The sequence below is a fragment of the Stenotrophomonas sp. YJH_SMC_73 genome, from assembly GCF_059370155.1.
Genome location: NZ_JCAFTJ010000003.1, coordinates 57,672 through 112,115, shown reverse-complemented (window position 1 = coordinate 112,115; position 54,444 = coordinate 57,672). Strand labels below are relative to the sequence as shown.

The window sequence follows — 54,444 nt, the reverse complement described above, 5'->3', positions numbered from 1 at the left end:
TGCGATGCTGAAGGCCCGAGCTCCTGGAGCAGCACGATGCAGGCATTGACCTATCACGGCCGCAGGGATGTGCGCGTCGAGACTGTGCCCGACCCGGTACTGGCGGCGGATGACGATCTGATACTGCGGGTGACCGCCACCGCCATCTGCGGTTCAGACCTGCACCTCTACCGCGGCAAGATTCCTGATCTGCACGATGGCGATGTACTGGGCCACGAATTCATGGGCGTGGTGGAAGAGGTCGGCAGCGGCGTGACCCAGGTGAAGCCGGGCGATCGCGTGGTGATTCCCTTCGTGATCGCCTGTGGCGAGTGTTTCCACTGCAGGCTGGCCGAATATGCCGCATGCGAGACCACCAATCCTGGCAAGGGCGCGGCGCTGAACCAGAAAGGGCTGCTGCCTCCAGCTGCTTTGTTCGGATACAGCCATCTGTATGGCGGCGTAGCCGGTGGCCAAGCCGAATTCGTACGCGTGCCGAAGGCCAACGTGGGCCCGTTGCGCATTCCGGAAGGCGTGGCCGATGAGCAGGTGCTGTTCCTGTCTGACATTCTCCCGACCGGCTATCAGGCCGCGCTGAACGCGGGTGTGAAGCCCGGCTCGACGGTGGCCATCTTCGGCGCCGGTCCGGTTGGGCTGATGAGCGCGGCCTGTTGCCGACTGCTGGGAGCAGAGACCATCTTCATGGTCGACCACCTCCGTTACCGCCTGGACTATGCACGCCGTGCTTACGGCGTGACCCCCATCGACTTCAAGGAGATAGAAGACCCGGCCGATTACATCCTTGCCCAGACCAGTGGGCGGGGCGTAGACGCCTGCATCGAGGCCGTAGGCTTCGAGGCCGAGGGCAGTGCGCTGGAGTCAGCGTTGACCGCTGTAAAGCTGGAAGGCAGCAGTGGCGTGGCGATACGGCAATGCATCGCGGCAACGCGCCGTGGCGGCGTGGTCAGCATTCCAGGCGTCTATGCCGGCTTCATCCATGGTTTTCTGCTGGGTGATGCGTTCGACAAAGGTCTGACATTCAAGATGGGCCAGACCCATGTGCAGGGACTGATGCCGGAACTGCTCGACGCAATCATGGAAGGAAAGCTGGATCCGGGTGACATCATCTCGCACCGGATGCGCCTGGCCGACGCTGCGCAGGGCTACGCGATATTCGATGCCAAGGATGACGACTGCCGCAAGATCGTGTTGACACCCTGAGCATGTTGCCATGAGCGCGATTGCCGCCGGTGTCTACGCACTGTGGCTGGCTGCCGGCTGGCTGGACTTCCATTTTCACCGGCGGACCGACCTTCCACACACCTCTGCGATGCGCGAAAGCCTGTTGCATGGGGTGCAGTTGCTGCTGATCGGAAGCGGGGTGCTCGCATGGCTCCTGCTGGAAAACACGCTGTCGCTCGTCACGTTTCTGGCACTTCTGGTCCTCGCGCACGCAATCGCCGGCTACTTCGACACCGTCAGCGCGGACGGCAGACGACGCATCAGCCCGGCAGAGCAGCATGTGCACAGCGTGCTCGATGCCGCGCCGTGGGTCCTGCTGGGCTGGGTGGGCTGGCAGGTCCACCCCCGGTGGTCGCTCGAAGTGAAGCCTGCAGCACCGGGCGTCTGGTGGCTGGTCCTGCTGCCGGCGCTGGGCGTGGTCGTGCTGCCATGGTTGTGGGAGCTGCTGCAGTGCCTGCGCGCACGACGGCAGCGCGGGCAAGCGAGCGCGTGAGGATCATCGCGCAGAGAATTCATGCGCCGGCTACGCCTCCCAGACAGTGATGTGACCGCTTGCCGCCTACGTTCGACATGTCTCTCCATTTCAGGCTCCTTCATGCAGCATGTGACGTCGCCATCCCCGCTGGAGGGCCGCGCTCGCGAGGTAGTGGTCCAGCGGCCCGACCTGCCATTCCCCGGAAGCGGCCGCACGCTGCGGCGGTGGCAGGCGCTGGCGGCATGGGGGGCGGAAGACCTGTGCCTGGCCAAAGTGCTTGAGGCGCACTACGACGCCCAGGCGATCATCGCCGAACTGAACGCGCCCGCCCTGGCTGAAGGCCAGCTACTGGCGGTCTGGGCCGCGGAAGGTCCAGCCAACACACTCCGCTTCGATGCCCACGGCCAGCTCCATGGTGACAAGCCCTGGTGTTCCGGCAGCGCGTGGGTGGATGCGGCATTGGTAACCGTCCGCAACGCGCAGGGCGTGTGGCTGTGCCAGGTCGCGGCGAAACACTGGCGCACGCTTGCAGATGAGCCCTGGCCGGCCGTTGGCATGGCCGGCGTTCCGTCCACCACGGTGCGGTTCGACGGCGCACCAATGGCGCTTCTGGGAACGCGCGATGAGTACCTGCAGCGACCGGGTTTCTGGCACGGCGGTGCGGGCATCGCGGCAGTCTGGTTCGGCGCGGCGGCCGCCTTGGCCGAGCGCATGCGGCCAGCCTGCACCGAGGGAAATCGCGCGCGATTACTGGGTGAAGTGGACCTCGCCTTGGGCCCGGCGGCGGCGCTGCTTCGCGAAGTGGCGGCACGCATCGACGCCGCGCCGGAATCGGCGCACCGCGAAGAGGTCGTGCGCCTGCGCTGCGTGGTCGAGCGCGCGGCGACGCGTGTCCTGGATCTGGCGGGGCGCGCACTGGGCCCGGCGCCGATGTGCCTGGAAGATGCCCACGCCCGTCGCTGCGCGGACCTGACCGTGTTCCTTCGGCAGAACCACGCAGATCGCGATTGGGAATGGCTGGGCGGCCAGCGGGCGAGCCAGGAGGCGACATGGGCGCTGTAGCCAGGACACCCCTGCAGGGGGAAGGAACGCAGGAGCAGGCATGGCTGCGCTGCGATTGGCTGTGGCAGCGGCCGGCAACATCGGCCAATACCCTCTGCGCCGGCCATGATCGCGTCGTGGTGGTCGCACCCCATCCAGACGACGAGATCCTCGGCTGTGGTGGACTGCTCCGTCACGCTGCGGAGCAGGGCATGGAGGTACGCGTCGTCGCCGTGACCGATGGCGAAGCGTGCTATCCGGACGAGCACTGGTGGACGCCAGAACGCCTGCGCTCGGCGCGACGCGCCGAGCTTGCCGCAGCGCTGGGCGAACTCGGTATCCGCCCTGGATCCGCGTTTCATCTCGGCATCGCCGACGGCGCGGTCAGTGCGCACGAACAGGGCCTGGAAGACTGGCTGCAGCAGCACCTCCAGCCGAGCGACCTGGTCCTGGCACCCTGGCGCTTTGATGGGCATCCCGATCATGAAGCCGCAGGGCGTGCTGCCTGCAGGGCGGTGCGGGCAGTGGGCTGCCGACGCCTGGAGTACCCGGTGTGGGGCTGGCACTGGCTTGACCCCGCCTGCGCACATATGGCGTGGGAGGTTCCCAGGCTGATCGACATTTCAGCAGTGGCCGCCGCAAAACGAAACGCCATCGCGCACTTCCGGACCCAGACCGGCGAGGTGCCGGAACTGAACAGCCCGCCGGTGCTGCCCGCACATGTACTGACCCGATTCTTCCGGAACTACGAGGTATTCCTGGCATGAGCGCGCAACCGTACTTCGATGAACTGCATGAGCAGGAGGATCCCTTCGGCTATCGCAGCCGGTGGTATGAAGAACGCAAGCGTGCGCTGCTGCTGGCCAGCCTGAGCCAGCGCCAGTTCACTCGGGGCTGGGAGCTGGGATGCTCCAACGGCGTGCTGACCGAGGCCTTGGCCGCCCGCTGCGAGCGCCTGCTGGCCACCGACATCAGCCCACGCGCAGCGTTCCGGGCCCGCCGCAATCTGGCCCACCTGCCGCATGTGCAGGTCCATTGCGCCAGCCATCCCGAGCAATGGCCGCCGGGCCGCTTCGACCTGATCGTCTGCGGGGAAATGGGCTACTACCTGGGTGCAGCAGCGCTGCACGAGCTGCGCGCCGGCATCGATTCGGCCCTTCGCGACGACGGACTGCTGGTCGCCTGCCATTGGTTGCCTTCGTTCCAGGGGCGCGCAAGTCGCACCGACGTCGTGCATCGGTGCCTTGGCCAAGGCCTGCACGAAGCCTTCCACTATCGTGATGCGGACTTCGTGCTGCAGGGCTGGACGCGCAGCGCACTATCGCTGGCCCGCAACGAGGGCCTGCGATGATCGGCATCCTGGTTCCGGCCCATGACGAGGCAGCCAGCGTGGAGCGCTGCCTGCAATCGATCCGAAGGGCAGCCCTGCATCCCGAGCTGCACGGCGAAGCAGTGCAGGTGGTGGTTGCACTGGACAGCTGCTCGGATGCCACCGCGTCCATCTGCCAGCAGCAGCGGGTCGATACGGTGCGCCTGGAAGCACGCTGCGTCGGCGTTGCCAGGGCAGCGGCCGCCGCTGAGCTGCTCGGACGCGGTGCGAGATGGCTGGCGAGCACCGATGCCGACAGCGAGGTACCTCCCGAATGGCTGGTTGCCCAGCTTGAGGGCCGGTGCGACGCCTTCTGCGGACTGGTGGACATAGCAACCACCTCCAGGACGGAGAAGCGCCTGCGACGCGCGTTCCAGAAACGGCAGCAGTGGGGCGACGATCATGGGCGCATCCACGGTGCCAATTTCGGCGTCTCCGCCCAGGCCTATCTGGCGGCAGGGGGATTTGCTCCCCTGCGCTGTGGAGAGGATGTTGCACTGGTGAGGAGGCTGCAACGCCTCGGCGCTGACGTAAGGTGGGCCGGCGCTCCCATCGTCATGACCAGTGCCCGCCTGGTGGGACGCGCGACCGGAGGGTTCTCGGCCTACCTGGCCGGAATGGAGGGTGCGCGTCCCGCCACGGCGGCAGATCGGCGGATGGCGGTACCTGGAAGCGCCTCGGAAACCACGCTGAATTGGGCATGATGTGATGTTTTCCCGGCTGGCGTTTACGGTTTCGCCACGATGCCCGTCCTAGAGTGAAGCGCTGGAAGAGCAGGAGTGGCACCATGCCGAATCGAGCCATCGCCTACGTCAGCGAGGCCGTCAGTGGATTCTCGCCGGAACGTCTGAAAGCGCTGATGGACGATGCCGCGCGCTTCAATCGGGGCGCAGGGGTGACCGGGGTGCTGCTGTTCGACGGCGAACGCTTCCTGCAGTACATGGAGGGCCCTGCCGATGGACTGGATGTGGCCTTCTCCCGTGTCACCGGCGCCAGCAGTCACATCCACCTGATCGAACTTGCGCGGGGGCGTGTCGGCCAGCGGCGGCTGCCGTTCTGGCCCATGCGTTGCCTGTCCGTCACTGCAGATGAGCTGCGCGAGATCGCCTGTGCCGACTGGACCAGCTTCATCCAGCGGGCAGCGACCGGACAGGCCGATGCCACGGCGATGGACAAGCTGCTGCTGATTGTCGAGCCCTACGCAAAGGCCGCCTGAGCCGGAAACCTGTTACTGCAGTGTGCCGCAGGGGAGAGGATGGAGCGAGGCAGGTTGTGAACCGCCTCATTTGGCTCTACGGCAAGGGCAGCATCATGGAAGGGCAGCACACTTCCTGCGTCAGAAGGAATCAACGTGCCCCTCCGCGCAATCGCTTACGCAAGTGAGGCGATACCGGGGCTTTCCATGGACCCTGTGGACGACCTCGCCAGGGCCGCTGCCCGCTTCAACTTCGAAGCAGGCGTGACGGGTGTGCTTCTTTACGATGGGCACCGCTTCCTCCAGTACATCGAGCGACCGGAAGACAGCATCAACGTGGTGTACAGCCGTATCCGCGGTGCCCGCAGCCATTGCGAACTGCTTGAGCTGGGCCGGGGCAGGGTGTCCGGCCGGTTCTTTCCCTATTGGTCGATGCGGCTGCTCTGGACCGACCCTGCCGACATCCGCAGCGTCGCTCGTGGCAACTGGAGCGGGCTCTCCCGCGGTGGTGCGCTGCGCCAGCTGGGCCAGGTGGTAGCCCCACACCTGGCGTAATCCCGGCGTCTGCCGCTCAATGCGTGGCAGGGGGCGCGCAGGCGTCTCCCACGACCTGCTGGACGGCTTCCTGCAACTGGTCGATGTGGAACGGCTTGGCCACGAAGGTTGCGCGGCGGTGGCGCAGCGGCACCAGCTGGTCATAGACCGCAGAGACGAACAGGTAGGGAATGCCGAGTTCCGCCAGTCGATCGGCCACCGGGAACACCACGCCATCGCGGAGCTCCACATCCAGAACCGCGCCATCGAAACGTTGCGTATCCAGCAGCCCCAGCGCATCGAACACGCTGTAGGCGTGGGTCACCCGGCCGCCGCCGTCTTCCAGCGCCTGTTCCATCAGTGCAGCCAGGTCGAGCTGGTCTTCAACCAGCAGCAGGTTGCACCTGCGCTGGTCCATTTCCGATTGCATGCGCGCATGCCTGTGTTGCCTTGGGAACTGCAGTGTGTGCTGTATTGCATCAACGGCGCGCGTGGGCCGTGTCAGCCCAGCGCGAAGCCGCCCCGCGCAGGTGGTCCATGCCGTAGATGCGGCGTGGAAGGCGGTGCGCCTTTTTTGACGGCGCGTTGGCGGCGGCCATGGATACTGCCGCCGTCCCCCAGCACTGGAGCCATGACCATGCCTCGATCCGCCACCGACCCCACCGCCCCCTGCGCATTGCGCGTGGAGTGCATGTCCCTGGATTGCGGCGGCGCTGCGATCGTCGTGGAGCTGGATCGCACCCCCGAACGGGCATGGATGAAGTCGCTCAAGCGCGCCCTGCAGGAGGATGACGTGCTGGAGGGTGCCCAGGCCAAGTTCGATGGCCGCTTTGTCTACGTCGTGGGCGTGGAAGGTGGCGCGCACCGTGCGCAGCACCGGGTGATCCAGGCGTTGAAGGCGTCCGCAGGCGCGCGCGCACCCGCAGCAAGCCCCCGTCGCGACGCCGGCAGCGCTGTAGTGTCCGGCGCGATGCCCGCCTGACCGTACGGTCGGCGTTGCCAGTCACCCGCGGATGTTATGACCGCATCAGCGCCAGGTGCAGCGCGCACGCCCGTCGGCTCACGCCGGCCGACGAGGCAGTGATTGCTGCCTCGCCACCATGGTCTCCGGAGGCATGTCGCCCCACTACCGGAGACCGTGATGGCAGACCAGAACACCGTCCGCAGCGAGCGCCTGCTGAAATGGCTGCAGGATGCCTACGCCATGGAGCAGGAGGCGGAGACCATGATGAAGGCCATGGCTTCGCGCATCCAGAACTATCCCCATCTTGCCGCACGCATCGGCCAGCACGTGCTGGAGACGCAGCAGCAGGCCGCCTCCCTGCGCGAGTGCATTGAAGCGCTCGGCGGAAGCGTGCCCACCGCCAAGGGGCTGTTCGCGAGCATGACCGCAGCGATCCACGCCGCCGGCAACACCCTGATGGAGGACGAGGTCGTCAAGAGCATCGGCATCTCCTTTGGCTTCGAGAACGCCGAGATCGCCACCTACCGGGCACTGGTGATCGCGGCCGAGCGGGCCGCTGCGCCGGATATCGCGGCCGTGTGCGGCCAGATCCTGCAGGAAGAGATCGCCATGGCGCGCTGGCTGGAAGAGCACCAGGACAGCCTGGTCGGCGCCTTCCTCAACCGTGACGAAACGCCTGGCGCCCAAGCCAAGCGTTGATCCCGATCCCGCCTGCCATACACAGGAGACAGTCCCATGTTCTTCCACCACAGGAAGCTGATGTACACCGTGCGCGTGCGCGAATCCAACCCGCAGCTTGCCAGCCTCATGCTGGAACAGTTTGGCGGCCCCCAAGGCGAACTGGCGGCTGCAATGCGTTACTTCACCCAGGGACTCGGTGAATGCGATCCGGGCCGCAAGGACCTGCTGATGGACATTGCCACCGAAGAGATCAGCCACCTGGAGATCATCGGCACCATCATCGCCATGCTCAACCGCGGCCCGAAGGCCATCCAGTCCGAGGGTCTTGCCGAAGCCGAGGACATGCGCCTGCTGGGCCAGAACAGCACCAGCCATACCGAACAGATCCTGTATGGGGGCGGCCCGGCGCTGGTCAATTCCAGCGGGGTGCCGTGGACGGCGGCCTACGTTGATTCGATCGGGGAGCCCACCGCCGACCTGCGCTCGAACATCGCCGCCGAAGCCCGCGCCAAGCTGGTCTACGAACGACTGATCACGGTGACCGATGATCCAGGCATCAAGGACGCACTGCGCTTCCTGATGACGCGCGAAATCGCCCACCAGAAGTCCTTCGAAAAGGCATTGCACAGCATCCAGCCCAACTTCCCACCGGGCAAGCAGCCGGGTGACCCCGCCTTTACCGACCTGTACATGGACATGTCGCAGGGCGACGGCGCCGATGACCTGCTGGGCAGCTGGAACAGCGGCGAGCTGTGGGAGCGGGTCAGCGACCGCGAGGCCCAGGCCGCTGTGGACGGCGGTGACGGCAGCGCCACGGTGGGCCTGGACCCACGCGAGCAGGCGGCGGTGCAGGCCATGACCCTGCGAACGCTTTCCGATCCCGAAGCACGGCCGACAACCGGTGCCGAACTGGGCGCCGGGCCGGGCGCCGGTGCGCTCGACCTGCCGCCACGGGAGCCTTGACGCGGGACAGGCCGGGGCGGGCCTCCGCCCCACGTTTCGCGTGAAAAAAAGTGGGCGGACACGCTGTCCGCCCACATGGGGTGCAACCGGTCAGTCTCGATCAACGCTGCTGGCCACCGCGGTTGTTGTTGCCACCACGTTCCTGCTGCTGCTGCCGACCGCCCTGGTTGCCACCCTGGTTGCCGCCGCCATGGCTGTTCTGGCCGCCTTCGCGGCCGATGTCGGCCATGTGCTGGCGATCCTGGCTCACCGCTTCGCCGCCCTTGCGACCGGCTTCGCGCGCTTCTTCAGAGCTGAATTCATGGGCGTTGCCCGACTCATGCGCGGCGCGGCCGCCCTTGGCGGCGATCTCCCGCTGCTTGTCTTCGTCCATCGAAGCGAAGCCGCGGTTGCTGCTGCCCTGGTTCTGGTTCTGGTTGGCCATGGAAAGTCTCCTTGGAGTGAGCCGCCCGATTGGCGGCAGCGACCATCTTCCAGATCCGCCGCTAGACGGCGGTGGCACCACCGCCAACGTGATGTCATGCGCAGGCACGCGCTTCCTCATGCATTCTCCACGAAAGCAAATCCATCGGCGGAAGACACGGCATGCCGGTCGTGGTGCTCGAGCCGGGTGTCAACGCAGCGCGGCGTCGGTACGTACAGGTTCAACGCCGCCACCACGCCGGTGTCACCGCGCGTTTGATCCGCACCGCTAAGGTAGAGCCATCTGCAACAACCCGGTGCTGTCATGCCTCTTCGTGCCATTGCATATGTAAGTGAAGCCACCCGAAACCTGACTGCAGAACGGCTGCAGCAGCTTGTCGCGGACGCGATGCTGTTCAACGAGTCGGTTGATGTGACCGGCGTCCTCCTGTTCGACGGCACGCGCTTCCTGCAATACCTCGAAGGCCCGGAGGCCGGCGTCAGTGCGGCGTACACCCGCATCCTGGCGGCCGGCAGCCACAACGGTCTGGTCGAACTCAACCGGGGCAGGGTGGGGCGGCGTCAGTTCCCGCACTGGCGCATGCACAGCGTGCGCGTGGATGAGCTGGCGCTGGGAAAGATCGCGATCTCCGACTGGACCGGCTTCGTGCGCAGCGCCTCCACGCTCGCTCCTGGCACCAGTGCGCTTGATCGACTGCAATCGGTGGCGCAGGCGCCGCCAGGCGCCGGCGATGGCCGGTTGCTGGAGCCGGACGGACCGGTGGCACGATGAGCGCAGCCAACGCCCCGGGCACGCCAGGACAGGTACGCATCGGCTGCGCAGGCTGGTCGCTGTCCCGCGCGGCGCAGGCGGCGTTCGGCGCAGGCGACAGCGTACTGCAGCGCTATGCCACCCGCCTGCCGATGGTCGAGATCAATTCCTCGTTCTACCGCCCCCACCAGGCGGCGACCTACGCCCGGTGGGCGGCGAGCGTGCCCGCGGGTTTCCGCTTCGCGGTGAAACTGCCGCGCGTGATCAGCCATGAACGCCGGCTGCGCGACGCGATGCAGCCGCTGGCGCTGTTCCTTGATGGCGTGATCGCGCTGGGGGACAGGCTGGGGCCGCTGCTGCTCCAGCTGCCGCCCAGCCTGGCGTATGAGCCGGCAACCGTAAAGGCATTCCTGCACGGACTGCGCGCACGCACCTCGGTTGATGTCGCCTGCGAACCGCGCCACCCCAGTTGGTTCACTGCAGACGTCGATACGCTGCTGAGCGACCATGGCATCGCACGGGTCGCGGCTGACCCGGCCCGGGTACCGGCAGCAGCTGTCCCGGGCGGTGACCGCACGTGGAGCTACTGGCGCTGGCACGGGCAGCCGCAGATCTATCGCAGCCCCTACAGCGAACAGGCGCTGGCGGCGCTGGCCCAGCACCTGCAGCGTGAAGCCGCTGCGCAGCGCCGCGCCTGGTGCGTACTGGACAACACCGCGCTGGGCCACGCGACCGGCAACGCCCTGCACCTGCAGGCACTGCTGCAGGAGAACGCGCATGCCTGAGGGCCCGTCCATTGTCCTGCTGCGCGAAGCCGCCAGCCGCTTCAAGGGTCACGTCGTGCGCGGCGTCTCCGGCAACAGCCGCATCGACCTGTCACCGCTGCAGGGACGCAGGGTCAAGGCGGTTCGCAGCTGGGGCAAGCACTTCCTGCTGGAGTTCAGCCACCACACGCTGCGCATCCATCTGATGATGTTCGGCAGCTGGCGCATCGACGAACGGAAGCCAGCTCCTGCACGGGTGTCGCTGGCATTCGACAACGGGGAACTGAATTTCTACGCGTGTTCCGTCCGGCTGATCGACCAGCCGTTGGACGACGTCTACGACTGGCGGGCGGACGTGATGAACGACGCCTGGGATCCAAAGCTGGCCCGGCGCAAGGTGAAGGCACTGCCGGACACCCTGGTCTGTGATGCGCTTCTGGACCAGACGATCTTCGCGGGCGTCGGCAATATCATCAAGAACGAGGTGCTGTTCCGCATCCGCGTGCATCCGGCCACGCGACTGGGCGACCTGCCACCGCGCAAGCTCACCGCCCTGATCAACCAGGCCCGTGCCTACAGCTTCGACTTCATGGAATGGAAACGGCGCTTCGAATTGAAGAAGCACTGGCAGGTGCATACGCGAAAGGTGTGCCCGCTCTGCGGTGGCCCGATCAGCAAGCTGTACATGGGTACGACGCGGCGACGCACGTTCTTCTGCCCAAACGATCAGGTGCTCTACCCACCCTGAGGCCGCCTTCCATGGCGGCCGGGAGGCATGCGATTCGACTCAGGCGGACTGCGTGGCCTTGGCGTTGCCGCCGCCCTTGGCCAGCAGGGTCAGCTTCTCATCGGTCGCCTTTTCTTCCTCCAGCGTCTCCAGCAGCAACGGCAGGGCGTCCTTGTAGCCCAGCTGCTTGGCCAGCGCGGCGATGGTGCCGTAGGAGGCAATTTCGTAATGCTCGACCTTCTGCGCGCCACCGATCAGGGCAGCGTCGCGCACCGGCCCCTTGTCGATGCTGTCGATCACCTCCTTGCCTTCCTCGACCAGGCCTTCCATCGCCGCGCACTTGATGCGCTTCAGGCGGATGCCGAGCACCTCGACCACCTGGTCGATGCGTTCGATCTGCCCCTGGGTTTCTTCCAGGTGCGTTTCGAACGCTGCGGCCAGATCCGGATTCTCGGCCGCACGGGCCAGGCGCGGAAGCGCCTTGGTCAGCTGCTTCTCGGCGCTGTAGATGTCCGAGAGCTCGTGGATGAACAGATCTTCCGCCGTCTTGATAGCCATGCTGGGCTCCGCTGTGAATGGAGTGCCCAGAGTAGGTCCCGTCCGGTTGCGATCAGGCGGGGAAGGAGTGAAGGCGGCATGTGAATTCCCACGCGGACCCTGCGCGCTGCCTTCACGAAGCAGCGTCTTTCGCGCATCGGCAGGACGCCGTGCCGGCGGCCTTCGCCATGGCTTCACAGTGGCATCGCTCCGTGCCCATGGAGTGGCCGGTACGGTCAGTTCACCCCCGATCACGCTGGAGACTCCCATGAGCGATGACAAGAACAACGCCGGCAGCCCGGACCGGGACCGCATCAACGTCAATGAGGATTACGAACTGCGGTACTGGACCACGACGCTGGGCGTGTCCGCCGACGAACTTCGCGCGGCCGTCGCGGCAGTCGGGCCCACGGCGGTTGCTGTCCGGAAGCACCTGGGCAAATAGCGCGGAGCCGGCCATGTCCCTGGTCGAGTATCGCCGCAAGCGTCGTTTTGACCAGACCAAGGAGCCCGAGCCGGGCAAGGCGCTGCCGAAAGGCCAGCGCGCCATTTTCGTGGTGCAGCTGCATCATGCCAGCCGCAGGCACTATGACTTCCGCCTGCAGGTTGGCGATGCGCTGAAGAGCTGGGCGGTGCCCAAAGGCCCCAGTTACGACCCGAAGGTCAAGCGCATGGCGGTGGAAGTGGAAGACCACCCGGTGGACTACGCGGCGTTCGAGGGTGATATTCCCAAGGGCCAGTACGGCGGCGGCCATGTCGCCCAGTTTGACCACGGTGTATGGGCCACGCAGGGCGATCCGGAAGCCCAGCTCGCCAAGGGCCATCTGCGCTTCGAGCTGTTCGGTACCAAGTTGATAGGCGGCTGGCATCTGGTCCGGTCGGGAAAGCCCGCGCGCCAGCCACAGTGGCTGCTGTTCAAGGACGACGACGAATTTGCCAGCGATATCGAGGCAGACGATCTGCTGGGGGACGTCGCTGAAGCGCCACCGGAGGATCTGAAGCGTGCCGGCGCTGGCAAGGCCGCGAAGAAGCGGCTGACGGCGGTACCTGCCAGACGCGCCCGGCGAAAGAACTGGGCGAAGAAGGCCCTGGCGCTCAGCAAGGCGAAAAGGGCGGCAGCGCCGTCCGGGCCGTTTGAGCCGCAGTTGGCCAAGCTGGGCGAAGCGCCGCCCCAGGGCGGGCAGTGGGTGCATGAGATCAAATGGGACGGGTACCGCATCCTTGCTACGGTGGCTGAGGGCAACGTGCAGCTGTGGTCACGGAACGCGCTGGAATGGACCGCCAAACTTCCCGAAATACGTGATGCGATCGCGGCCCTGGGCCTGACTTCGGCGGCACTGGACGGCGAGCTGATCGCCGGCGCCGGCACCAAGGAAGACTTCAACCTGCTGCAGGCCACGCTTTCCGGCGAGAAGCAAGGCGTCCTGACGTATGCGCTGTTCGATCTGCTGCATCTTGATGGCGTGGATGTGGCCGATGCGCCCCTGCTTGAGCGCAAGACCCTGCTGCAATCGGTGCTGGAGGGGCAGGGCAGCCCATTGGCCTTCAGTTCGCATGTACAGGGGGATGGCGACCAGGCCTATCGTCTGGCCGGTGAGCAGCACTTCGAGGGCATCATTTCCAAGCGCGCCGATCGCAGCTACCACAGCGGCCGCAGCGAGGACTGGCGCAAGACGAAGCAGCTGGCCAGCGACGAGTTCGCGGTGGTGGGCTACACCGCACCCAAAGGCAGCCGCACCGGCTTTGGTTCGCTGCTGCTGGCCCGGCCAGACGCAACGCATGGCTGGCTCTACGCAGGGCGCGTCGGGTCCGGGTTCTCGGATGAACTGATTGGCGACATCAGCAAGCGCATCAAGGGCGGCGGCGGCCGCAAGCCAACCGCGTACGTGCCCACGCAGGACACCGATCTGCGCGCTGCGACCTGGTTCGAACCGCGTTTCGTGGTGGAGGTCTTCTACCGCGGAATCGGTGGGCAGCAACTGTTGCGCCAGGCGTCGCTGAAGGCGGTGCGGGCGGACAAGGATATCGCCGACCTCGCCGATTCCGATCGCGCCGGAGCGGCCCCGGCCGCCGCGCGGTCGCAAGCGCCCGCGCGGCGTGGGCGCCGGGTGGAAAGGGCGCCGGCAACGGATCGCGCGCCCCCCGTGCTGTCGTCCCCAGGCAAGATCCTGTTTCCCGGCGACGGCTACACCAAGCAGGACGTGTGGGATTACTACGCAGCAGTGATGGAGCACCTCCTGCCCGAGGTGGTGGATCGTCCGCTGTCGATCATCCGCTGCCCCAGTGGCACCGCAAAGCCCTGCTTCTTCCAGAAACACCATACGGCCGGGCTGGCGCTGGTCGATTCGGTAAGGCTGAAGGAGGAAAGCGGCATCAACGCCCATTACCTGGTGGTGCGGGACGCAGCCAGCCTGCTGGAACTGGTGCAGTTCAACGCGTTGGAGTTCCACCCTTGGGGCAGCCACGCCGAGGCGCCCGACAGGGCCGACCGGGTGGTGTTCGATCTGGATCCCGGACCGGATGTGCCCTTTGCCGAAGTCAAGAAAGCGGCAACCGACATCCGGAAACTGCTGGCGCAGCTGGAGCTGGAATCGTTCCTGCGAGTCTCTGGCGGCAAGGGCCTGCACGTGGTCGTGCCGCTCAACCCAGGGTGCGATTGGGACCTGACCAAGCGTTTTGCGAAGGGTTTCGCCGATGCATTGGCACAGTCCGAACCGCAGCGGTTCCTGGCAACCGCCACCAAGAGCCTGCGCAACAAGCGGATCTTCGTCGACTATCTGCGCAATGGGCGCGGTGCAACGGCGGTCGCGTCCTATTCGTTGCGCGCCCGGCCGGGCGCACCGGTGGCACTGCCGATCGCCTGGGGTGATCTGGCGAAACTCAAGCGCGCCGACGCCTTCACGATCAAGGACGTGCCCGCAAAGCTCAGACGTCGCCGCAAGGACCCTTGGGCCGGCATCGCGGAAGTGAAGCAGAATCTCGCCCGATGGGCCCGGGCAGACCCGTAGGCCAGGCCCGTGCTGCGTACCGTCTGTCAGCCCGAACCCAACTGATTCGCAGAATACACAGGGCCGGAACATATCGTCGGCGCGGTTGGCCTATGCTTGCGATACGGAATCTGGGGGGATTCGCTACAGGAGCAGCCAATGCCGATCAGGGCAGTCGCATACATAAGTGAAGCGGGCCCGGCCGTTGCGGGTGATCCTTTGGGCCTGCGCAGCGGGAAGCTGGACGACCTGGTCGATGATGCCTCCCGCTTCAACCGGAATGCCGGCGTTACCGGCGTACTGCTGTTCGATGGCGCCCGTTTCCTGCAGTACATGGAGGGGCCCGAAGATGGCTTGAGCGTGGCGTACTCGCGGGTACTCGGTGCTACAAGCCACACGGGACTGATCGAACTGCAGCGCGGCAGGGTAGGCAACCGGCGTCTCCCGTTCTGGCCGATGCGCTGGCTGCCGACGCAACCCGAGCAGTTGAAGAGTCTTGCCCGCGCGGACTGGTCAGGGTTCGCCCAGCGGACCGGTGACGATGCACCAACCGAGACGGCGATGGATGTCCTTGCCAGGTTGGTGGAACCCTATGCCGTCGCGGCGTGATCGATCGGCCTAGCGGTCTCCATACCGCGCCGCCCAGGGGATCTCGCCGCTACACGAATCGAGGTGCCCGGTGCGCATCACGCAGTACAGGCGGGCATCCGGGTCAGCACTGGCAGCGATGTAGTCCAGCGCCTCGGCGAGCATGCGGATGAACTGCGGCTCGGGATAGAACGCCGCCCAGGTGGGCAGCATTTCCTCCAGTTGCGCGATCATCAGGTCGATTTCCAGGTGCGTGCTCACTGCCTGGCCCTCCATGCAGCCAAGCTAGCAACCACGCTGCAAGCAGAGGGTCGCGGTTCGCACAGGCGACGCAGGCATCGTGTCCATGCGGCACTCACCCCGTCTTGATCCTCACCGCGGCACTGCCACGCACGTGAGGATTTCCTGCACGGGCACGCCACCGTCGTTTCACCCGGCAGGGCGTATCAGGGAAGGCTCTCCGATGAACCTGCAAGGATCCTTTTCATGGCCGACCCGTCCCCGCGCGCCAGCTTATGGTCAGCTGACTCCGATCCGCACGGCTTCCGCCCTCTCGTCGGGGCCACGCGCGCGGACGTGCTCGTGGTCGGTGCAGGCATGACCGGCCTGTTGACCGCCGCCCGCTTGGCCGACAGCGGCCTGGATGTGGTGGTGGTGGATGCCGGCCCCATCGGCGGGCGCAACACGGTGATGTCAACCGGCAATCTTTACGCTCCCGTGTCCCGGATGGCAGACCTGATCGCGCGTTGGGGCGGTGACACGGCACGTCGTGTCGTGCAGTGGCGGCAACACGCGCTGCGTTCCATCGAAACACTGGTCCACCGCTACGATCTGCACTGTGGCTTCGAGCGCGTGGCCATGCAGTACGGCGTGCAGGAGCGTTCGCGCGAGGCCACGGCGCAGTTCGAACGCGAGCTGCAGGCCTACCAACGCGTTGGCCTGCATTGCGAGCACCGCCAATCCGGGCTGCCGTTCACCTTGGCCCACGCTTTCCGCGTTCCCGACCAGGCGCAGTTGCATCCGGCGGCGTTCTGCAGGGAACTGGCCCGTCATCTGGTGGGCCGCGTGCGCATCCACGACTGGACCCGGATCACCCGCATCGAGGCTTCAGCCGGAGTGGCGACGGCCCCTGGTGCCCGCATTCATGCCAGGCACTTTGTGCTGGCCACCCACTCGCCAGCAGGATTCAACCTGGTGCAGGCCGAAATGGAGGTGTACCGCGAATACGGCGTAGCGGTACCGGTGGCCAATCCGCCAGCGGCAGGCATTCACTGGATCGCCGACCGGCACCGCTCGCTGCGCGGGGTGCATGGCGCTGATGGCCGCGACTGGCTGGTGCTGGTCGGGGAGACACATCGCACTGGCGAAACCCCGGCGATGGATCCGGCCCAGCATCTGGTCGCCGACGCGCGTCGCAACTTCAGCGTGCAGGGCGAGCCGCTGTGCTGGTCCGCGCAGCAGTTCCGGGCCGCGGATCAGCTGCCCTACATCGGCAGCAGCGCGCACGACAATGTATGGGTCGCTACCGGCTATGGGCCGGATGGATTGACCTGGGCGGGCGTGGCCGCGCGCGCGATCACGGAGGGAATCACGGGAACGACCAGCGAGATCGAGCAGCTGCTCAGCCCCATGCGCTTTACTCCGCTGCGCTCGGCTGCAGGCTGGGCCCGCACCAACGCCACGGTTGCGCGGCACATGGTGGGCGATCGCCTTGAAACCGCGGGGTCGCGCGCTCCCAGCGAGCTGGGCCGCGGGTGCGGTGCGCTGCTGGACGTGGGCGGAGAGCGCACCGCGATCTACCGCGATGATGATGGCCAGCTGCACGCAATGTCGGCGCTGTGCCCGCACCTCAAGTGCGTCGTCCAATGGAATGGCCATGAACGCACATGGGACTGCCCGTGCCACGGCAGCCGCTTTTCCGCCACCGGGGCCCTGCTGGAGGGCCCCGCCAGGCAGGGCCTCACACCGGCGGCGCTGTAGGCCGCCGCCGCCGCAGCGGTGACCTCAGGCTTCGGCGGTTGCGTCCGCTTCGCAGGGCATGCAGCGCTCCTTCTTGGACTTGATGTCTGCAGCGGTCTTCGCCAGTGCCTCGTAGCGCTGGCGTATCTCTTCAAGATGGGCCGGCTCCATCGATTCCAGGTTCAGCAGCTCCTGGTTGGCGTCCTTGCTGACCCGGATCAGCTCGTCCAGCTTGATGTGCAGCGCAGCGGTGTCAGCGTTCTGGGTATGCTGGATCAGGAATACCATCAGGAACGTCACGATGGTGGTGCCGGTGTTCACCACCAGCTGCCAGGTGTCATTGAAGTGGAAGGCCGGGCCGCTGGCGGCCCAGGCAATGATCACCCCCAGTGCCGCGACGAATGCCCCAAGACTGCCGGACAACCGCGCCGTGGCCGCCGCGACGCGTGCAAAGCCGCGCCGGATCACTGCTCACCTCCACCGGCCTCCTCATCCGTTTCGCGGTCTGGCAGTTTGACCCGCTCACCCAGGCGCGCGGCCTGCTCGTCGGGCGTCGGGGCTGCGACGAAGGGCGAGATCGGGTCACTGGCCGGGAACGTCTCCTGCAACGCCTCTTCATGATTGCGATGGTTATGCAGCTTGGCCTGAAGCGGGCTGACCGGATCGGTGCGCTGTGCTTCCGGGTCCGGGTGGGGCAGGTCTTTCTGATCGCGTTGCATGGTGAATCTCCAGGTTGGGTCCCACTGCCGTAGTGGCAGGCCCAGCATAGGAGCCGCACTGTGAGCGGCTGCATCAAGGGTGCGGCAACGTGGCGTCAAGCCTTCAGCCAATGCAGGTTAACAATCAGCCGCGTGGCGCGGTTGGCGTCGGCCACCTGGTGTTCCGACGCTGCACGCAATCAACATCCCCTCACTCCATTCACCCTGCAGCAGCGACAATAGCCGCCCGTGTGCGCATGCATGTATTCCACTCATTGGCAGCAGGATCGCGAAGATGTCCAACACCCCTTTTGGCGAGTCGTCATGCGCAGCCGCGGCCAGCGGCTGCATCGAGGTCCGCGGCGCACGCGAGCACAACCTGAAGAACGTCGACGTCTCCATTCCACGCAATGCGCTGGTGGTGTTCTCCGGGGTATCGGGTTCGGGCAAATCCTCGCTGGCGTTCGGCACGGTCTTCGCCGAGGCCCAGCGGCGCTACTTCGAATCCGTCGCACCGTATGCGCGCCGCCTGATCGACCAGGCGGGCGTGCCCGACGTGGATGCCATCGACGGCCTGCCGCCGGCGGTGGCCCTGCAGCAGCAGCGCGGTGCCAGCAACGCACGTTCATCGGTGGGCAGCGTGACCACGCTGTCCAGCCTGGTACGCATGATGTATTCGCGTGCAGGCGCGTACCCGGCCCACCAGCCCATGCTGTACGCCGAGGACTTCTCGCCCAATACGCCGCAGGGGGCCTGCAGCACCTGCCATGGGCTGGGCCACGTCTACGAAGTGACCGAAGCGCTGATGGTGCCGGACCCGTCGCTGAGCATCCGCGAGCGCGCCATCGCCTCCTGGCCGCCGGCCTGGCATGGCCAGAACCTGCGCGACATCCTGGTCACCCTGGGCTACGACATCGACGTGCCGTGGAAGAAGCTGCCGAAGAAGGACCGGGAGTGGATCCTGTTCACCGAGGACACGCCGACCGTGCCCGTCTATGCCGGCTTCACGCCTGCCGAGACGCGTGCCGCACTCAAGCGCAAGCTGGAGCCCAGTTACATGGGCACCTACACCGGCGCCCGCCGCTACGTGCTGCACACCTTCGCCAACACTCAGAGCGCGCTGATGCGCAAGCGTGTCTCGCGCTACATGGAAGGCAAGCTGTGCCCCGCCTGCCAGGGCAAGCGACTGAAGCCCGAAGCGCTTTCGGTCACCTTTGCCGGTGTGGACATCGGTGAATTCATGCGGCTGCCGCTGGATCAACTGGCCGGGCTGCTCGAGCCCATCGCGCAGGGTGACTTCAGTGCACACAGCCACGGCGCACGCACCCGCAGGAGTGCGACGCCCCGCGATCGCGCCAAGCGGGCAGCCACTGGCCGTGCGACCCACGAAGGCGCGCCCGATGTGCGGCTGACCTCGGCCCTGTCGGAGGAAAAACGCCTGGCCGCGCAGCGACTGGCGGGTGGGGTCATGGCGCGGGTACGGCAGCTGCGCGAGCTGGGCCTGGGGTATCTCTCGCTGGATCGCGCCACGCCCACGCTGTCGGCCGGCGAACTGCAGCGCCTGCGGCTGGCCACACAGCTCAGCTCGTTGCTGTTTGGTGTGCTGTACGTGCTCGATGAGCCCTCGGCCGGCCTGCATCCGGCCGACAGCCAGGCGCTGTACGACGCGCTGGACCGGCTGCGCGATGGCGGCAACTCGGTGTTCGTCGTTGAACACGATCTGGAGCTGATGCGACGTGCACAGTGGCTGGTGGACGTGGGACCGCAAGCGGGCGAGCACGGCGGGCGCGTTCTCTACAGTGGCGAGCCCGACGGCCTGCGCCGCATCGAGGACTCGCGCACCGCGCGGTACCTGTTCGACCAGGTGCCTGCGCCTGCCAGCCGGCAACGCAGCGCCGACCGCTGGCTGGAGCTGAAGGGCATCCACCGCCACAACCTGCAGGGCGTGGACGCGCAGCTGCCGCTGGGAGTGCTGACCGCAGTGACCGGCATTTCCGGATCGGGCAAGTCCAGCCTGATGGCGCAGGCGCTGCCCGAGCTGATGCTGCTGCACCTGGGGCACGAGCCCGTGGACGACAGCGCCGACAGTACGCCCGAGGACGGGCCAACCGTGATCGAAGCGACGCGGGGCCAGCTTGCCGGAGCCGTGGATGCCATCCAGCGCGTGGTGCAGGTGGACCAGAAACCGATCGGCCGCACGCCACGCTCCAACCTGGCCACCTATACCGGCCTGTTCGATCACGTCCGCAAGCTGTTCGCCGCGACCCCCGACGCGCGACGCCGCCGCTTCGATGCAGGTCGCTTCTCGTTCAACGTAGCCAAGGGCCGGTGCGAGACCTGCGAAGGCGAGGGTTTCGTAAGCGTCGAACTGCTGTTCATGCCCAGTGTCTATGCGCCATGCCCCGCCTGCCATGGCGCCCGCTACAACGAGGCCACGCTGAAGGTGTTGTGGAACGGCCGCAACATTGCCGAAGTCCTGCAGATGACGGTCGACCAGGCACAGGCATTTTTCGCCGGTGAGGAAGCCATCGCGCGGCCGCTGCAGCTGCTGCAGGAGATCGGCCTGGGCTATCTCAGGCTCGGCCAGCCGGCCACGGAGCTTTCAGGGGGCGAGGCGCAACGCATCAAGCTGGCGACCGAGCTGCAGCGCAGCCAACGCGGCCGCACGCTCTATGTACTGGACGAACCCACCACCGGCCTGCATGCGTTGGACGCAGACAGGCTGCTGGTGCAGTTGCAGCAGCTGGTGGACGCGGGAAACACCGTGGTGATGATCGAGCACGACATGCGCTCTGTCGCACAGGCCGACTGGGTGATTGACGTCGGCCCGGGCGCAGGCGGCGCAGGTGGAACCATCGTGGCGAAGGGTACGCCACGCCAGGTGGCCCGCGCCAAGGACAGCAGGACGGCGCCGTTCCTTGCCAGGGAACTGGCGCTGTAGCGACGCCATCCCCGGCTATCGCACTCCACCACGCCGGGCAGCTGCAAGCCGTTCGCCGATCAGGCGCCGCTCACATAGCGCGGCGCCGGCTGCGCGAGCGAAAGGCCCGGTGCCATCGCCTTGCGTGCGTGCTCGAAGGCGTCCCACTCAGCGATGTCCGGAAGCGCGGGAATGGTCACAAGCTCACCCTGCGCCAGCCCGGCCAGGGACGCATCCACCATGTCTTCGGCGCTCATCACGATGCCCTGTGGCAGGTGCTCCACCGGCAGGCCGGAAAGGTGCCAGAAGTCCGTCGCGGTAGCACCCGGCAGGACGACCTGGACGCGCACGCCCTTGTCGGCCAGCTCATGGTGGAGCGACTGCGAGAACGCCAGCACGAACGCCTTGCTTCCCGCGTAGACCCCGTTGAGCAGCTCCGGTGCCAGCGCGACGATGGAGGCGATGTTGATGATCGTGCCCCGGCCACGTGCCACAAACACCGGCGCTGCAGCATAGGCCAGGCGCATCGCGGCGTTCACGTTGAGCGTGATCATGCGCTCCATCTCGCCGATGTCCGACTGCAGCAGGGGCGCCGTAGCGCCGATGCCGGCATTGTTGACCAGCACCTGGATATCCGCTCGGCCTTGAATGACCTTTTCAACTTCGGCACGCCCGTCGGGGATGGTCAGGTCCGCGGCGACGATGTCCACCGTGCGGCCGGTGCTGCGGGCCAGCGCTTCGGCCAGTTGGCGCAGGCGGTCGGCGCGTCGCGCGACCAGGATCAGGTCATGGCCGGCGTGGGCCAGGCGATCGGCATAGATCGCCCCGATGCCGGACGATGCGCCAGTGATGAGTGCGGTGCCGTGATGGGTAGGGTCGTTCACAGAGGTCAGTCCGAACCGGCGAACGTCGCCGGGGTCAGGGGAAATCTAGGCCGGCTTGTACGTGTCGTAAATGTCGTATATACCTCGTTTACGGCCACCCCTGAAAAACCGTCATGCCCAGTGTTGGATTTGTCCTGCCCGCCGGATTCCAGACCATGGCGATCGCCGCGGCGTCCGCCTTCGAACTGGCCAATGCCACCGAAGGCGAGCGCCTTTACGATCTGCACATGCTGTCCGAACAGGGCGGGCTGGTGCCCAGCTCGCTTGGCATGGCCATGCAGACAGCGCCGCTTGCGCAGCAGCCGCTGGATACCATGATCGTGGCCGGCCTGCTGGAGCCAGCCCCGTCCAGCGGCGCGCTGATCGATCCGATCCGTCATGCGGCCGCACGCACGCGCAGGACCGCGTCGGTGTGCACCGGCGCGTTCCTTCTCGGCGAAGCGGGGTTGCTGGACGGGCGCCGCGCCACTACGCACTGGTTCCACGCACGTGCGCTCAGGCAGCGCTTTCCCGCCGCGCAGGTGGAGGAAGACCGCATCTTCATCACCGATGGCCCGATCTGGACCTCCGCCGGCATGAGCGCGGGGCTGGACCTGGCGCTTGGCATGATCGAGCAGGACTTCGGTGCGGATCTGTGCAGGGCGGTGGCCCGGAAGCTGGTGATCTACCATCGGCGCGGAGGCGGGCAGTCCCAGCATTCAGTGCTGCTCGAGCTGGATGCCCGGTCTGATCGCATCCAGAACGCGCTGACCTTTGCACACCGCAATCTGCGCGCCACCTTGTCGGTTGAAGAACTGGCGCAGGCCGCGCATCTGAGCACCCGCCAGTTCAGTCGCGCGTTCCGCGAGGAAACCGGGCAATCCCCCGCCAAGGCAGTGGAGGGCCTGCGGGTGGAGGCCGCTCGCGTGTTGATCGAGCAGAGCCGCTACACGATGGATGAAGTGGCGACTGAAACGGGCTTCGGTGATACCGAACGCATGCGACGTGCCTTCCTGCGCGCCTTCGGCCAGCCCCCGCAATCGCTGCGGCGCAACGCACGGGGCGGGGCGGACTGAGTGTTCGTGGCTGGATTCATGGGATGATGCACCACTGCGCCCGACTGCCACTACATGCACACACTGACCGATCCCCACCTGCTGAATGACATCGCTGAGATCGGCCGTATTGAAGCAGTGCCGCGCATCCTTGAAACCGTCGCCCATATCACAGGCTCAAGATTCACCGCGATTGCCCGGGTGACAGAAACCACGTGGACCGCCTGCGCCACCCTGGACACCCTGGGGTTCGGGCTCGTTCCGGGCGGGCAGCTGGTCCTCGAAACCACCCTCTGTGACGAGATCAGGCAGTCATCGACCTCCGTGGTGTTCGCGCACGCCAGTGCACATCCGCTGTATTCCAAACACCATACGCCCAGGATCTATGGGCTGGAGAGTTACGCCTCCGTGCCGATCCATCGGCCGGATGGCAGTTTCTTCGGCACCCTGTGTGCCATTGATTCGTCGCCGGGCAACTTCGATGAGGCGCATGTCCAACGATCCATGGAGCTGCTTGCCGACCTCGTTGGCAACTACCTCGACAAAGAGGATCAGCTGCTGGAGGCAGAGACAGCCCTTTCAACGGCACAGCGTGTTTCCGATCTGCGCGATCAGTTCATCGCGGTGCTGGGCCATGACCTCCGCAGCCCGCTGCAGGCCATCAGCGTGGCCGCCGATTCACTGGAACTTGAGGCAACTTCCGAGCGCCAGCAGCGGATGCTCGCGCACATCGCCGCCGGCGTCACCCGGATGGATGGCCTCATCGGTGATGTGCTTGATTTCGCCAGGGGGCGGCTGGGAGGAGGCATTCCGGTCTCGCTCCAGGAAAGCCACACCTTGCAGGCGGCGCTTGAACAGGTTGCAGAAGAAGTGGCGATCGCTACCGGTCGGCAGGACATCAACGTCCAGATGCGGATCGAAGGTGGCGTGGTCTGCGACACCGGCAGGCTGTCGCAGCTGCTGGCCAACCTGCTGACCAACGCAGCCCAGCACGGCGAGCGCTCCGCCCCAGTCACGCTGAGGGTTCATGCCGCATCCCATCGCCTCACGCTGGATGTGCATAACGCCGGCTGCATTGCGCCTGAGCGGCTGGGGACGATTTTCAGCCCGTTTTCGCGTGAGCAGGGCGAGCTGCCCAAGCCAGGGCTTGGCCTGGGCATCTACATTGCATCGGAAATTGCCAAGTCCCACGGCGGCACACTGGACGTGCAGTCGAGTGAGAGCGACGGCACCGTGTTCACATTCCAGATGCCGACCGCGGCGCGTCCATGAAGGTGGGCGCCAGGCAACAGAAGGGCTCCGGCACCGCGCCGGAGCCCTGGCCACTCACTTTTCCTGCAGGAACGTCAGCAGGTCCTGGTTGACCTTGTCCTTGTGGGTGTCGGTCAGGCCATGCGGCGCACCCGGGTAGACAATCAGCCTGGCGCCCTTGATCAGTTTCGCTGACTGGCGGCCAGAGATATCGATCGGCACGATCTGGTCGTCGTCACCGTGGATCACCAGGGTGGGGACATCGAACTTCTTCAGGTCGGCGCGGAAATCGGTGGCCGAGAACGCGGCGATCGAATCGTAGGTGTTCTTGTGGCCGCCCTGCATGCCCTGCGCCCACCACGCATCGATCAGCCCCTGCGACACCTTCGCACCGGGGCGGTTGAAGCCATAGAACGGGCCCGACGGAATGTCCCGGTACAGCTGCGCGCGGTTATCCATCTGTGCCTTGCGGATGCCATCGAACACTTCGATCGGCAGGCCGTTGGGGTTGTCGGCGGTCTTCAGCATGAACGGCGGCACCGAGCTGATCAGCACGGCCTTCTTGACCCGGCCGGTGCCATGCCGGCCGATGTAGCGCGCCACTTCGCCACCACCGGTGGAGAAGCCCACCAGGGTCACATCGTGCAGGTCCAGTGTGTTGATCACCGTGGCCAGGTCATCGGCGTAGTGATCCATGTCGTTGCCGTCCCACGGCTGGCTGGAGCGCCCGTGGCCGCGACGGTCATGCGCGATGACGCGGTAGCCATGGTTGGCCAGGAAGATCATCTGCGACTCCCAGCTGTCCGAATTCAACGGCCAGCCATGGCTGAAGGTCACGACCGGGCCGTCCTTCGGGCCCCAGTCCTTGTAGTACAGCTGCACGCCGTCGGCGGTGGTGATGTAGCTGGCAGTGCGCGCGATGGCGGTGACCGGAGCCGGCTTGGCCGGTTCGGCGGCCTGCGCGGACAGGCCGGCCTGGACCGAGAGGGCGAGGGCGGCAACGGCCAGGGTACGGGCGAAGGTGTTCATGCGGAAACTCTCATGGGTGGGTGGTGAGACGTACTTTGCGCCTGCAATCAGGCGTCCGGGTGATGAAGTGTCCGGATTTCTTGATAGATCGTCTTGCATGGATGTGCGCACACCAATCGCTCGCGATCGCCTGTTGACAGAGTAGAACGCTCGTTCTACCTTACAGCCATGAGCAAGCTCACCACCGACCAGAAGATCCTGGCCACGGCCGAGGCCCTGATCTACCAGAACGGGATCCACGCCACCGGCATGGACCTGCTGGTGAAGACCTCGGGCGTGGCGCGCAAGAGCATCTACCGCCACTTCGAGAACAAGGACGACGTGGCCGCCGCTGCATTGAAGGCGCGCGACGTGCGCTGGCTCGCCTGGTTCCGGGATGAGTGCGAGAAGGCGGACAGCCCGGAAGCACGCATCCTCGGCATGTTCACCGTGCTCAAGAACTGGTTCCAGTCCGAGGGCTATCGCGGTTGCGCCTTCATCAATACCGCAGGGGAGGTCGGCGACCCTGCCGATCCGATCCGGGAAATCGCGCGGAATCACAAGCAGAAGCTGCTCGATTACACGCGGGAACTTACCGAACAACTGGATGTGGAGCAGCCGGCGGACCTGGCCCGTCAGCTGCTGATCCTGATGGAAGGCGCCATCACCCTGTCGCGTGTGATGGGTGATTACAGCGCCGCAGACACCGCGAAGGATGTCGCGAAGCTGTTGTTGGAACAGGCCAAGCGTTAGCGCCTGGGTACGCCAGATCCTTTGAAGCAACCCGTATATCCATTTCGATTGGAGGTCTCCCCGTGTCCGCAGAACAACCCCGTCCGCCACTTCCTCCGTTCACCCTTGAATCGGCCATGCAGAAGGTGCGCCTTGCCGAGGATGGCTGGAATTCCCGCGATGCCGACAAGGTGTCGCTTGCCTATTCGCTCGACACCCAGTGGCGTAACCGTGCCGAATTCACCAATGGCCGGGAGGAAGCCCGGCAGTTCCTGGCACGCAAATGGAACAAGGAACTTGAGTACCGCCTGATCAAGGAGCTCTGGGCCTTTACCGAAAACCGCATTGCGGTCCGCTACGCGTACGAATGGCACGACGACTCCGGCAACTGGTTCCGTTCCTATGGCAACGAAAACTGGGAATTCGGAGAGGATGGCCTGATGCAGCGCCGCTTCTCCTGCATCAACGACCTGCCGATCAAGGAAAGCGACCGCAAGTTCCATTGGCCGTTGGGGCGTCGCCCGGACGATCATCCGGGGTTGTCGGAACTGGGTATGTGATTCCCGCTGAGGCGCCTTCCGAAGCGCGCTCAGGTACGATGGGGCGGCCGGCATCTGCGCCGGCCGGGGCAGGGGCGCAATGGACATGCAGGCAAGGGGCGGCGTCGATCCGCCGGCAACGACGGATTCGCAGGAACTGACATTCCACTGGCTCTATCAGCGGGTGCAGGGGCTGGTTGAGCACAGCATCTACCCGAAGGCGGGCAGGGAGGAGACGTGGGCGTTCCGCATCGGCATGGGTGCGGCGATCGTCGGCATTCTCACAGGCCAGCTTCCGGATCGATGGCTGCCTGTTGGCGTAGTGCTCCAGGTGGTTGTTGCCTGCCTGGCAATCGAAATTGGAGGGTTCATTGTCGGGGGCGTCCTGGCCGCCCGCAGGGGCATTCGCCAGTTCAGTCAGCCTCGGCTCTCGCACGCGCGGGAGATGGATGGCGATTTCGCGCACTGGCAAGCGGTGGTGACCGAGCTTCGCGGATTCCCGCGCGTCCAGCGCGAGCGGCGCCTCAAGTACGTCAGTCACCTGCGCACAAACATGATTGAGCGCATGGGCATGATGTATGGCGGGCTGCAGCGGCTTGGACCATTCCCGCTGTTGATTGCCCTCTACCTGCAGTTCCGCGGATGGAAATGGGGCGACTGGGCGGGCGCTTTCGATGTTGGATTGCTAGGCGCACTGCTTATCTTCGCCATGGTGCTGCTGTACCTGCTGGGCTGGATGCTGATCGGCCTTCGCACCAGGCTGGATACCTACGTGGCATTGTTAGAGGGCTCTATCCACGAGCCCGAACCCTCGAAGCCAGCGCCGTGAGGGATAAACAGAACTGTGAGCCATCCAGTGAAGCATACGCATGGTTCAAGAGTGCCGCGCTGAAGAGTAAAAGTCGCGGTTGCCTGCATTGGTCGGATCGTACATGTCGCCGACTTCACAGGCCTGTACCCCGCAGATGGGCATAGTGCCCCTTGGGTAGTGTGAGCGCGTCCATCCAGCCACGGGATTTTCCCGAACGCCAGGAGGTCACTGTGCCAAGTTGTGATGAAGGAATGAAGTTGACGCGTCGCCAGGTGATCGCCGGCGGCGTCACGACCGTGGCAATGTCCGCCGCACCGGGGGCGTCATCGCTCGCCGCCGAACTGGCGACGCCCCCGCCGCCCAGGCCGCCGGTCATCAGCACGGTGGCGTTGACCGTCAACGGCAAGCGGCGGGAGCTTGAGCTCGACACGCGGACTACGCTGCTTGATGCCCTGCGCGAACATCTGAAGCTGACCGGGACCAAGAAGGGCTGCGACCACGGTCAATGCGGTGCCTGTACCGTGCTGGTCAACGGTGAGCGCATCAATGCCTGCCTCAGCCTGGCGGTGCAGCACCAGGGCGATGCCATCACCACCATCGAAGGCCTCGGAACCCCCGATGACCTGCATCCGCTGCAGGCCGCCTTCATCAAGCATGACGGCTACCAGTGCGGGTACTGCACGCCGGGGGCAGATCTGCTCGGCGGTGGCGGTACTGGACGAGATCAAGCGGGGTGTCCCCAGTCATGTGCAGGCAGACGTCAGCGCACGGCCCCGGGCCACCAACATGGAGATGCGCGAACGCATGAGCGGCAACCTCTGCCGCTGCGGAGCCTATTCCAATATTGCCGAGGCGATGGAAGAGGTTGCAGGCGTGACCCCTGCAGGGAGGCGCGCATGAGGGCCTTCAGTTACGAACGCGCGAAATCCCCGGCCGAGGCCGCCAAGGCCGTCGCCGGTATCGAGGGCGCGAAGTTCCTGGCCGGAGGGACCAACCTGCTCGACCTGATGAAGCTTGAGGTCGAGACGCCAGCGCACCTGGTCGATGTGCAGGACATCGGCCTGGACAGGATCGAACCCACCGACGAGGGCGGCCTGCGCATCGGCACGCTGGTGACCAATACCGCGCTGGCCTCGCATGAGCGCGTGCGCCGCGACTACGCGGTGCTGACCCGCGCGATCGTGGCAGGCGCCTCCGGGCAGCTGCGCAACAAAGCCACCACCGGCGGCAACCTGCTGCAGCGCACGCGCTGCCCGTATTTCTACGATCCCCATCTGCCCTGCAACAAGCGCCTGCCCGGATCAGGGTGCGGCGCACTCGAGGGGTTCTCCCGGCAGATGGGCGTGATCGGCACCTCGGACAGCTGCATCGCGACCTATCCGGGCGACATGGCGGTGGCCCTGCGGGTGCTGGACGCCTCGATCCAGACCGTCAGCGGTGACGGCAGTACGCGCAGCATCCCGATTGCCGATTTCCATCGTTCCCCCGGCGACAGGCCGCAGCAGGACAACGTGCTGCAGCGCGGTGAGCTGATCACCCACGTCACGCTGCCGGAGCCCCTGGGCGGTCGGCACGTGTACCACAAGGTACGTGACCGCGCGTCCTATGCGTTCGCACTGGTGTCGGTCGCTGCGGTCGTGCAGCGAGACGGTTCGGCGCGGTTCGCCTTCGGTGGGGTTGCGCCGAAGCCGTGGCGCGTCGAGGCAGCCGAGCCGCTGCTGCGCGATGGCGTAAAGGCCGCGACCCGGCAGGTGTTCGCCGGCGCCCGTCCGACGCCGGAGAACGCGTTCAAGATCGCGCTCGCCGAGCGCACCCTCGCGGCCGTGCTGGTGGAAGGAGAGCGCTGATGCCCCTTCAATTCAACGCCCCCGCCGGCGACAACCTGTTCGACAAGGCCAAGGTCGTCGGCAAACCGACGCCGCGCATCGACGGTCCGCGCAAGACCACCGGCACCGCCCCCTATGCCTACGAGCGCCATGACGTGGCGCCGAACCAGGCCTACGGCTACATCGTCGGTGCGGGTATCGGCAAGGGGCGCATCATTTCGATGGATGCCTCCCGCGCACGTGCCGCGCCCGGCGTACTGGCGGTCATCACCGCACCGGAAACCAAGCCGGTCGGCAAATCGAACTGGAACAACGCGCCGCTGTTCGGCGGACCCGAAGTGGCCCACTACCACCAGGCCATCGCCTGCGTGGTGGCAGAGACCTTCGAGCAGGCCCGCGCCGCCGCGGCGCTGATCCGCACCCGCTACGAGCGCAGCAAGGGCCGCTTCGATTTCCCGGCCCTGGCACCGACCGCGCCGCTGGCAAAGGGGCGTGACGGCAAGCCCGACCGGCAGGCGCTGGGCGATTTCGACACCGCCTACGCGAGCGCCGCGGTCAAGCTCGACGAGACTTATCACACCTCCGACGAAAGTCATTCGATGATGGAGCCGCACGCCACCATCGCCGCCTGGGAGGGTGACACGCTCACGCTGTGGACGGCGAACCAGATGATCGACTGGGCCAGGCAGGGCATGGCGGCGATCCTCGGCATCGACCCTGCCAAGGTGCGCGTGGACTCGCCCTATATCGGCGGCGGCTTCGGCGGCAAGCTGTTCATCCGCGCCGACGCGGTGCTGGCCGCGTTGGCGGCCAAGCAGGTCGGGCGACCGGTGAAGATCGCGCTGCAACGCCCGTTGATGCCCAACAACACCACGCACCGGCACGCCACCCTCCAGCGCGTGCGGATCGGCTGCGGAAAGGATGGCCGGATCTCCGCCATCGCCCATGAGAACTGGTCGGGCAACATCAACGGCGAGGATGGCGAAAACGGCACCCTGCAGACGCCCAAGCTCTATGCAGGCGCCAACCGCCTGGTGGCCAACTACATCGCCACGCTCGACATGCCCGAAGGCAATGCGATGCGCGCACCGGGCGAAGCACCGGGCCACATGGCGCTGGAAGTGGCGATGGACGAAATGGCCGAGAAGCTGGGCCTCGATCCGATCGCGTTCCGCATCCTCAACGAGCCCGAGGTCGTGCCCGGCGATCCGTCCAAGAAGTTCTCCGACCGCAACCTGGTGCGCTGCCTGCGCGAAGGCGCGGAGCGCTTCAACTGGAACAAGCGCAATGCCAAGCCGGCGCAGGTCAGGGAAGGGCATTGGCTGGTCGGCATGGGCGTGTCCGCGGGCTATCGCGGCGCACCGACGATGAAGTCGGCGGCGCGGGTCCGGCTTGACGGCCAGGGCGGGGTGGTTGTCGAGACCGACATGACCGACATCGGCACCGGCTCCTACACGATCATCGCGCAGACGGCAGCCGAGACCATGGGCGTGCCGCTGGACCAGGTCCAGGTCACCCTCGGTGACTCCCGTCATCCCGCCTCCGCCGGTTCCGGCGGCCAGTGGGGCGCGGCAAGCTCCACCGCGGGCGTGTACGCGGCGTGCGTCAGCCTGCGCCGCAAGGTGGGCGAGAAACTCGGCTTCGACGGCGACACCGCAAACTTCGCCAATGGCCGCATCCAGGCGGATGGGCGGACCATCACGCTGGCGGAGGCGGGAACCCTGTCGGCGGAGGACGGCATTGCCTTCGGCGACTTCAAACAAGGCTACGACGTCGGCACCTATGCAGGACATTTCTGCGAGGTCGCCGTGCATGCCTACACTGGAGAGACGCGCATTCGCCGCATGCTTGCCGTATGCGATGGCGGCCGCATCCTCAATCCGCTGTCTGCACGCAGCCAGGTCATCGGCGGGATGGTGATGGGTGCGGGCGCGACCCTGATGGAGGAGCTGGTGGTCGACAAACGGCTTGGTTTGTTCATCAACCACGACCTGGCTGGCTACGAGGTTCCCGTGCACGCCGACATTCCGTACCAGGAGGTGGTCTTCCTCGACACGCTGGATCCGGTGATCTCGCCGATGAAGGCCAAGGGTGTGGGTGAACTGGGCATCTGCGGGGTTGGCGCCGCGATCGCCAATGCGATCTACAACGCAACCGGCGTGCGCGTGCGCAGCTATCCCATCACCTTGGACAAGCTGTTGCCCGGCTTGCCCGACATAGGCTGACGTTGCGCATGGACCGACCCGTAGCCTCGCCCGCTCTGGAGGCCTCCGCCGCAGGCGGACGGGAGCCCGGCGATCTTGCCGAGGACCTGTCCGCAGCGCCGGGCTTCCTCGCCGAAGGTAGCCCGCGCGGCGTGCTCGAGACGGCCTTGACGCGCGTGCGCGCGGGGGAGCACGCCGTGCTCGCGCTGGTGCTGGAAACCGATGGCTCCACCTACGCCGGTGCCGGCGACATGGTGCTGTTCTGCAACGGCGGCCAGGTCGGCTGGCTGAGCGGCGGATGCCTGGAGCCCGAGCTCGCGCGACGCGCGGAGCAGGTGAGCGCGGCAGGGCGGGTCGACTGGATCGAGATCGACACCCGCAGTGACGACGACCTGTTGAGCGGGTCCGCGCTCGGCTGCCGCGGCCGGCTTCGGATTGCGCTGCTGCCGTTGCGTGCCATGGCCGGCATCGACGACGTGATCGAGGCTTGGTTGCGCAAGGGCGTGTCACTCCAGCGCGACCTTCGCACGTCGGGGCAGGTCGTTTTCCGTGCCGGCCATCGCGAGCAGGCGTGGCAGCTGCATCCGATGGAGGGTACACAGCCCTTTGGCGAGGGCGCGTGGCGTTTGCCGTTGCCCCGGCTTCCGCGGGCCCTGGTGTTGGGGGGCGGTCCCGAAACGCCCTTCCTGGTTCCGCTGCTGCGCGGCCTGGGGTGGCGGGTCAGCGTGGCCGAACGGCGAGCGCGCTGGGCCCCAGCCGGGCAGTGCGCGGATACGCATCTTCAGACCAGCCCGGCCGAGGCCCTTCATGGCGACCAGTGCGACGCGGCACTGGTAATGCATCACGATTTCGAACTGGACCGGGAGGCGCTGGTGGCCCTGGCTGATACCAACGTCGCGTTCATTGGACTGCTGGGTCCGCGGCGAAGGCGCGAGGACCTGTTCAAGCTGCTGACACCGGATCAGCGCCACCGCCTTTCCCCGAGACTTCGATCACCGGTCGGCCTGAACATCGGCGGCCGAGGGCCAGAGGCGATTTCGCTCAGCATCGCCGCGCAGCTGCAGCAATGGCGAGGCGCGCACGGCAGGTGACTGACGCGCATGCGATCGTCGTGCTTGCTGCCGGCGGGAGCACCCGACTTGGCCAGCCCAAGCAGCTTCTGACCCGGCAGGGCGAGACCCTGGTACACCGCGTAGTGCGGCTAGCGCGGGAGCTCGCGCCAGCGCAAGTCCTGGTCGTGGTGGGCGCGAACGCACAGGCCGTGACATCCAGCGTTGCCGGGCTGGATGCCACTCCGGTAACCAATCACCACTGGGAGCGTGGCCTGGCGAGCAGCCTGCAGGTTGCCGGCGCACACCTGCTGCCCACGGTGACCGCGGTGATGATCGTGGCATGCGACCAGCCCGCAATCGAGCGCTCCCATCTGCAGGCGCTGCTTTCCGGTGCCCGCGCCGCAGCGTCAACGTGCGCGGGCACCCGCCACGGAAATGCGCTTGGCGTTCCCGCAGTCGTGCCGCGCGCCTGGTTCACCCCTGTCGGTGCAGCCGGTGACCGGGGCTTCGGAGCGCGCCTGCGGCAACTTCCTGTCGATACGGTGCATGTCCTGCAGGCACCGGAACTGGGCCTGGATATCGATACGCCAGAAGATCTTGCGCGTGCGCGCGATGCGGGCTGGATCGATGCCGGGAGGTGACCCGCATGGTCACTGGGCCAATGCCTGTCGCGCAGGTGACGAGCGGCAGGGCTGGAGCCCTAACCCTTGCTGCCCGAGCCCTGTAGAGTCGAGCCATGCTCGACTACGGCACGCCACATCGCGCCCCATCAGGCACATCACTAGCAAGAATCTGCAGCACCCGATCCGACAGAACAGGTTCCGGCACGTCAGCCAGCACCTGCTCCAGATAGCCCACCGGCTCCAGCTGCCATTGAAGCAACGTACCAAGCTGCACAACGGCGGGCGCCCGCTGCTCGGAGTCCAGTGAGACCTGCAACAGCAGATGGTGCGAGCGCCTCTCCAGCCACAGCACGGGTATGCCTCGGCAATGAACCTGGAACTCGGCATCTCGGCGCCGCTCGACGAACTGGAAGCCCTGTCGTGGCCGAGAGTCCACGAACTGCACCGCCTGGCGGCGCAGTTGTGAGAATCGATCGTCGTTGATGCTTTGGAACGCGACAGGCGAGGGCGCCGGCGTCGCCGGCCACTGCGCCTGTGCCGCAACCACCACCACAAGACAGAGCGCGTTGGCCGCCCAGCGGCACCACGCCACTCACCCCTCCGGATGCAGGCGCGTACTGGCGTGTGCGGTAAGGCCGATGCCAGCCATGATCAGGCCCTCCATGACGCGAGGGCCGACGTACTGCTCCAGCTCACCGTTCTCGCGGGCACGCTGCGCGGCCAGCAGGATCTCCAGCACCACGCGAAGGCCGGCCAAGGAGCAGTCGGTGTCCGCCAGGGCGATGCGTCGACCGGGCATCTGATGGCGTTCCGGCCAGGGCTGGCCATCGGAGGCGGCGCCCGAGCCGATGCTGTGCAGCAGGGCGATGAGGGTGTTCGGGTCCAGCGCAGGGCCATTCGCAGGCGTGTCGCGAATCGGGTGCGGGGCAGGGGAGTGGGGCTGGGTCATGGCTGGGCTCCTTGCGTGCATGCAGAAGCCGCCACCGATAAAGGTGGCGGGCGGTGCGAGGTTCGAAACCCGGTCTACGCTAAACCGGCAGGCACAAGGCCTCCACGCACCGCCCGCCATAGTCGGCCGACGGATTGCCAGCCGGCACCACCTGAGGGGTGATGCCGGCTGGCAAGCGTTTACTTCAGCGTAGAACCGGGGTTTCGAATCCCGGCCACCCGTTTCCGGTGGCACGCAAAGGAATACGCCCGGTTGTGCGCGATGCCAATGCAGTAAGGCCGATGCCGTCACCACATTCAACATTTTCAGAATCGTTGCATATGGCGCAACGGGCCTGGAGCCTTGCGCCGCAAGGCTGTTGTCGATGTCGGCGGTGCACGCCTGACGAGTGTCGGCATCCGTCCGGCGAGGCCGTGAACGAGGCGGATGCGACAGGGTTGCCAAAGGCCGCCAGGCGTCAGTAGCCCTTCAACGCGACCTTGGTCCGCTCCAGCCATGCGGCATTGTGGCTGCGTGCGTGACGCGACCAGTGCTGGGCATCATCGATGATGCTGGCGAACAGGCTGCGGGCCTGCTCACGGTCGTCGGGCTGCGGCTGTGCCATCAACCACTCGGCGTACAGGCAGCGGGCGGCGGCATCGTTTCCGCATTCCACGGCTCGCTCGAACGCGGCGCGGATGCCGGGCGCTTGGGCAGCCGCCAGTGCCTGCGCGTAAAGCAGGGTCTGTTCCGGCTTGCGGCGTACATCCAGATGGCGGGCGAACAGTCCGTCCAGCGTCTCCACCGCAAGCGCGGGTTGCCCGGAATCGAGGCGGGCACGGGCAAGGCCGGTCAGGATGTAGGGATCGTCGCCCAGCGGCGAGCTGGCCGCCTGCTCGAGCAGGGTGCTGGCTTCCTCCGCCTGGCCGGCATCCAGCAGCGTCATGCCCAGGCGAACCCGGTTCTGCACGGTGGGCGTGCGCGCCAGTTCGGCACGGGCGCTGCGCAGGTCCTGGCCCGGGTCCATGAGCTGCTTGGCGGAACGGACGACCTGCCGGGCGCCGCGCGAGTTGCGGACTTCCGGGAAGTAGATCGCCAGGAAGTAGACGATGCTGCCTAGCAGTGGGAAGGAGAAGAGCAGGATGAGCCAATAGAGGCTCTGGCCCGAGCGGATGGCGTGTACCGCGAAGTAGATGGCCGCCAGTACGTGGAGCCCGATTCCGATATAGGGCATGTGTGCCGCCTCGTCCTTGTGAGGGGTGGAACTATAGTGGGGGAGGAGTACGGTGGAAACGGGTAATTACCAGAATGACCCTCACATGACCATAACGTATGGCCGCCCCGGAGCAAATTAGACTCGGCTGCACTCACTGGCTGCTGTTGCGGCGGTGAACGACGCCGGAAGGATGCCGCGTTAATGCGGGTTCTGCCGCTTAATGGATTGCCGGGAGACCACAGGATGGGTCGAATTGCATGGATGGGTGTCTTCGCTTGCTTGGCTGCAGGACCGGCGTGGGCTGAAGTCCCTCCCGAATGTGTGGAGCTGTACCAGGAGGCGGGCGCGAGCCCTGGGTCACAATCGTGCCGGGATAATGCATCAAACGCCTTGTTCGGTCTCGGGACCTACCACTGCGAAAACCCGCGAATCATCGACGAGTACTGCGGCGGCGTGGTGCTGCCGCCTTGGGATCCTGGCAAGAACAACCAGTGCGACGTGACCACCGGCGCCACGCAGGTGGGTAATCCGATCAATGCGCTGCTGGGCATCAAGGTTCAGACCGAGACGGATGTGTCGGACGCGTCTGGCCACCTATCGTTGCAACGTCATTACAACAGCCTGTCCATCGACAGCAATCCTGGCATCGAGCTGGGGCCGCGCTGGCGTCACAGCTTCCAGATTTCGCTGGCCACTGCCGACGAGGGGGCAGTACTGGTACGCCGGCTGAACCTGCCCAGCGGCGACAGCTATCGCTTTGTCGGCCAAGACCAGGATGTCTGGCTACCCGACGCGGACGTGCGTGAGCGCTTGAAGGTGGTGAAACAGAATGGCACGCAAACCGGATGGGAGGTGGACGGTGACGACGATACCCGTTACCAGTTCAACCTCGATGGCAAGTTGGTACGGATAAGCTACGTTGACGGCGATGTGTTGAGCTTGCGCTACACCTCGAGCGGGGCGTTAAGGGACGTCACCGACAGGCGAGGGCGCCGCTTGAGCATGAGTTATTCCTCCGGTCGCCTCAGCACGGTGACGCGCCCAGATGGGCGCACCGTCAAGTACGTCTACACCCAGCAGAACCTCAGCCGGGTGCGGTATGACACCACGGAAGGAGCAAGCGCGACGTTCTCCACCGTCGGCTATGCCTACACCGACAGCGACGACCCGTTGCTGCTGACGGGAATCGTGGATGAAACCGGCCAGGCCTTTGCGAATTGGGAGTACGACACCCAGGGTCGCGCCGTTGCAAGCTGGCATGGCGGCTTGGACAGCCCGATTGATCGGGTGTCGGTGTCCTATGGTTCACAACAATCACAGGTCACCAATGCGCTGGGCAACACCACCACCTATGCCTATACCCTTGCCCTGGGTCGCGCCAAGCAAACGTCGATTGACCAGCTATGCAGTCAGTGCGGCGGCTCGCAGATCAGCCAGCGCAGCTACGACGCAAATGGCTATCCCGACGTCCTCACGGACTTCAACGGGGTTACTACCGACGAGGACTATGATGCCCGGGGCCTGCTGACCCAGCAGATCAGCGCATCCAACGACACCCAAGGCTACAGGCGCACCATACAGACTGACTGGCACCCCCAGTTCCGGGTACCGATCGAGCGCCGCATCTACGATGCAGCGGACGTACCGGTCTCACGCTGGACCTGGGCATACAACACACGCGGGCAAGCAGTAGGCGCAACGTCGCACGATCCGGCTTCCAGCTTGGCTCGGACCACCACCACGACCTATTGCGAGCAGGCCGACGTCAACGCGGGGAACTGCCCATTCGTAGGCCTGTTGACTTCGATCAAAGGTCCCCGCAGCGATGTTGCGGAGCTTACGACCTATCAGTATTACGCCTCCGATGACGCGGCCTGTGCCGGTACCCCGACCACTTGCCCGCACCGGAAGGGGGATCTGTGGAAGGTCAGCAATGCACTGGGGCACATCACCGAGTACTTGGCCTACGACGGTGCAGGCCGAGTACTCTCGATGCGAGACGCCAACGGCGTAGTCACCGATTACGGTTATCACCCACGTGGCTGGCTCTCTACCCGCATCGTTCGTGGACCTGATGATTCGAGCCAGGCCGATGATCAGATCACGCGCTTTGACTATTGGCCCAACGGCCTGGTCAAGCAGGCGACCCAGCCAGACGGCGCCTTTGTTGTGTTCACCTATGATGCGGCCAAGCGGCTGACAAGCATTGCCGACAATGCCGGCAACACGCGGCAGTACACCCTCGACAATGCGGGCAATCGGGTGACAGAGGACACGCTGGATGCCAGCGGCGCACTCACACACACACTTTCGCGCATCTACGACCAGCTCGGCCAGCTGACAACACTGGCCACCTCCAGCGGTGACCCCACCGACATTGGCTACGATGCCAATGGCAACGCCACCCAGGTTACCGATGCCCTCGGGCGGAGAACCCAGCTCGGATACGATCCGCTCAATCGCCTGGCCAGCACATTGCAGGATGTCGATGGCGTGGCGGCGGAGATCCGCAGCCAGTACAACGCGCTGGATCAGGTCACCCAGGTCACCGACCCGAAGGGCCTGCATACCACGTACGCCTATAACGGGTTCGGCGATCTGACTGGACAGGTCAGCCCAGACAGTGGCGCTAGCAGCTTTACCGTGGATGCGGCAGGCAACCGCAAGACGGCCACCGATGCTCGTAGCGTCACCGCCACCTATCACTACGATGCACTCAACCGCCTGATCGGCGTCGCCTACCCGGACCCCAATCTCGACGTGGGCTACAACTACGACGTCGCACCAGCGGTCTGTGCTGCCGACGAGCGCTTTGCCAAGGGACGCCTGGGGCAGGTGCTGCACGCCAATGGCAGCACCCAGTACTGCCACGACCGCTTCGGCCAGGTCACCCGCAAGGTGCAGACCGTCAACGACGTTGCCAGCACGCTGCGCTATGCCTACAGCAAGTCGGGCCGCCTGACGGCGTTGACGTACCCCGATGGCAGTGTGGCCGACTACGTGCGAGATACCCAGGGGCGCATCAGCCAGATCGGCCTGAGCCGACCCGGCCAGGCGCGCCAGATCGTGGTGAACAACGTGACCTATGCGGCCCTCGGCCCGGCGACTGGCTGGACCTATGGCAATGGTCGCCAGCTACAACGCCCATTGGATCTGGATTACCGCCCGCAGGCGGTACATGACCCGGCCGCGGGCGGCCTGTCGCTGGGCTATGGCTACGATCCCGTCGGTTCAATCACCGAATTGAAGAACGGCGCAGGCTCGACGGTGCTGGCCCAGTACGCCTACGACACGCTGGGTCGCCTGACCCAGACCCAGGACGGTACGACCGGTACACCGATTGAAACCTATACCTACGACGCCACCGGCAATCGCACCGCGCTGACCACCTCGGCAGGCACCGCCAGCTATACCTATCCAGCAACCAGCCACCGGCTGACGGCCGTGGATGGCGAGGTACGCAGCCATGACGCGGCGGGCAACACCACCGGCATCGGCGGCAAGACCTTCACCTACAACGATGCCAACCGCATGAACGCGGTGAAGCAGGGCGATGCTGTACTGGAAAGCTACGCCTACAACCATCGCGGTGAACGCGTACTGCGTACCCCGGCCGGTGGCGCTGCGCAGATCACGTTGTACGACGAGGCGGGGCAGTGGCTGGGCAACTACTCGGCCACGGGTCAGGCGCAGCAGCAGGCGATCTGGCTGGACAACTATCCGGTGGCGCTGATCAATGTGCCGGCTACCGGCGTGCCAGAGCTGGCCTACGTGCAACCGGATCATCTGGGCACACCGCGCGTGGTGATCGATCCGGTGCGCGATGTGGCGATCTGGGAGTGGAGCAACAAGAGCGAGGTATTTGGCAACCAGATTCCGAGTGCCGACCCGGATAGTGATGGTGTGGCGTTCGAGCTGGCGCTGCGCTTCCCGGGCCAGCAGGCGACGGCTGCAAGTGGGCTGTTCTATAACTACCAGCGGGAATACGACCCGGCTGTGGGGCGGTATTCGCAGAGTGATCCGATTGGGTTGATGGGGGGGATTAGCACTTATGGCTATTCGGCCGCCCGGCCAACGGATCGAATTGACGAACTCGGTTTGAAGGCCTCATGTAAATGCACGAAGGAAGGAGCAAAGATCACTGTAAAGCTCAAGTTCAAGGGGGAGGCGGCTTCAGATAGTGCTCGCATTACATCACTCCTCTCCAGCGTTGAAAGAAGTTGGTCAGCCCCAGGATTCGATGTAAAAACTAAAATAGGGGGGATTGGCGCGACTGAAGTTAACCTATTGCCCGGCAAGGGGCGATCCAATAGGATAAACTGGTATACTGGCGAAGACACATGGGTCGCAAGCCACGAAGTTGGTCACATCATGAAACTGGGAGATAGATACATAGAAGATCGACCAGGTCACACCACTCCCCAACCGGGCTGGGAGGGCACGGTGATGGCAGAGCACCTCGGCGAGGTGACGCCCGCCGATCGCCAGGGAGTGCTGAACGCCCTAGGATGCAACTGCGACTGTGGAGGCTGATATCATGCGTTCGATCCTTAAGTTGCTTGCCATGTCGATAGGCCTGTTTATTTCTTTCTCGGCCTGCACGACGGATTTTTCTGGGCGAGACCTAGATCCAATAGTATCCGACCTTGTCAAAAGATTGGCAGGGACGCAGAAGCAGCGCCAGGCCGCTGTTGATCAGATCGAGTTACTGGGGGGAGGTGCAATCCCTTATCTTGTTGGGCATCTTGAAGATAATCGACCGCTCGCCTCCCCAGGCCTCGTAATGACGAATAGAGATCCTTCTGGATTTGAAAGTCGCCGCGAATACACCCCGGAGACTGTTCACGATGTAATTTCAGCAATACTCAATGAGGCTACTGGCCAGAGTTTTGTATTTGTATATAACGGCGGCACAGCAATAGAGCGGAAGAATAACGCATCTCAGTGGGTGCTTTGGTGTCAAAAATCCTTTCCAGATATGCGAGATATTTGCGCAAAAAACGAGCCACTCCCGAAAAATCCGAGCCAGGGCAAAGTCGAGACTTCGCCTCGCAAGGGCTCCGTGGATCGCAAGGAATCAGGCCTCGACATTCACTAGCGGGTTGCTCGATGGAAGGGATGCACGGGTCGTAGCCCATGCAGTCGCGACAAGGGGTTTTTATCGAGGGGGGGGGGGCACACAGCCACCTCACAACTGGGATGCGGATAGTCGAGCCGATATCGACGCAGGTGCAATCGAAGCGATGCATGAGACGCTGGGCAACCGGCCTACAGGCTGCGGCTGCGGGGGATAGAATGATGACCTGGACGCTGCTTGCCTTCTACGCTGTTCTCGCGGTGCTTACGTATTTCGCAATGACCGGCAGAACTCCTACCAGACGGCTGTTATCCGCGATTGGAATAGCTGCCGTTCAGATTGCTGCGCTTGTGTGGATTCAGATCATTGCCAGAGCGCTGGGGTCGCAGTCCACTCATGGATCTTATTCCATCGGAGTCGGTGAAATCTATCTCGCCATACGCCCCATTCTCTTGTTCAACGTGGCAGTTTGCATTGCGCTTGTTCTGATATTTTTGACTGCACTATCAGGAAAGAAGGCAGCTGGCAAGTAGGTTCCCGCGCTTCAACTTGCGAGGGCAGGCTTGTCTTTGGAACAGACAGTGGCGGCGAGAAATGCTCTGAAGTCCTACTATCGTGGTCGCCACTGGATACTCTTTTGCCGAAGATCAGTAACAGGTTCGGCTATCCCGTAGCACAGGAAATACTGGCAAAGAATGGGGGCGACGCTGCCCGGGCCATTGCGCGATCTGGGAGCACAAGTCTTCCGTGGTCGCTCGGCTTGGTTGGTACTGGTCTCGGCCTTCGCCGCGATCTGCTGGTTCAACGGCAACCTGTGGGCGCTGGCAGCGATTCCGGTCGCATTGGGCATGTCTCGGGTGGCTTGGCCGGTGCCGCGTGGCCGGTGGGCCTTCTACGGCTACTAAGTTGGGCATCTGGCGTGTCTTGGGCTGGTGGCGCTTATACTGCCGCCGTGAGCGCCAGCCATTTCCTTGGCGCTCAAGCATCAGGGGGATGCCATGTTCACAAGGATTGCAGCTGGATTGCTGCTGTGTGCGCTCGCCGCGCCTGCGGTCGCCCAGCAGATTTACAAATGCGTCACCAAGGCCGGAACCGAATACCAGTCAGCGCCGTGCGCCAACGGCGAGGCGGCCAAGACGTGGGCCGTGGAGGTCGCGCCTCGATCTGAGGGCGTCATTGAGAATGAGCGCCGCCTGGACGCAATTCGACAGCAGAATTCAGCGTCTATCGCCCCCGACCTGCACCAACGCAGCCTGTCTATCGGAACGGCGGTGGTGGCGCACGCCTCCACAACATTTCTCAGTACAGGGACCCGGAAGCATGCGAAGCCGCCAAGGCCGAGCGAGAGCGTGTTTTCCGCATGTACGGTTCTAACCGGCCTTACATGGTCGGCCGCCGCATGGATGACATGGTTTGGTCGGCCTGCAAGTAGGCCGCTTGCATATATCACTGGCCTCGCCAGATCCTATCCAGAAGACAAATAGACGCCATGCCAATATCCATCGACGCCAGGCTAAAGGTGCGCTTGCCGGCCACGGTGGTTACAAAGGTTGTCGAGACGCCCAAGACTAAGGAGAAGCTTCCTGCGGGCGTTCAGTACATTCTGGACATGGCGGCCAGTGCCAGGGCGAGGCACGCCGGGTGGTACGGTCAGCGCGACATCGTGGAGTTTCGCGCGTCAGGCGGCGGGCAAGTACTCGATCGATTCACCACGGAGCAGCTGTGGGCGCTGGGATGGTCTGTCAAGCGCACCGAATTCGGCGTGTTACTGAGCGCTAAGGGGCATGAGATTATCGCCACGACTCGGCCCGTGGACCCGTTTGGCGAGCAGTCCGATGCTACGACCGCGCGCATAAAGGCTGCGGCGGGGTCGCCTGTGACGAGCGCGAGCGAGACACAGCCGACCACCGCCGCGGCGAACGGGAGCACCCTAATTGCAGTTGGGAAGCGCCCCTTGGGCACGTTCCCGGAGACGCCTCCGTATCCGGCAAGCTTCTAAATTGCGTGAGTAATGCGCAGAGCACGGGGATGTCTCTTACGGTGAGGAAGTGCCAAAAATCACTCTTTCCGCACTAAACATGATCAGAGGCACATACTGAGCCACAATGTCCTCTGAAGCCGACAGCGGCACGTGACACTCCTCGCGGGAGTAGCGATCCGTTGAATGAACGATGGCGTTTCGAATGTGCTTCAGCGCTTTCGCCACGTTTCCGATTACGTGGCCGGGTTGTTTCGATACAACCAGCTCTTCCCCGAAGACGCGTCTCTTCTTCGTATAAACGTTCTCGCCCCACTCCCGTTCAACCCTCTCAATGAGTGAGATCATCTCGCGCTCTTCGACGTATCTGTCAAGCACGTTTCTCAGCAGCTCAGTTTCGTCACTCCTTCGCTCATCGCCCTTGACGATCGACACGACCTTGTCAAGCGTTGCCGTCGTCGTTTTGAAGGATGGATCGTTCAGAACGACCGCTAGACGTGCATGCAGTTTGGTTTCTGCAACCCTGAGGAAGTAATACTCAAGACAGTTGTAGAACGCCAGAAAGGATTGACTGGGATAGGGTGACGACTTCGCAACCTTATAAAAGCTCACCACGTTGGTGTCGTAGGAAGCTTTCGGAATCTGCAAGCCCCCCTCACCAGACGATCGGTCATTGAAGCTCCAGTACTTCCGGGGCTGCCATATTTCCAAGCATTCGTCCATCTGCATTGCAAGGGCGAATAGCGAAGACCTGATTGACCCAATTGCCGTTTCCTCCAAGTTTGGAGGGATGGCCTTTCCTTTCCGCTTGAAACAACCCGAGTATGTCCTTGGTACCAATTCGCTAACAGAAATATTCCTAAGCTGAGTACTGCCAATTCGATTCAGCATCCTCTCGATATGCTGCGCCGGAATAGCATCCGCCTCTAGCAGACTCATGGCGAAGGCGTTAGTCGACGGCCCGATTACAACCTCGTCCCCATTTGCGGAGGCTAGGTTGATTGGATCACGGGAGCGAGGGCCCTGCGAGAGTGCGAGCGGTACAAGCTGCACCTCAATTGAGTTGTTGACCTGAAGAATCCTAGTCTCAGGCTTGAAAGATCGACTCCGGGCGCCCTGCATTCGGGAGTAGTCCGCCTCGAAGGTCGGGTCAGCTTTAATGGTGAGGTCGTGCTTTCCCTCTCGCACCAACACAATTGAATCCGCTGTGAGGCTCACACTCAAGCCATGCTTCACAAGCTTGTTATAGAAAACCTCGAGAAACGTCATCCCGCCCCCATACAGGTCTGTGTCCAGGCGATTGTACTCGGGCGTGGGGGCAGCGCCCCTGCGGAAGCGCCTCACACGCGCTGGCGAGGTATCGGCCCCGGTAAGGGTAGGGCTGCCGCCACCGGAACGGCGTCAATTCCAGCCAACGCCACCGCCGAACGCTGCTTGCGCCGGGTCATCACATCCCGCAGATTGACGACAGTGGCGGGATGATGATGGATTCTGGCATCTTGATTGCGCACGTCTCTGGAACTATTGATCGACCACACCGAGCGTGCAGCCTCCATCATACGGCGAGGCGTGATGCGTCACGTAAATTGACGGCATCGAGTACCATCCCTCCAATCTGGAGGGGAATATGGACATTCGACTTGCGGCGATGTGTGCATTGCTGGTCATGACCAGCGTGGCGTCAGCACAGCAGATTCATTCAGCGAGGGGGCCAGCGCCAAAGCCGATTCCGGCAGCGCCCAAGGCCGCGTATAACTCGATGGCGAAGACGACAACACCATTCAACTGTGAACAGTACCGCTGGCCGAACCATCCTCATCCGGGCATGAAACCGCTCTGCGATGGGATTGAGGCCAATGCGTTACAGCAGGAGTCCAGGCAGGCGGGACGCCCAAGTCCATCTGCCGAGGTGGTGGCGCTACCTGCGATGGGTACGGATGCAGCCAAACGCTCAGGAATGGCGTGCATTGGCGGTCAGGCGATGCGTAGGCTGCCAAACGGGTGGGAACAGGTATCCTCGCGTTCTGGCGGCTGGTTGCGCTGCCGGGAGCAGTGATCCGGGGTGTAGGGGCAGCGCCCCTACGGAAACGCCTCATCCGCGCTGGCGAGGCCTCGGCCCCGATCCTGGTAGGACTGCCGCTGGTGGCTCGGCGTCAGGGCCAGCCATCACCACCGCCGACCGCTGTTTGCGCCGGCTCACCACGTCCAGCAGATTGACGACAGTGGCAGGACGATCCCACGCGACTGCAGCACGATTGTTCCCACGTATTGAGCAATGGGAATCTGGCGCCGAGCGTGCAGCTTCCATCATCCGGCGCCATTCCTGCGCTTGGCAGGCGGTGAGTGACAGCCAGGCCAGATCTTCGGGAAGCAGCTCGCGGCCTTCGGGTGTGATCAGGCGATCACCGAGGAAAGAAAAACCGGCCCAAGGGCCGGTCAAGTCGATACGGTGGTGCGGGTCAAACTCAATCATGCCGCGATCTCATCCTTGGCCGGGGACTGAGGACGCAGGCAAGAGCCAAGCCAGAGGCCCAGCCATTGCCACGCGGAGCCAACAAAGGCCCAGATCCGGCGGATCTGCAATTTCGCATAATGTATATTATGTTCTAGCCAGACTGGCCCGGGCGACCGCCGCCCGGGCCCAACCCGCGCTGCAGGCTCCCCCTTGGCCGCCCCAACACCGGCAGAACCGCGCCCCACAGGCCGAGCCTTTCTCACCCCGTATCCAAACGCCCTCGTGTAGGCTCGGCGCACCACTTAAGGACGGGTTTGGCGATGCGCCTGGCTGATTTTATCGAACGGAATGCGCGAGAAATCCTCGACGACGCGGTGGCATTCGCCGAAACGCAGGCACCCGATACCGTCGAGTTCAGCGCAAAGCAACTTCGGAATCATCTTCCCCAGATTCTTCAGGCGGTCATAGACGATCTCAGATCGCCGCAGACAGACTCCCAGCAGCTCGCAAAGTCCCACGGGCTTGCACCGTTGAAACCCGGCCCCGAGTCCGCCGCGTCCTATCATGGCCGAACCCGCGCCATCGCCGGCTTTGGCCTCAACCAGATGGTGGCTGAGTATCGAGCGCTTCGGGCTTCGGTACTTCGGCGATGGGCATCCGACCAGCGGCTGGTCACTTCATCGATCGATGACATCCTTCGTTTCAATGAGGCCATCGACCAGGCGGTGGCCGAATCCCTTGCTCAGTTCTCTGCCGAGGTCGAATCCTGGCGGCAGATCTTCCTCGCGGCGCTCGGGCATGATCTCCGAGGCCCCTTGGCAGCGATCATCTTCTCGGCAGACACCCTGGCCAGTGGGCTGCAGGACCCAGCTTTGGCCAAGCAGGCCGAGCGGATCATCAACGGCAGCATGCGCATGAAAAAGCTGCTGGACGACCTGCTGGCTTACAGCCGCAGCAAGCTGGGCGATGGGATGGCCATTCATCCGGTGGACTGCGATCTTGCCCAATCGCTTGGCGAGGAAGTCGAATTGCTTCGCGCTGCCCTGCCCCACGTCCCCATCACGTATGAAGTTGAAGGCGATGCCCGCGGTTGCTTCGATGCCTCTTCGTTGCGCGAGGCGGTTCACAACCTCACGACCAACGCCGCAAAGTACGGCGAGCACGGCACCGATGTGCGGATCAGCCTTGAGGGCCTCGCCGACCAGATCCTGATCACGGTGAGCAACACGGGGGCCGAACTGTCGGACGAAGCGTTCAACAGCCTGTTCGATCCCTTGCGCCGAGGCTCGCACAACGCGTCACAGGGAGAACACGCGAGCCTTGGCCTCGGCCTGTTCCTGGTCCGGGAAATCTGCCACGCGCACCGCGGCACTGTCCATGGACGATGGCGTGATGGCCGCACCTCATTCGTCATCACACTCCCGAAGAATGCTGATTGATGCGGCCGACCTGGCGACGGCACTACAGGAACCTGTGCATCACGAAGACATCGACCAACCCGCGCCTGCCATGCCGGAAGGCCTCTGGCAGCGTTCCAACCACCGCAAACCCCAGCTTCCGGTACAGCGCCACCGCCGGGCCGTTGGTGCTGACCACGTAATTGAACTGCATGGCCAGGAACCCTTCCGCCCTCGCCCGCTCCAGGCTGTGTTCCACCAGGGCTCGGCCCACGCCCCGCCCCTGTGTCGCGGCGTCGACCACATACGTGGCGCTGGCCACATGCGCCCCAAGGTCAGGGAAATTCGGGCCCATCTTGTACATGCCCACAACCCGGCCCTCCAGCACAGCTACATGAGGTACCTGGGCCTGAAACCAATGCGCGCGAAACGTCTCGACAGCGAAAGAGCCAGCAAAGGGCAGCGCATCCTGCGTCGCAATGGCTTGCTCGAACATGCCCCACATCACGTCGAAATCGCCTGCACGGGCGGGCCGGATATCCATGCGACTCCTGCAGATCTGTGGTGGTGACCAGGCCGGACACTACCAGAATCCAACGCCTGCTCCGTAGCTGCTTCACGCGCCACCGCCATCGGCTCGGCAATAGTTGCAGATATTCCGGCCTTCAGAGCAGTAGATGTCCCCTGTTTCCGCGCATATCCCGCACCGGCTTCGACGGTGGCGTGTTCCTGCCTGCGTCCTGCTGGGCATCTACCTGCTGTACCTGCTGGCCGGCAACATCTTCCTCAACACACCGCTGTTCGACCAGGTCACCAACCGCAAGCCGCACAAGTTCGTGATGACCACTGGGCCGGCCATTACCGTGCTGCCAGGCCATGTCATCGCCTGGAACGTGCACATGCGCGGCCATGTGAACCACACGGTCTACGTGCTGCACGCCGACCGCGCCAGCGCTCGTCTGGCGGTGCTGCCCCTGTTCCAGCGCGAGGTGCGGGTGCCCCGGCTGCAGGCCACCGGGGTTTCGGCCGAGATCAGCCGCGTGGAAGAGGCCATCCCGCCACCGCCGCGCAGCGACCGCGGCTGGACCCTGCGCTTCGATGCCATCCACAGCGACAGTATCCGCAGCGCACGTTTCGGCAAGCTGCTGATCATCGGCCAGGGCCAGGGCACGGTGGGCTTCCTCAAGCAGCTGCGCGGCGGGCCGTCGGAACTGTTCGAATCCGAGGTTGCATTCAGCGATGCGGACACCAGTTTTGACGGAGTGCAGCTGTTGGGCGACATGGATCTCACCGCGCGCTTCAGCTATCCGCGCCATTATCGGGACCAGGCGCCCGGCCTGGCCAAGTTGAAGCTGCTGCATGCCCAGCTCGAGGTCGATGCCCGCAGCCAGGGCCTGCGCATGGACACCAATGCCACAACGCCGAAGATCTCCAGCGCACCAGTGCCCGGACGGCTGCAGGCCGCACTCCACCTGATCGATGGCCAACTGCAGCCCGGCGACCAAGCGCTGTGGCAGGTGCCGCTCTACCTGGGCGACGGCGCCCCCGATCGCGGCATGCTGGCGCTGCAACTCAATGTGGCCAAGGACCTGCGCCTGCAGGCCCGCTTGCCGCAAAAGTCCGGTTCAGGCAGCGAGGTGGATGCCGATCTGCATATCAGTGGCCGGGACATTCCCTTCCAACAGCCCGCACAGCTGCTGGAACGCAGTTCTGGCACAGTGCGCGGCGAATGGACGTTCACCTCGCTCAACTGGATCCCTGCCCTGTTCGTGCGCAAGCCGTGGCTGCAGCTGGATGGCGGCGGCACGCTGAAGGCGGACCTGCGCCTTCGCAACGGCGAGCTGACCGAAGGCAGCACCGTGGACATTCCTGCAGCCGAAGCCGTGGCCGAGGTGGCGGGTGTGCGCTTGGCGGGCACGGCCAGTGCCCACGGCGAACTGAAGGCCGGCACGCCCAGCCAGGCGCGGCTGGCCGTCCGGTTGCCCCGCTTCACCGCGCGGCCAGGCGATGCCAAGGACGTACGCCTGTTCGACGGCCGGGATCTGGCCCTGGACCTGACCGGCGATGGCCGCCTGCAGGAACTGCGCAAAGGCGTCCGCGCGCAGCTGCGCTTCAGTGAAGCCACCATCCCTGATCTGACCGCCTACAACCGCTACCTGGGTTCGCCCCAGGTGCGACTGCTCCGTGGCACCGGCACCGTGAGTGGTGATGCGACCCTCGATACCGACGGGCGCGTCGGCCATGGCACGGCCCGGCTGTTGGGGCGCAACGCCAGTGCAAAGGTGGCAGGGCTGGACATGGGCGGCGATATCGACGTGAACGCAACACTGCGCCGGGGAGACTTCAACCAGCGTCATTTCGATCTGTCCGGCACCACGGTCGAGCTGCGCAACGTGCAGGTGGCGGGCACGCAGGGCTCGACGGCATGGAAAGGCCGCGTGGACTTCAAGCGTGGGCGCATCGATGCGCAGTCGCCGTTCCAGGTGGATGCGACCACGGACCTGGATCTCAGCGATGCACGACCGTTGCTGGCGCTGTTCGCAGAGCGCACCGACTACCCGCGCTGGACCTTGTCCCTGCTGGATTCCGGACAGGTACAGGCCCAGGCGACGCTGCGCTGGCGCCCTGGCCATCTGGTCATCGATGGCCTGCAGGCCGAGAACGACCGCCTGTCGGTACGCGCGCGGCTGGATCTGCTGGAACAGCGCAAGCGCGGTGATCTCTATCTACGGTGGGGGCTGCTGGGTGCGGGCATCGAGCTGGACGGCGACCAGCGCCAATGGCATCTGGCCAGGGCACGCGAGTGGTTTGACCAGCAGCCTTCGCTGCTGCCAGCGGGCCAGGGCGCGGGTGCTGCAGGCTCGTCGCGCTGAAGACAACCGTCTGCATCCATTGGCGGCCCCGGTGCGTATACACCGACGCCCCAATTGACGAGTTGCACGCAATGAACAAGCGCACACAGGCCTATGGCCTTCTGGGATGGGTGGCGATCACCTTCGCCGCCGCCGCACTGGGCGCGTGGGCCTCGACGTCCGCCGCCAGCTTCTATGCCACCCTCGCCCTGCCTGCATGGGCGCCGCCTGCCGGTGTGTTTGGCCCGGTATGGACCTTGCTGTACGCCATGATGGCGATTGCGGCGTGGCTGGTCTGGCGGGAGCGCGGCTGGCGCGGCGCGCGGCCTGCGCTGTGGCTCTATCTGGTGCAGCTGGCCATCAATGCACTGTGGAGCTGGCTGTTCTTCGGCTGGAAGCTGGGCGCCCTGGCCTTCGTCGACATCCTGGTGCTGGTGGCGCTGGTGTGCGCGACGATGCTCGCGTTCGTGCGCGTCCGCACGATGGCAGGCGTACTGCTGCTGCCCTATCTGGCCTGGATTTGCTTCGCCTCGGCGCTCAACTTCGCAGTCTGGCGAGCCAACCCCGGGCTGCTGTGACAGCGCGCCGCATCACTTACGCCTGGGCCACGACCTGTGGGCGCCAGTTCCTCAACAGCGCCGGCTTGAACGCCTGCTGCCCGCAGCCGGTGGGGCAACGCACCACACGCGCCGACGAATGGCTGACCAGGCCTTGTCCTTCTTCGGCCTTGAACACCGTCTCGCAGGACAGGCAACGGGCCACCAGCGAATACAGGTGCAGCAACCGGCCACTGGCGGGGTCCTGCAGGGCATCCACATCCAGCAGTTCGAACTGGCAACTGTCAGCCAGCATGCGGTACGGCGTAGAAGGCAGGGTCTGCAGGTTCACGGGCGTGGTATCCGACGGAAGTCGAGCCACCCTAGGGCAGCCGCTGTCGAGCCGGCGTGCAGCGCAGATGCACTGGCCGCGAAGCCGGCAGAGACGCCTGCCGCATGCGCATCGCTGCTTGTATGAAGAATTCAGTTTCAGATGGAGGACACGCCACATGCACAGGGAGGTAGGCGGATACGCTCTTTTGCTTCACCATCCATGGTTACCGGATACACCGCTGGGTCGTTCCTGCCCTTCACGAATCATGAGTCCCGCCCTTGATGCCTTCTGCTGAGCCCACGCACGACGCTGCCCTGTCGCGTTGCGCGCGCGAACCGATCCATACCCCCGGCGCGATCCAGCCGTACGGTGTGCTTCTGGTGGTGGAACCGCACTCGCTGCAGGTGCGTGAGCGCGCCATCAGCCACCCCGCCCTGCTGCAGCAGTTCGGCGAGCCATTGATGCAACACGTCGCCGAGGTGCTGGGTGGCGTGCTGGCGCCGTTCCAGGCGGTGTTGCAGCAGGCCACGGTCGGCAGCAGCGCACACGTGGGCGCGGTGCATCTGGATGGCCATGGCCGCCACCAGCTGCTCGTGCACCGGTCTGCAACCGACCTTCTGGTTGAACTGGAGGCGCCGGTTCCGGGCCAGCCCGGTTCGCTGGAAGAGCTGTACCCGGCGATCCGCGAGCTGATGTCCGGCATCGAGACCGCCACGACGGTGGAAGACCTGTGCAGGCTGGCCGCCGCGCATGTGCGACGCCTCACCGGCTTCGACCGCACCCTGGTCTACCAGTTCGATGCAGGCTGGAATGGCACGGTGGTGGCCGAGGACGGCAACGGCCTGCTGCCGTCCTATCTGGACCTGCGCTTCCCCGAATCGGACATCCCCGCCCAGGCGCGTGAGCTGTACCGCCGCAACCGGGTGCGCCTGATTGCGGACAGCGATTACACCCCTGCGCCGCTGTTGCGCGCGGAAGCGCATCGCGACGCGCCTCCCACCGACCTGAGCCTGGCCGTGCTGCGCAGCGTCTCGCCGGTGCACCTGCAGTACATGCGCAACATGGGCACCGGGGCATCAATGTCGGTGTCGCTGGTGCACGAAGGGCGGCTGTGGGGCCTGGTGTCCTGCCACGCGGTGCAGCCGCGCCGCCTGCCGTACCACGTGCGTACGGCCTGTGAGTTCATGGGCCAGATCCTGTCACTGCAGATCGCGCTGAAGGAGCGCGCGCGCGCGATCGAGGAACGCGTGGCCCGTCGCTCGGTGCTGGTCAAGCTGCTGGCACGCATGGCCGGGGACGAAGAGTTCATGGCGGCGCTGCGCCACGATGAGGCCAGCCTGCTGTCCCTGACCGGCGCGGCCGGCGCGGCCATCGTGCACAAGGGGGACTGCATGCGCGTGGGGCAGTGCCCGCCCTCCAGCGAGGTGCTGGCCCTGGCCGACTGGCTGGCCAACCAGCACGCCGGGCAGGAAATGTACTGCACCGATCATCTCGCCGGCGACTGGTCGCCTGCCGCGCACCTGACCGACGTGGCCAGTGGCCTGCTGGCGGTGTCGATCTCGCAGCTCCATCACAGCTACCTGATGTGGTTCCGGCCGGAGGTCGTGCGCACCGTGCGCTGGGGGGGCGACCCGCGCAAGACCGAGGCGCCCGGCGTGGCCCTGTCGCCGCGGAACTCGTTCGAGGCGTGGAAGGAGACCGTGCAGCAGCGCAGCCTGCCGTGGAGTGATGCCGACTGCGATGCCGCGCACGAAATGCGCACCGCCATTGTCGACATCGTGCTGCGCAAGGCCGAGGAAATGGCGGAGCTGAACGAACAGCTGGTGCGCAGCAACAAGGAACTGGAAGCGTTCTCCTATTCGGTCAGCCACGACCTGCGCGCTCCCTTCCGCCACATCGTCGGCTACTCGGAGCTGCTGGGCAGCTCTGCGGGCGAGCGCCTCAACGACACCGAACGTCGCTTCCTCGACACCATCGTGGAATCGGCGAAATCGGCCGGCACGTTGGTGGATGACCTGCTCAGCTTCTCGCAGATGGGCCGCTCGACGGTGGGCAGGGTGCGGCTGGACATGGCTGCGCTGGCCGAGGACGTACGCAGGACGTTGGCCCTGGACTATGCCGGCCGCGAGGTGCAGTGGACGCTGGCGCCGCTGCCGGAAGTCGAGGCCGATCCGACCATGCTGCGCCTGGTCTGGCAGAACCTGCTGGGCAACGCGATCAAGTTCACCCGCGAGCGCGAGCAGGCGGTTATCGAGGTCGGCCACGAACGCAACGACGACGAAGACCATTTCTTCGTGCGCGACAACGGCTGCGGCTTCGACATGCGCTACGTGGACAAGCTGTTCGGCGTGTTCCAGCGCCTGCATCACGTCGAGGAATTCGAAGGCACCGGCATCGGCCTGGCCAATGTGCGCCGCATCATCGACCGCCACGGCGGCCGCACCTGGGCCGAGGGCGAACCCGGCAAGGGCGCCACGATCCATTTCACCCTACCCCGTTCCACAGGAGATCACCCATGAGGGACCTGCGGCCGATCCTCCTGGTCGAGGACAGCCCCAAAGACGCCGAGCTGACGATGGCCGCGTTGTCACGCTGCCAGCTGCTGAACGACGTCATCCACGTGCGCGATGGCGCCGAGGCGCTGGACTACCTGCGCTGCGAAGGCAAGTTCGCCGGCGCCATGCACGGTGGCCCGGTCGTGGTGCTGCTGGACCTGAAGCTGCCCAAGGTCAATGGCCTGGAAGTGCTCGAACAGGTCCGTGGCGACGCGCAGCTGAGCAGCACCCCGATCGTGATGCTGACCTCCTCGCGCGAGGAGCAGGACCTGGTGCGGAGCTACGAACTGGGCGTCAATGCATTCGTGGTCAAGCCGGTCGATTTCAAGGAATTCTTCGATGCCATCCAGGGGCTGGGCATGTTCTGGGGCATCACCAACCAGCCACCGCCGCACCGGCCCAACGGTTCGGGGCAGCACCATGCGTGATGGATCGCGCCGCAGTGAGCGCCTGCGCATCCTCATGCTGGAGGACAGCGCGCTTGACGCGGAGCTGATCAGCGCACAGCTGCAGCGCGCAGGCCTCGACTTCGAGGCCGAGCGGCTGTGGACCCGCAATGCGTTCATCGAGGCGATCGACAATCGCCCCTTCGACATCATCCTGGCCGACCACGTACTGCCTGGATTCGATGGCGATGCCGCCCTTGCGCTGGCGCGCGAGCGCATCCCGCACACGCCTTTCATCTTCGTCTCCGGCACCCTGACCGAAGAGCTGGCCGTGCAGGCCTTGACCCGCGGCGCACGCGACTATGTGGTGAAGCAGCGCCTGCAGCGCTTGCCGGATGCCATCCGTCGCGCGCGGCAGGAAGCCCACGAGCGCAACCAGCTGGTGCAGGCGCAGGCTGCGCTCAATGAGAGCCAGGCGCAGCTGCAGCAGGTGACCGACGCCGTTCCGGCGCTGATCGCCCGGCTCGACAAGGACCACCGCTACCGCTTTGCGAACAAGGCGTTCCTGGATTGGCATGGCGTGAGCCAGGCCGAATTGCTGGGACGCCTTGCCCGAGATGTCAGCGGCATCAGCGCCTTCGAACATGCCCTCCCCAGCCTGGAACGCGTGCTGCAGGGCGAGCGCACCAGCTTCCAGGTCGAGCTCGTGCATCGCAGCGGCCAGTCACGATTCGTGCAGATGGACTGCGTGCCGGAGCATGCCGCCGACGGCAGCGTGGTCGGCTACATCTGCATGGGTAGCGACGTATCGGTGTTGAAGCAGGCCGAACTGGCCCTGCGTGAGGACAACCAGGCCCTGGAGCAGCAGGTGCAGGCGCGCACAGCCGAACTCCGGGCCAGCAAGCGGCGGCTGCAGGCGATCTTCGAATCCAGCTTCCAGCATCAGGTGTTGCTGGATCTGTCCGGGCGCGTGGTCGATGCCAATGACGCCTCATTGGCCGCCGTGCTGGCGGACAAGAAGGACATTGTCGGCCAGCGCTTCGGCGAATCCCTGTGGTTCGCCAACACCGACGGCGTCGGCGCGGTGGTTGACCAGGCCGTCGCCGCGGCGGCACAGGGTCGCAGCTCGCTGCATTCCCTCGAGCTGGAACTGCCCACCGGCCGGCGCAGCTTCGATGTCTCGCTGCGCCCGCTGCTGGACGCCGACGGCGTGGCCACTGCCGTGGTATCGGAGGCGGTGGAAACTACTGCGCGGCGGCAGGCCGAGCATGCGCTTCGCCAGTCGCAGAAGATCGAGGCGGTCGGCCAGCTCACCGGCGGCATCGCGCATGATTTCAACAACATCCTGACGGTGATCTCGGGCAACATCGAGCACGCCATGCTGCTCAGCGAACGGGCCGGCGAAGCCGGCGCGATGGCCAGCCGTGCCCTGGACAATGCCCTGAAGGGGGTTGGCCGTGCCGCCAGCCTCACCCAGCGCCTGCTCGCCTTTGCCCGGCGCCAGCCGCTGCGCAGCCAGGCAGCCAACCTCAACGAGTGCCTGCTGGACATGCAGGACATGCTGCAGCGGGCACTGGGCGAACTGGTGCAACTGGACATCCGCACCGCCGAGGACATCTGGTGCGTGGAGATCGACATCAGCCAACTGGAAGCCTCGGTGCTGAACCTGGCGGTCAATGCGCGCGACGCGATGCCGCACGGCGGCCGCCTGGTGATCGAAGTCGACAACAGTCACCTCGACCACGACTATGCCGCATTGTTCCCGGATGCGTCCCCCGGCGAGTACGTGATGCTGCGGGTGCGCGACAACGGCCACGGCATGGACGCGGCCACCCTGGCGCGCGTGTTCGAGCCGTTCTTCACCACCAAGCAGGTCGGCCGCGGCACCGGGCTCGGCCTGTCGATGGTGCACGGCTTCGTCAAGCAGTCCGGCGGCCACGTACTGATCGATTCGGCGGAAGGCGGCGGT

At 65.1% G+C, this 54,444-nt stretch carries 55 protein-coding genes and 1 pseudogene (1 of these 56 cut by a window edge); 41 read left to right on the top strand and 15 right to left on the bottom strand.

Annotation, left to right across the window (positions count from 1 at the left end):
- The first annotated feature begins 36 nt into the window (after positions 1-36).
- The 8 genes from AC5P8R_RS05810 (at position 37) to AC5P8R_RS05775 (ending at position 5,856) form a co-directional block, all read left to right on the top strand.
- Complete coding sequence (locus AC5P8R_RS05810) at positions 37-1,200, top strand: zinc-dependent alcohol dehydrogenase (protein WP_075076914.1); 1,164 nt, start codon at positions 37-39, stop codon at positions 1,198-1,200.
- Positions 1,201-1,210: 10 nt separating this feature from the next.
- Positions 1,211-1,714, top strand: coding sequence for a hypothetical protein (locus tag AC5P8R_RS05805; RefSeq protein ID WP_014647185.1), 504 nt, complete (start codon positions 1,211-1,213; stop codon positions 1,712-1,714).
- A gap of 102 nt (positions 1,715-1,816) precedes the next feature.
- Positions 1,817-2,758 carry an acyl-CoA dehydrogenase gene (locus AC5P8R_RS05800; RefSeq protein ID WP_197620848.1) on the top strand — a complete coding sequence of 314 codons (942 nt, stop codon included), beginning with the start codon at positions 1,817-1,819 and terminating at the stop codon, positions 2,756-2,758.
- On the top strand, positions 2,746-3,504 hold the full coding sequence (locus AC5P8R_RS05795; RefSeq protein ID WP_197620849.1) for a PIG-L deacetylase family protein: 759 nt from the start codon (positions 2,746-2,748) through the stop codon (positions 3,502-3,504). The genes AC5P8R_RS05800 and AC5P8R_RS05795 overlap by 13 nt, the downstream gene beginning before the upstream one ends.
- Positions 3,501-4,088, top strand: a complete 588-nt coding sequence (locus AC5P8R_RS05790; protein WP_197620850.1) for an SAM-dependent methyltransferase — start codon at positions 3,501-3,503, stop codon at positions 4,086-4,088. The genes AC5P8R_RS05795 and AC5P8R_RS05790 overlap by 4 nt, the downstream gene beginning before the upstream one ends.
- Positions 4,085-4,810 (top strand): glycosyltransferase family 2 protein, encoded by a 726-nt coding sequence (locus AC5P8R_RS05785; protein WP_126412224.1) that lies wholly within the window; start codon positions 4,085-4,087, stop codon positions 4,808-4,810. The genes AC5P8R_RS05790 and AC5P8R_RS05785 overlap by 4 nt, the downstream gene beginning before the upstream one ends.
- A gap of 83 nt (positions 4,811-4,893) precedes the next feature.
- Positions 4,894-5,322 (top strand): BLUF domain-containing protein, encoded by a 429-nt coding sequence (locus tag AC5P8R_RS05780; protein WP_049439716.1) that lies wholly within the window; start codon positions 4,894-4,896, stop codon positions 5,320-5,322.
- A gap of 135 nt (positions 5,323-5,457) precedes the next feature.
- On the top strand, positions 5,458-5,856 hold the full coding sequence (locus AC5P8R_RS05775) for a BLUF domain-containing protein (protein ID WP_495223083.1): 399 nt from the start codon (positions 5,458-5,460) through the stop codon (positions 5,854-5,856).
- A gap of 16 nt (positions 5,857-5,872) precedes the next feature.
- On the opposite strand, the gene AC5P8R_RS05770 is transcribed toward AC5P8R_RS05775, so the two are convergent.
- The gene (locus tag AC5P8R_RS05770) at positions 5,873-6,265 is read right to left on the bottom strand and encodes a response regulator (RefSeq protein WP_014647178.1); all 393 of its coding nucleotides are present in this window, start codon (positions 6,263-6,265) and stop codon (positions 5,873-5,875) included.
- A gap of 207 nt (positions 6,266-6,472) precedes the next feature.
- Here AC5P8R_RS05770 and AC5P8R_RS05765 point away from each other — a divergent pair, with 207 nt between their 5' ends.
- From AC5P8R_RS05765 to AC5P8R_RS05755, 3 genes are all read left to right on the top strand, one after another.
- On the top strand, positions 6,473-6,817 hold the full coding sequence (locus AC5P8R_RS05765; protein WP_100450505.1) for a hypothetical protein: 345 nt from the start codon (positions 6,473-6,475) through the stop codon (positions 6,815-6,817).
- Positions 6,818-6,976: 159 nt separating this feature from the next.
- Positions 6,977-7,498 (top strand): ferritin-like domain-containing protein, encoded by a 522-nt coding sequence (locus AC5P8R_RS05760; protein ID WP_495223082.1) that lies wholly within the window; start codon positions 6,977-6,979, stop codon positions 7,496-7,498.
- 36 nt (positions 7,499-7,534) lie between these two features.
- The gene (locus AC5P8R_RS05755) at positions 7,535-8,443 is read left to right on the top strand and encodes a manganese catalase family protein (protein ID WP_046430681.1); all 909 of its coding nucleotides are present in this window, start codon (positions 7,535-7,537) and stop codon (positions 8,441-8,443) included.
- A 100-nt stretch (positions 8,444-8,543) separates the two neighbouring features.
- Here the strand turns inward: AC5P8R_RS05755 and AC5P8R_RS05750 are convergent, their stop codons facing one another.
- Positions 8,544-8,867, bottom strand: coding sequence for a KGG domain-containing protein (locus AC5P8R_RS05750; RefSeq protein WP_046430680.1), 324 nt, complete (start codon positions 8,865-8,867; stop codon positions 8,544-8,546).
- A gap of 303 nt (positions 8,868-9,170) precedes the next feature.
- On the opposite strand from AC5P8R_RS05750, the gene AC5P8R_RS05745 reads away from it, so the two are divergent.
- From AC5P8R_RS05745 to AC5P8R_RS05735, 3 genes are read left to right on the top strand one after another with little or no spacing between them, the layout of a single operon-like run.
- Positions 9,171-9,638 carry a BLUF domain-containing protein gene (locus AC5P8R_RS05745; protein ID WP_495223081.1) on the top strand — a complete coding sequence of 156 codons (468 nt, stop codon included), beginning with the start codon at positions 9,171-9,173 and terminating at the stop codon, positions 9,636-9,638.
- Positions 9,635-10,402, top strand: coding sequence for a DUF72 domain-containing protein (locus tag AC5P8R_RS05740; protein WP_445391663.1), 768 nt, complete (start codon positions 9,635-9,637; stop codon positions 10,400-10,402). The genes AC5P8R_RS05745 and AC5P8R_RS05740 overlap by 4 nt, the downstream gene beginning before the upstream one ends.
- Positions 10,395-11,129, top strand: coding sequence for a DNA-formamidopyrimidine glycosylase family protein (locus AC5P8R_RS05735; RefSeq protein WP_142234732.1), 735 nt, complete (start codon positions 10,395-10,397; stop codon positions 11,127-11,129). The genes AC5P8R_RS05740 and AC5P8R_RS05735 overlap by 8 nt, the downstream gene beginning before the upstream one ends.
- Before the next feature lie 39 nt (positions 11,130-11,168).
- Here AC5P8R_RS05735 and AC5P8R_RS05730 read toward each other — a convergent pair whose 3' ends face one another.
- The gene (locus tag AC5P8R_RS05730; protein WP_495223080.1) at positions 11,169-11,666 is read right to left on the bottom strand and encodes a YciE/YciF ferroxidase family protein; all 498 of its coding nucleotides are present in this window, start codon (positions 11,664-11,666) and stop codon (positions 11,169-11,171) included.
- A gap of 247 nt (positions 11,667-11,913) precedes the next feature.
- On the opposite strand from AC5P8R_RS05730, the gene AC5P8R_RS05725 reads away from it, so the two are divergent.
- From AC5P8R_RS05725 to AC5P8R_RS05715, 3 genes are all read left to right on the top strand, one after another.
- The gene (locus AC5P8R_RS05725; protein WP_014647169.1) at positions 11,914-12,090 is read left to right on the top strand and encodes a DUF3606 domain-containing protein; all 177 of its coding nucleotides are present in this window, start codon (positions 11,914-11,916) and stop codon (positions 12,088-12,090) included.
- A 13-nt stretch (positions 12,091-12,103) separates the two neighbouring features.
- Positions 12,104-14,653: a DNA ligase D gene (ligD, locus tag AC5P8R_RS05720; RefSeq protein ID WP_495223079.1), complete on the top strand. Its 2,550-nt coding sequence runs from the start codon at positions 12,104-12,106 to the stop codon at positions 14,651-14,653.
- 138 nt (positions 14,654-14,791) lie between these two features.
- Positions 14,792-15,241: a BLUF domain-containing protein gene (locus tag AC5P8R_RS05715; RefSeq protein ID WP_495223078.1), complete on the top strand. Its 450-nt coding sequence runs from the start codon at positions 14,792-14,794 to the stop codon at positions 15,239-15,241.
- 9 nt (positions 15,242-15,250) lie between these two features.
- Here AC5P8R_RS05715 and AC5P8R_RS05710 read toward each other — a convergent pair whose 3' ends face one another.
- Positions 15,251-15,481 carry a hypothetical protein gene (locus tag AC5P8R_RS05710; RefSeq protein ID WP_126412214.1) on the bottom strand — a complete coding sequence of 77 codons (231 nt, stop codon included), beginning with the start codon at positions 15,479-15,481 and terminating at the stop codon, positions 15,251-15,253.
- 225 nt (positions 15,482-15,706) lie between these two features.
- On the opposite strand from AC5P8R_RS05710, the gene AC5P8R_RS05705 reads away from it, so the two are divergent.
- Positions 15,707-17,200 (top strand): FAD-dependent oxidoreductase, encoded by a 1,494-nt coding sequence (locus tag AC5P8R_RS05705; protein ID WP_495223077.1) that lies wholly within the window; start codon positions 15,707-15,709, stop codon positions 17,198-17,200.
- 24 nt (positions 17,201-17,224) lie between these two features.
- Here the strand turns inward: AC5P8R_RS05705 and AC5P8R_RS05700 are convergent, their stop codons facing one another.
- Together AC5P8R_RS05700 and AC5P8R_RS05695 are read right to left on the bottom strand one after the other, a co-directional pair.
- Positions 17,225-17,647 (bottom strand): low affinity iron permease family protein, encoded by a 423-nt coding sequence (locus AC5P8R_RS05700; protein ID WP_014647164.1) that lies wholly within the window; start codon positions 17,645-17,647, stop codon positions 17,225-17,227.
- Positions 17,644-17,898, bottom strand: a complete 255-nt coding sequence (locus AC5P8R_RS05695) for a hypothetical protein (RefSeq protein WP_014647163.1) — start codon at positions 17,896-17,898, stop codon at positions 17,644-17,646. Before AC5P8R_RS05695 ends, AC5P8R_RS05700 begins: the two co-directional genes overlap by 4 nt.
- Before the next feature lie 274 nt (positions 17,899-18,172).
- On the opposite strand from AC5P8R_RS05695, the gene AC5P8R_RS05690 reads away from it, so the two are divergent.
- Complete coding sequence (locus AC5P8R_RS05690; protein WP_495223076.1) at positions 18,173-20,818, top strand: excinuclease ABC subunit UvrA; 2,646 nt, start codon at positions 18,173-18,175, stop codon at positions 20,816-20,818.
- 59 nt (positions 20,819-20,877) lie between these two features.
- Here the strand turns inward: AC5P8R_RS05690 and AC5P8R_RS05685 are convergent, their stop codons facing one another.
- Positions 20,878-21,681, bottom strand: coding sequence for an SDR family NAD(P)-dependent oxidoreductase (locus tag AC5P8R_RS05685; RefSeq protein ID WP_075076897.1), 804 nt, complete (start codon positions 21,679-21,681; stop codon positions 20,878-20,880).
- Between the two features lie 155 nt (positions 21,682-21,836).
- Between AC5P8R_RS05685 and AC5P8R_RS05680 the strand changes: the two genes are divergently transcribed.
- On the top strand, positions 21,837-22,736 hold the full coding sequence (locus AC5P8R_RS05680) for a GlxA family transcriptional regulator (protein WP_495223075.1): 900 nt from the start codon (positions 21,837-21,839) through the stop codon (positions 22,734-22,736).
- Positions 22,737-22,790: 54 nt separating this feature from the next.
- Positions 22,791-23,987 carry an ATP-binding protein gene (locus AC5P8R_RS05675; RefSeq protein WP_197639463.1) on the top strand — a complete coding sequence of 399 codons (1,197 nt, stop codon included), beginning with the start codon at positions 22,791-22,793 and terminating at the stop codon, positions 23,985-23,987.
- 54 nt (positions 23,988-24,041) lie between these two features.
- Here the strand turns inward: AC5P8R_RS05675 and AC5P8R_RS05670 are convergent, their stop codons facing one another.
- Positions 24,042-24,995, bottom strand: coding sequence for an alpha/beta fold hydrolase (locus AC5P8R_RS05670; RefSeq protein WP_049407332.1), 954 nt, complete (start codon positions 24,993-24,995; stop codon positions 24,042-24,044).
- Between the two features lie 168 nt (positions 24,996-25,163).
- On the opposite strand from AC5P8R_RS05670, the gene AC5P8R_RS05665 reads away from it, so the two are divergent.
- The 8 genes and pseudogenes from AC5P8R_RS05665 to AC5P8R_RS05630 all read left to right on the top strand — a co-directional run bounded on the left by AC5P8R_RS05665 (position 25,164) and on the right by AC5P8R_RS05630 (position 32,779).
- Positions 25,164-25,727, top strand: coding sequence for a TetR/AcrR family transcriptional regulator (locus tag AC5P8R_RS05665; protein ID WP_495223074.1), 564 nt, complete (start codon positions 25,164-25,166; stop codon positions 25,725-25,727).
- Positions 25,728-25,843: 116 nt separating this feature from the next.
- Complete coding sequence (locus AC5P8R_RS05660; protein ID WP_014647156.1) at positions 25,844-26,266, top strand: nuclear transport factor 2 family protein; 423 nt, start codon at positions 25,844-25,846, stop codon at positions 26,264-26,266.
- A 79-nt stretch (positions 26,267-26,345) separates the two neighbouring features.
- The gene (locus AC5P8R_RS05655) at positions 26,346-27,074 is read left to right on the top strand and encodes a hypothetical protein (protein ID WP_495223073.1); all 729 of its coding nucleotides are present in this window, start codon (positions 26,346-26,348) and stop codon (positions 27,072-27,074) included.
- Positions 27,075-27,307: 233 nt separating this feature from the next.
- Positions 27,308-27,956: pseudogene (gene paoA, locus AC5P8R_RS05650) on the top strand (aldehyde dehydrogenase iron-sulfur subunit PaoA).
- Complete coding sequence (locus tag AC5P8R_RS05645; RefSeq protein WP_197620862.1) at positions 27,953-28,903, top strand: FAD binding domain-containing protein; 951 nt, start codon at positions 27,953-27,955, stop codon at positions 28,901-28,903. Before paoA ends, AC5P8R_RS05645 begins: the two are co-directional and overlap by 4 nt.
- Positions 28,903-31,107, top strand: a complete 2,205-nt coding sequence (gene paoC / locus AC5P8R_RS05640; protein ID WP_481478621.1) for an aldehyde oxidoreductase molybdenum-binding subunit PaoC — start codon at positions 28,903-28,905, stop codon at positions 31,105-31,107. The genes AC5P8R_RS05645 and paoC overlap by 1 nt, the downstream gene beginning before the upstream one ends.
- Positions 31,108-31,115: 8 nt before the next feature.
- Positions 31,116-32,177, top strand: coding sequence for an XdhC family protein (locus AC5P8R_RS05635; protein ID WP_495223072.1), 1,062 nt, complete (start codon positions 31,116-31,118; stop codon positions 32,175-32,177).
- Complete coding sequence (locus AC5P8R_RS05630) at positions 32,153-32,779, top strand: nucleotidyltransferase family protein (protein WP_495223071.1); 627 nt, start codon at positions 32,153-32,155, stop codon at positions 32,777-32,779. The genes AC5P8R_RS05635 and AC5P8R_RS05630 overlap by 25 nt, the downstream gene beginning before the upstream one ends.
- Before the next feature lie 103 nt (positions 32,780-32,882).
- Here AC5P8R_RS05630 and AC5P8R_RS05625 read toward each other — a convergent pair whose 3' ends face one another.
- The 3 genes from AC5P8R_RS05625 to AC5P8R_RS05615 form a co-directional block, all read right to left on the bottom strand.
- Complete coding sequence (locus tag AC5P8R_RS05625; RefSeq protein WP_495223070.1) at positions 32,883-33,353, bottom strand: hypothetical protein; 471 nt, start codon at positions 33,351-33,353, stop codon at positions 32,883-32,885.
- Entirely contained in the window at positions 33,354-33,710 is a 357-nt protein-coding gene (locus tag AC5P8R_RS05620; RefSeq protein WP_049439759.1) for a hypothetical protein, read from the bottom strand.
- Positions 33,711-34,167: 457 nt separating this feature from the next.
- Complete coding sequence (locus AC5P8R_RS05615; RefSeq protein ID WP_495223069.1) at positions 34,168-34,923, bottom strand: hypothetical protein; 756 nt, start codon at positions 34,921-34,923, stop codon at positions 34,168-34,170.
- Between the two features lie 372 nt (positions 34,924-35,295).
- Here AC5P8R_RS05615 and AC5P8R_RS05610 point away from each other — a divergent pair, with 372 nt between their 5' ends.
- The 5 genes from AC5P8R_RS05610 to AC5P8R_RS05590 all read left to right on the top strand — a co-directional run bounded on the left by AC5P8R_RS05610 (position 35,296) and on the right by AC5P8R_RS05590 (position 41,981).
- Positions 35,296-39,438, top strand: a complete 4,143-nt coding sequence (locus AC5P8R_RS05610) for an RHS repeat-associated core domain-containing protein (protein ID WP_495223068.1) — start codon at positions 35,296-35,298, stop codon at positions 39,436-39,438.
- A 4-nt stretch (positions 39,439-39,442) separates the two neighbouring features.
- Positions 39,443-40,003 (top strand): hypothetical protein, encoded by a 561-nt coding sequence (locus AC5P8R_RS05605; protein WP_140222830.1) that lies wholly within the window; start codon positions 39,443-39,445, stop codon positions 40,001-40,003.
- Positions 40,004-40,203: 200 nt separating this feature from the next.
- On the top strand, positions 40,204-40,515 hold the full coding sequence (locus AC5P8R_RS05600) for a hypothetical protein (protein ID WP_164076869.1): 312 nt from the start codon (positions 40,204-40,206) through the stop codon (positions 40,513-40,515).
- A 465-nt stretch (positions 40,516-40,980) separates the two neighbouring features.
- A complete protein-coding gene (locus AC5P8R_RS05595) occupies positions 40,981-41,466 on the top strand; it encodes a DUF4124 domain-containing protein (protein ID WP_495223067.1) in 486 nt (161 codons plus the stop codon).
- Positions 41,467-41,471: 5 nt separating this feature from the next.
- Positions 41,472-41,981 (top strand): hypothetical protein, encoded by a 510-nt coding sequence (locus AC5P8R_RS05590; RefSeq protein ID WP_495223066.1) that lies wholly within the window; start codon positions 41,472-41,474, stop codon positions 41,979-41,981.
- Between the two features lie 36 nt (positions 41,982-42,017).
- On the opposite strand, the gene AC5P8R_RS05585 is transcribed toward AC5P8R_RS05590, so the two are convergent.
- Positions 42,018-43,229 carry a hypothetical protein gene (locus AC5P8R_RS05585; protein WP_197590999.1) on the bottom strand — a complete coding sequence of 404 codons (1,212 nt, stop codon included), beginning with the start codon at positions 43,227-43,229 and terminating at the stop codon, positions 42,018-42,020.
- Between the two features lie 358 nt (positions 43,230-43,587).
- Between AC5P8R_RS05585 and AC5P8R_RS05580 the strand changes: the two genes are divergently transcribed.
- Entirely contained in the window at positions 43,588-44,016 is a 429-nt protein-coding gene (locus AC5P8R_RS05580) for a hypothetical protein (RefSeq protein WP_197590998.1), read from the top strand.
- A 36-nt stretch (positions 44,017-44,052) separates the two neighbouring features.
- Here the strand turns inward: AC5P8R_RS05580 and AC5P8R_RS05575 are convergent, their stop codons facing one another.
- Positions 44,053-44,433, bottom strand: coding sequence for a DUF3653 domain-containing protein (locus tag AC5P8R_RS05575; protein WP_481441403.1), 381 nt, complete (start codon positions 44,431-44,433; stop codon positions 44,053-44,055).
- A gap of 302 nt (positions 44,434-44,735) precedes the next feature.
- On the opposite strand from AC5P8R_RS05575, the gene AC5P8R_RS05570 reads away from it, so the two are divergent.
- Positions 44,736-45,854, top strand: a complete 1,119-nt coding sequence (locus tag AC5P8R_RS05570; RefSeq protein WP_197561090.1) for an ATP-binding protein — start codon at positions 44,736-44,738, stop codon at positions 45,852-45,854.
- A 22-nt stretch (positions 45,855-45,876) separates the two neighbouring features.
- Here the strand turns inward: AC5P8R_RS05570 and AC5P8R_RS05565 are convergent, their stop codons facing one another.
- Complete coding sequence (locus AC5P8R_RS05565) at positions 45,877-46,356, bottom strand: GNAT family N-acetyltransferase (protein WP_053494701.1); 480 nt, start codon at positions 46,354-46,356, stop codon at positions 45,877-45,879.
- Between the two features lie 133 nt (positions 46,357-46,489).
- Here AC5P8R_RS05565 and AC5P8R_RS05560 point away from each other — a divergent pair, with 133 nt between their 5' ends.
- On the top strand, positions 46,490-48,685 hold the full coding sequence (locus AC5P8R_RS05560) for an AsmA family protein (RefSeq protein ID WP_495223065.1): 2,196 nt from the start codon (positions 46,490-46,492) through the stop codon (positions 48,683-48,685).
- A 71-nt stretch (positions 48,686-48,756) separates the two neighbouring features.
- The gene (locus AC5P8R_RS05555) at positions 48,757-49,242 is read left to right on the top strand and encodes a TspO/MBR family protein (RefSeq protein WP_495223064.1); all 486 of its coding nucleotides are present in this window, start codon (positions 48,757-48,759) and stop codon (positions 49,240-49,242) included.
- Between the two features lie 16 nt (positions 49,243-49,258).
- Here AC5P8R_RS05555 and AC5P8R_RS05550 read toward each other — a convergent pair whose 3' ends face one another.
- Positions 49,259-49,552, bottom strand: a complete 294-nt coding sequence (locus AC5P8R_RS05550; RefSeq protein WP_014647137.1) for a hypothetical protein — start codon at positions 49,550-49,552, stop codon at positions 49,259-49,261.
- A 263-nt stretch (positions 49,553-49,815) separates the two neighbouring features.
- Between AC5P8R_RS05550 and AC5P8R_RS05545 the strand changes: the two genes are divergently transcribed.
- The 3 genes in view from AC5P8R_RS05545 to AC5P8R_RS05535 are tightly spaced (each overlapping or abutting the next) and all read left to right on the top strand, a layout consistent with a single transcriptional unit that may run on beyond the window.
- Positions 49,816-52,053, top strand: a complete 2,238-nt coding sequence (locus tag AC5P8R_RS05545) for an ATP-binding protein (protein WP_495223063.1) — start codon at positions 49,816-49,818, stop codon at positions 52,051-52,053.
- The gene (locus AC5P8R_RS05540; RefSeq protein ID WP_014647135.1) at positions 52,050-52,517 is read left to right on the top strand and encodes a response regulator; all 468 of its coding nucleotides are present in this window, start codon (positions 52,050-52,052) and stop codon (positions 52,515-52,517) included. Before AC5P8R_RS05545 ends, AC5P8R_RS05540 begins: the two co-directional genes overlap by 4 nt.
- A protein-coding gene (locus AC5P8R_RS05535; RefSeq protein ID WP_495223062.1) for a response regulator crosses the window boundary here: on the top strand, positions 52,510-54,444 show its 5' portion. 465 nt of this gene lie beyond the right edge of the window; 1,935 of the gene's 2,400 nt are visible here — the first part of the coding sequence; it begins with the start codon at positions 52,510-52,512; its stop codon lies beyond the right edge, outside the window. Before AC5P8R_RS05540 ends, AC5P8R_RS05535 begins: the two co-directional genes overlap by 8 nt.

Coding starts and splice junctions, on each gene's coding strand:
- AC5P8R_RS05585 (WP_197590999.1), bottom strand. CDS start 43,229: ATGACGTTTCTCGAGGTTTTCTATAACAAGCTTGTGAAGCATGGCTTG.
- AC5P8R_RS05790 (WP_197620850.1), top strand. CDS start 3,501: ATGAGCGCGCAACCGTACTTCGATGAACTGCATGAGCAGGAGGATCCC.
- AC5P8R_RS05595 (WP_495223067.1), top strand. CDS start 40,981: ATGTTCACAAGGATTGCAGCTGGATTGCTGCTGTGTGCGCTCGCCGCG.
- AC5P8R_RS05605 (WP_140222830.1), top strand. CDS start 39,443: ATGCGTTCGATCCTTAAGTTGCTTGCCATGTCGATAGGCCTGTTTATT.
- AC5P8R_RS05660 (WP_014647156.1), top strand. CDS start 25,844: ATGCAGAAGGTGCGCCTTGCCGAGGATGGCTGGAATTCCCGCGATGCC.
- AC5P8R_RS05560 (WP_495223065.1), top strand. CDS start 46,490: ATGTCCCCTGTTTCCGCGCATATCCCGCACCGGCTTCGACGGTGGCGT.
- AC5P8R_RS05805 (WP_014647185.1), top strand. CDS start 1,211: ATGAGCGCGATTGCCGCCGGTGTCTACGCACTGTGGCTGGCTGCCGGC.
- AC5P8R_RS05655 (WP_495223073.1), top strand. CDS start 26,346: ATGGACATGCAGGCAAGGGGCGGCGTCGATCCGCCGGCAACGACGGAT.
- AC5P8R_RS05795 (WP_197620849.1), top strand. CDS start 2,746: ATGGGCGCTGTAGCCAGGACACCCCTGCAGGGGGAAGGAACGCAGGAG.
- AC5P8R_RS05570 (WP_197561090.1), top strand. CDS start 44,736: ATGCGCCTGGCTGATTTTATCGAACGGAATGCGCGAGAAATCCTCGAC.
- AC5P8R_RS05675 (WP_197639463.1), top strand. CDS start 22,791: ATGCACACACTGACCGATCCCCACCTGCTGAATGACATCGCTGAGATC.
- AC5P8R_RS05600 (WP_164076869.1), top strand. CDS start 40,204: ATGACCTGGACGCTGCTTGCCTTCTACGCTGTTCTCGCGGTGCTTACG.
- AC5P8R_RS05645 (WP_197620862.1), top strand. CDS start 27,953: ATGAGGGCCTTCAGTTACGAACGCGCGAAATCCCCGGCCGAGGCCGCC.
- AC5P8R_RS05760 (WP_495223082.1), top strand. CDS start 6,977: ATGGCAGACCAGAACACCGTCCGCAGCGAGCGCCTGCTGAAATGGCTG.
- AC5P8R_RS05670 (WP_049407332.1), bottom strand. CDS start 24,995: ATGAACACCTTCGCCCGTACCCTGGCCGTTGCCGCCCTCGCCCTCTCG.
- AC5P8R_RS05545 (WP_495223063.1), top strand. CDS start 49,816: ATGCCTTCTGCTGAGCCCACGCACGACGCTGCCCTGTCGCGTTGCGCG.
- AC5P8R_RS05690 (WP_495223076.1), top strand. CDS start 18,173: ATGTCCAACACCCCTTTTGGCGAGTCGTCATGCGCAGCCGCGGCCAGC.
- AC5P8R_RS05565 (WP_053494701.1), bottom strand. CDS start 46,356: ATGGATATCCGGCCCGCCCGTGCAGGCGATTTCGACGTGATGTGGGGC.
- AC5P8R_RS05620 (WP_049439759.1), bottom strand. CDS start 33,710: ATGACCCAGCCCCACTCCCCTGCCCCGCACCCGATTCGCGACACGCCT.
- AC5P8R_RS05740 (WP_445391663.1), top strand. CDS start 9,635: ATGAGCGCAGCCAACGCCCCGGGCACGCCAGGACAGGTACGCATCGGC.
- AC5P8R_RS05810 (WP_075076914.1), top strand. CDS start 37: ATGCAGGCATTGACCTATCACGGCCGCAGGGATGTGCGCGTCGAGACT.
- AC5P8R_RS05680 (WP_495223075.1), top strand. CDS start 21,837: ATGGCGATCGCCGCGGCGTCCGCCTTCGAACTGGCCAATGCCACCGAA.
- AC5P8R_RS05725 (WP_014647169.1), top strand. CDS start 11,914: ATGAGCGATGACAAGAACAACGCCGGCAGCCCGGACCGGGACCGCATC.
- AC5P8R_RS05765 (WP_100450505.1), top strand. CDS start 6,473: ATGCCTCGATCCGCCACCGACCCCACCGCCCCCTGCGCATTGCGCGTG.
- AC5P8R_RS05665 (WP_495223074.1), top strand. CDS start 25,164: ATGAGCAAGCTCACCACCGACCAGAAGATCCTGGCCACGGCCGAGGCC.
- paoC (WP_481478621.1), top strand. CDS start 28,903: ATGCCCCTTCAATTCAACGCCCCCGCCGGCGACAACCTGTTCGACAAG.
- AC5P8R_RS05755 (WP_046430681.1), top strand. CDS start 7,535: ATGTTCTTCCACCACAGGAAGCTGATGTACACCGTGCGCGTGCGCGAA.
- AC5P8R_RS05630 (WP_495223071.1), top strand. CDS start 32,153: ATGGCGAGGCGCGCACGGCAGGTGACTGACGCGCATGCGATCGTCGTG.
- AC5P8R_RS05540 (WP_014647135.1), top strand. CDS start 52,050: ATGAGGGACCTGCGGCCGATCCTCCTGGTCGAGGACAGCCCCAAAGAC.
- AC5P8R_RS05615 (WP_495223069.1), bottom strand. CDS start 34,923: ATGCCCTATATCGGAATCGGGCTCCACGTACTGGCGGCCATCTACTTC.
- AC5P8R_RS05735 (WP_142234732.1), top strand. CDS start 10,395: ATGCCTGAGGGCCCGTCCATTGTCCTGCTGCGCGAAGCCGCCAGCCGC.
- AC5P8R_RS05770 (WP_014647178.1), bottom strand. CDS start 6,265: ATGCAATCGGAAATGGACCAGCGCAGGTGCAACCTGCTGCTGGTTGAA.
- AC5P8R_RS05750 (WP_046430680.1), bottom strand. CDS start 8,867: ATGGCCAACCAGAACCAGAACCAGGGCAGCAGCAACCGCGGCTTCGCT.
- AC5P8R_RS05715 (WP_495223078.1), top strand. CDS start 14,792: ATGCCGATCAGGGCAGTCGCATACATAAGTGAAGCGGGCCCGGCCGTT.
- ligD (WP_495223079.1), top strand. CDS start 12,104: ATGTCCCTGGTCGAGTATCGCCGCAAGCGTCGTTTTGACCAGACCAAG.
- AC5P8R_RS05695 (WP_014647163.1), bottom strand. CDS start 17,898: ATGCAACGCGATCAGAAAGACCTGCCCCACCCGGACCCGGAAGCACAG.
- AC5P8R_RS05730 (WP_495223080.1), bottom strand. CDS start 11,666: ATGGCTATCAAGACGGCGGAAGATCTGTTCATCCACGAGCTCTCGGAC.
- AC5P8R_RS05555 (WP_495223064.1), top strand. CDS start 48,757: ATGAACAAGCGCACACAGGCCTATGGCCTTCTGGGATGGGTGGCGATC.
- AC5P8R_RS05780 (WP_049439716.1), top strand. CDS start 4,894: ATGCCGAATCGAGCCATCGCCTACGTCAGCGAGGCCGTCAGTGGATTC.
- AC5P8R_RS05705 (WP_495223077.1), top strand. CDS start 15,707: ATGGCCGACCCGTCCCCGCGCGCCAGCTTATGGTCAGCTGACTCCGAT.
- AC5P8R_RS05635 (WP_495223072.1), top strand. CDS start 31,116: ATGGACCGACCCGTAGCCTCGCCCGCTCTGGAGGCCTCCGCCGCAGGC.
- AC5P8R_RS05785 (WP_126412224.1), top strand. CDS start 4,085: ATGATCGGCATCCTGGTTCCGGCCCATGACGAGGCAGCCAGCGTGGAG.
- AC5P8R_RS05800 (WP_197620848.1), top strand. CDS start 1,817: ATGCAGCATGTGACGTCGCCATCCCCGCTGGAGGGCCGCGCTCGCGAG.
- AC5P8R_RS05575 (WP_481441403.1), bottom strand. CDS start 44,433: ATGATTGAGTTTGACCCGCACCACCGTATCGACTTGACCGGCCCTTGG.
- AC5P8R_RS05590 (WP_495223066.1), top strand. CDS start 41,472: ATGCCAATATCCATCGACGCCAGGCTAAAGGTGCGCTTGCCGGCCACG.
- AC5P8R_RS05580 (WP_197590998.1), top strand. CDS start 43,588: ATGGACATTCGACTTGCGGCGATGTGTGCATTGCTGGTCATGACCAGC.
- AC5P8R_RS05745 (WP_495223081.1), top strand. CDS start 9,171: ATGCCTCTTCGTGCCATTGCATATGTAAGTGAAGCCACCCGAAACCTG.